At 59.6% G+C, this 55,240-nt stretch carries 56 protein-coding genes and 1 tRNA gene (2 of these 57 cut by a window edge); 35 read left to right on the top strand and 22 right to left on the bottom strand.

The window, feature by feature from the left end:
• From HPDFL43_RS19755 to HPDFL43_RS19745, 3 genes are all read left to right on the top strand, one after another.
• Positions 1–758, top strand: partial view of a homoserine O-succinyltransferase gene (locus HPDFL43_RS19755; protein ID WP_007199188.1) — the 3' portion only. Its footprint begins 181 nt before the window's first position; only the last 758 of its 939 coding nucleotides appear in the window; its start codon lies beyond the left edge, outside the window; its stop codon occupies positions 756–758.
• Between the two features lies 1 nt (position 759).
• Positions 760–1,227, top strand: a complete 468-nt coding sequence (locus tag HPDFL43_RS19750) for a GNAT family N-acetyltransferase (RefSeq protein WP_007199187.1) — start codon at positions 760–762, stop codon at positions 1,225–1,227.
• A gap of 140 nt (positions 1,228–1,367) precedes the next feature.
• Positions 1,368–2,552: a vWA domain-containing protein gene (locus HPDFL43_RS19745; protein ID WP_007199186.1), complete on the top strand. Its 1,185-nt coding sequence runs from the start codon at positions 1,368–1,370 to the stop codon at positions 2,550–2,552.
• Positions 2,553–2,642: 90 nt separating this feature from the next.
• On the opposite strand, the gene HPDFL43_RS19740 is transcribed toward HPDFL43_RS19745, so the two are convergent.
• A complete protein-coding gene (locus HPDFL43_RS19740; protein ID WP_007199185.1) occupies positions 2,643–3,137 on the bottom strand; it encodes a hoefavidin in 495 nt (164 codons plus the stop codon).
• A gap of 218 nt (positions 3,138–3,355) precedes the next feature.
• On the opposite strand from HPDFL43_RS19740, the gene HPDFL43_RS19735 reads away from it, so the two are divergent.
• The 4 genes from HPDFL43_RS19735 to HPDFL43_RS19720 all read left to right on the top strand — a co-directional run bounded on the left by HPDFL43_RS19735 (position 3,356) and on the right by HPDFL43_RS19720 (position 7,582).
• Positions 3,356–4,366, top strand: a complete 1,011-nt coding sequence (locus HPDFL43_RS19735) for an aldose epimerase family protein (protein WP_040450595.1) — start codon at positions 3,356–3,358, stop codon at positions 4,364–4,366.
• 118 nt (positions 4,367–4,484) lie between these two features.
• The gene (locus HPDFL43_RS19730; RefSeq protein WP_040449384.1) at positions 4,485–5,072 is read left to right on the top strand and encodes a TRAP transporter small permease; all 588 of its coding nucleotides are present in this window, start codon (positions 4,485–4,487) and stop codon (positions 5,070–5,072) included.
• 3 nt (positions 5,073–5,075) lie between these two features.
• Positions 5,076–6,365, top strand: coding sequence for a TRAP transporter large permease (locus tag HPDFL43_RS19725; RefSeq protein WP_007199182.1), 1,290 nt, complete (start codon positions 5,076–5,078; stop codon positions 6,363–6,365).
• Between the two features lie 140 nt (positions 6,366–6,505).
• Entirely contained in the window at positions 6,506–7,582 is a 1,077-nt protein-coding gene (locus HPDFL43_RS19720; RefSeq protein ID WP_040450594.1) for a TRAP transporter substrate-binding protein DctP, read from the top strand.
• Between the two features lie 70 nt (positions 7,583–7,652).
• Here HPDFL43_RS19720 and HPDFL43_RS19715 read toward each other — a convergent pair whose 3' ends face one another.
• On the bottom strand, positions 7,653–8,165 hold the full coding sequence (locus HPDFL43_RS19715) for a tetratricopeptide repeat protein (RefSeq protein WP_007199179.1): 513 nt from the start codon (positions 8,163–8,165) through the stop codon (positions 7,653–7,655).
• 120 nt (positions 8,166–8,285) lie between these two features.
• Between HPDFL43_RS19715 and HPDFL43_RS19710 the strand changes: the two genes are divergently transcribed.
• The 3 genes from HPDFL43_RS19710 to HPDFL43_RS19700 all read left to right on the top strand — a co-directional run bounded on the left by HPDFL43_RS19710 (position 8,286) and on the right by HPDFL43_RS19700 (position 11,728).
• Positions 8,286–9,647 carry a cytochrome-c peroxidase gene (locus tag HPDFL43_RS19710; RefSeq protein WP_007199178.1) on the top strand — a complete coding sequence of 454 codons (1,362 nt, stop codon included), beginning with the start codon at positions 8,286–8,288 and terminating at the stop codon, positions 9,645–9,647.
• A 150-nt stretch (positions 9,648–9,797) separates the two neighbouring features.
• Positions 9,798–10,703: a PfkB family carbohydrate kinase gene (locus HPDFL43_RS19705; protein ID WP_007199177.1), complete on the top strand. Its 906-nt coding sequence runs from the start codon at positions 9,798–9,800 to the stop codon at positions 10,701–10,703.
• The gene (locus tag HPDFL43_RS19700) at positions 10,694–11,728 is read left to right on the top strand and encodes a tagatose 1,6-diphosphate aldolase (RefSeq protein WP_007199176.1); all 1,035 of its coding nucleotides are present in this window, start codon (positions 10,694–10,696) and stop codon (positions 11,726–11,728) included. Before HPDFL43_RS19705 ends, HPDFL43_RS19700 begins: the two co-directional genes overlap by 10 nt.
• Positions 11,729–11,742: 14 nt before the next feature.
• Here the strand turns inward: HPDFL43_RS19700 and HPDFL43_RS19695 are convergent, their stop codons facing one another.
• Positions 11,743–12,333, bottom strand: a complete 591-nt coding sequence (locus tag HPDFL43_RS19695; RefSeq protein ID WP_007199175.1) for a histidine phosphatase family protein — start codon at positions 12,331–12,333, stop codon at positions 11,743–11,745.
• Positions 12,334–12,379: 46 nt separating this feature from the next.
• On the opposite strand from HPDFL43_RS19695, the gene HPDFL43_RS19690 reads away from it, so the two are divergent.
• Positions 12,380–13,768: an L-fucose/L-arabinose isomerase family protein gene (locus tag HPDFL43_RS19690; protein WP_007199174.1), complete on the top strand. Its 1,389-nt coding sequence runs from the start codon at positions 12,380–12,382 to the stop codon at positions 13,766–13,768.
• A 28-nt stretch (positions 13,769–13,796) separates the two neighbouring features.
• A complete protein-coding gene (locus HPDFL43_RS19685) occupies positions 13,797–14,882 on the top strand; it encodes a Gfo/Idh/MocA family protein (protein WP_007199173.1) in 1,086 nt (361 codons plus the stop codon).
• A 5-nt stretch (positions 14,883–14,887) separates the two neighbouring features.
• Here HPDFL43_RS19685 and HPDFL43_RS19680 read toward each other — a convergent pair whose 3' ends face one another.
• Positions 14,888–15,631 (bottom strand): GntR family transcriptional regulator, encoded by a 744-nt coding sequence (locus HPDFL43_RS19680; protein ID WP_210165610.1) that lies wholly within the window; start codon positions 15,629–15,631, stop codon positions 14,888–14,890.
• Positions 15,632–15,754: 123 nt separating this feature from the next.
• Between HPDFL43_RS19680 and HPDFL43_RS19675 the strand changes: the two genes are divergently transcribed.
• From HPDFL43_RS19675 to HPDFL43_RS19660, 4 genes are read left to right on the top strand one after another with little or no spacing between them, the layout of a single operon-like run.
• Positions 15,755–16,042, top strand: coding sequence for a UxaA family hydrolase (locus HPDFL43_RS19675; RefSeq protein ID WP_040449382.1), 288 nt, complete (start codon positions 15,755–15,757; stop codon positions 16,040–16,042).
• Positions 16,043–16,053: 11 nt separating this feature from the next.
• Complete coding sequence (locus tag HPDFL43_RS19670; RefSeq protein ID WP_007199170.1) at positions 16,054–17,235, top strand: UxaA family hydrolase; 1,182 nt, start codon at positions 16,054–16,056, stop codon at positions 17,233–17,235.
• Positions 17,236–17,265: 30 nt separating this feature from the next.
• Positions 17,266–18,198 (top strand): hydroxyacid dehydrogenase, encoded by a 933-nt coding sequence (locus tag HPDFL43_RS19665; RefSeq protein WP_007199169.1) that lies wholly within the window; start codon positions 17,266–17,268, stop codon positions 18,196–18,198.
• Positions 18,195–19,199, top strand: coding sequence for an Ldh family oxidoreductase (locus HPDFL43_RS19660; RefSeq protein ID WP_007199168.1), 1,005 nt, complete (start codon positions 18,195–18,197; stop codon positions 19,197–19,199). The genes HPDFL43_RS19665 and HPDFL43_RS19660 overlap by 4 nt, the downstream gene beginning before the upstream one ends.
• A 45-nt stretch (positions 19,200–19,244) precedes the next feature.
• Here HPDFL43_RS19660 and HPDFL43_RS19655 read toward each other — a convergent pair whose 3' ends face one another.
• The 3 genes from HPDFL43_RS19655 to HPDFL43_RS19645 all read right to left on the bottom strand — a co-directional run bounded on the left by HPDFL43_RS19655 (position 19,245) and on the right by HPDFL43_RS19645 (position 22,361).
• On the bottom strand, positions 19,245–20,567 hold the full coding sequence (locus HPDFL43_RS19655; RefSeq protein ID WP_007199167.1) for a TRAP transporter large permease: 1,323 nt from the start codon (positions 20,565–20,567) through the stop codon (positions 19,245–19,247).
• Entirely contained in the window at positions 20,564–21,094 is a 531-nt protein-coding gene (locus HPDFL43_RS19650) for a TRAP transporter small permease (protein WP_007199166.1), read from the bottom strand. The genes HPDFL43_RS19655 and HPDFL43_RS19650 overlap by 4 nt, the downstream gene beginning before the upstream one ends.
• Positions 21,095–21,311: 217 nt before the next feature.
• A complete protein-coding gene (locus HPDFL43_RS19645) occupies positions 21,312–22,361 on the bottom strand; it encodes a TRAP transporter substrate-binding protein (protein ID WP_007199165.1) in 1,050 nt (349 codons plus the stop codon).
• Between the two features lie 520 nt (positions 22,362–22,881).
• Here HPDFL43_RS19645 and HPDFL43_RS19640 point away from each other — a divergent pair.
• The 3 genes from HPDFL43_RS19640 to HPDFL43_RS19630 all read left to right on the top strand — a co-directional run bounded on the left by HPDFL43_RS19640 (position 22,882) and on the right by HPDFL43_RS19630 (position 26,734).
• Positions 22,882–23,373: a (2Fe-2S)-binding protein gene (locus HPDFL43_RS19640; protein ID WP_040449381.1), complete on the top strand. Its 492-nt coding sequence runs from the start codon at positions 22,882–22,884 to the stop codon at positions 23,371–23,373.
• Between the two features lie 193 nt (positions 23,374–23,566).
• Positions 23,567–25,915 (top strand): xanthine dehydrogenase family protein molybdopterin-binding subunit, encoded by a 2,349-nt coding sequence (locus HPDFL43_RS19635; RefSeq protein WP_007199163.1) that lies wholly within the window; start codon positions 23,567–23,569, stop codon positions 25,913–25,915.
• An 18-nt stretch (positions 25,916–25,933) separates the two neighbouring features.
• The gene (locus tag HPDFL43_RS19630) at positions 25,934–26,734 is read left to right on the top strand and encodes an FAD binding domain-containing protein (protein WP_007199162.1); all 801 of its coding nucleotides are present in this window, start codon (positions 25,934–25,936) and stop codon (positions 26,732–26,734) included.
• A gap of 94 nt (positions 26,735–26,828) precedes the next feature.
• On the opposite strand, the gene dxr is transcribed toward HPDFL43_RS19630, so the two are convergent.
• Positions 26,829–28,016, bottom strand: coding sequence for a 1-deoxy-D-xylulose-5-phosphate reductoisomerase (dxr, locus tag HPDFL43_RS19625; protein WP_007199161.1), 1,188 nt, complete (start codon positions 28,014–28,016; stop codon positions 26,829–26,831).
• A 182-nt stretch (positions 28,017–28,198) separates the two neighbouring features.
• Between dxr and HPDFL43_RS19620 the strand changes: the two genes are divergently transcribed.
• Positions 28,199–29,419, top strand: coding sequence for an MFS transporter (locus tag HPDFL43_RS19620; RefSeq protein ID WP_007199159.1), 1,221 nt, complete (start codon positions 28,199–28,201; stop codon positions 29,417–29,419).
• A gap of 40 nt (positions 29,420–29,459) precedes the next feature.
• On the opposite strand, the gene HPDFL43_RS19615 is transcribed toward HPDFL43_RS19620, so the two are convergent.
• Positions 29,460–29,535: transfer RNA gene (locus HPDFL43_RS19615), tRNA-Arg, on the bottom strand.
• 114 nt (positions 29,536–29,649) lie between these two features.
• On the bottom strand, positions 29,650–30,816 hold the full coding sequence (locus tag HPDFL43_RS19610) for a M20 aminoacylase family protein (RefSeq protein ID WP_007199158.1): 1,167 nt from the start codon (positions 30,814–30,816) through the stop codon (positions 29,650–29,652).
• Between the two features lie 212 nt (positions 30,817–31,028).
• Here HPDFL43_RS19610 and HPDFL43_RS19605 point away from each other — a divergent pair, with 212 nt between their 5' ends.
• Together HPDFL43_RS19605 and HPDFL43_RS19600 are read left to right on the top strand one after the other, a co-directional pair.
• Positions 31,029–32,222, top strand: coding sequence for a D-alanyl-D-alanine carboxypeptidase family protein (locus HPDFL43_RS19605; RefSeq protein ID WP_156970344.1), 1,194 nt, complete (start codon positions 31,029–31,031; stop codon positions 32,220–32,222).
• 22 nt (positions 32,223–32,244) lie between these two features.
• A complete protein-coding gene (locus HPDFL43_RS19600) occupies positions 32,245–33,408 on the top strand; it encodes a CobW family GTP-binding protein (protein ID WP_007199155.1) in 1,164 nt (387 codons plus the stop codon).
• Between the two features lie 18 nt (positions 33,409–33,426).
• Here HPDFL43_RS19600 and HPDFL43_RS19595 read toward each other — a convergent pair whose 3' ends face one another.
• From HPDFL43_RS19595 to HPDFL43_RS19575, 5 genes are all read right to left on the bottom strand, one after another.
• The gene (locus tag HPDFL43_RS19595; RefSeq protein ID WP_007199154.1) at positions 33,427–33,675 is read right to left on the bottom strand and encodes a sulfurtransferase TusA family protein; all 249 of its coding nucleotides are present in this window, start codon (positions 33,673–33,675) and stop codon (positions 33,427–33,429) included.
• Positions 33,672–34,892 (bottom strand): L,D-transpeptidase family protein, encoded by a 1,221-nt coding sequence (locus HPDFL43_RS19590; RefSeq protein WP_040449379.1) that lies wholly within the window; start codon positions 34,890–34,892, stop codon positions 33,672–33,674. The genes HPDFL43_RS19595 and HPDFL43_RS19590 overlap by 4 nt, the downstream gene beginning before the upstream one ends.
• 200 nt (positions 34,893–35,092) lie before the next feature.
• On the bottom strand, positions 35,093–36,049 hold the full coding sequence (locus HPDFL43_RS19585; RefSeq protein ID WP_007199152.1) for an acetyl-CoA carboxylase carboxyltransferase subunit alpha: 957 nt from the start codon (positions 36,047–36,049) through the stop codon (positions 35,093–35,095).
• A gap of 110 nt (positions 36,050–36,159) precedes the next feature.
• The gene (locus tag HPDFL43_RS19580) at positions 36,160–37,101 is read right to left on the bottom strand and encodes a site-specific tyrosine recombinase XerD (RefSeq protein WP_007199151.1); all 942 of its coding nucleotides are present in this window, start codon (positions 37,099–37,101) and stop codon (positions 36,160–36,162) included.
• 16 nt (positions 37,102–37,117) lie between these two features.
• Positions 37,118–37,261 (bottom strand): hypothetical protein, encoded by a 144-nt coding sequence (locus HPDFL43_RS19575; RefSeq protein ID WP_007199150.1) that lies wholly within the window; start codon positions 37,259–37,261, stop codon positions 37,118–37,120.
• A 149-nt stretch (positions 37,262–37,410) separates the two neighbouring features.
• Between HPDFL43_RS19575 and HPDFL43_RS19570 the strand changes: the two genes are divergently transcribed.
• From HPDFL43_RS19570 to HPDFL43_RS19560, 3 genes are read left to right on the top strand one after another with little or no spacing between them, the layout of a single operon-like run.
• Complete coding sequence (locus HPDFL43_RS19570) at positions 37,411–38,010, top strand: shikimate kinase (protein ID WP_007199149.1); 600 nt, start codon at positions 37,411–37,413, stop codon at positions 38,008–38,010.
• The gene (aroB, locus tag HPDFL43_RS19565; protein WP_040449377.1) at positions 38,007–39,131 is read left to right on the top strand and encodes a 3-dehydroquinate synthase; all 1,125 of its coding nucleotides are present in this window, start codon (positions 38,007–38,009) and stop codon (positions 39,129–39,131) included. The genes HPDFL43_RS19570 and aroB overlap by 4 nt, the downstream gene beginning before the upstream one ends.
• On the top strand, positions 39,128–40,423 hold the full coding sequence (locus tag HPDFL43_RS19560; RefSeq protein WP_007199147.1) for an HlyC/CorC family transporter: 1,296 nt from the start codon (positions 39,128–39,130) through the stop codon (positions 40,421–40,423). Before aroB ends, HPDFL43_RS19560 begins: the two co-directional genes overlap by 4 nt.
• A gap of 60 nt (positions 40,424–40,483) precedes the next feature.
• Here HPDFL43_RS19560 and HPDFL43_RS19555 read toward each other — a convergent pair whose 3' ends face one another.
• Entirely contained in the window at positions 40,484–40,786 is a 303-nt protein-coding gene (locus HPDFL43_RS19555; protein ID WP_040450579.1) for a BolA family protein, read from the bottom strand.
• Between the two features lie 136 nt (positions 40,787–40,922).
• Here HPDFL43_RS19555 and HPDFL43_RS19550 point away from each other — a divergent pair, with 136 nt between their 5' ends.
• The 4 genes from HPDFL43_RS19550 to HPDFL43_RS19535 all read left to right on the top strand — a co-directional run bounded on the left by HPDFL43_RS19550 (position 40,923) and on the right by HPDFL43_RS19535 (position 45,575).
• On the top strand, positions 40,923–41,549 hold the full coding sequence (locus tag HPDFL43_RS19550) for a J domain-containing protein (RefSeq protein WP_040449375.1): 627 nt from the start codon (positions 40,923–40,925) through the stop codon (positions 41,547–41,549).
• Between the two features lie 77 nt (positions 41,550–41,626).
• Positions 41,627–42,622, top strand: coding sequence for a cobaltochelatase subunit CobS (gene cobS, locus HPDFL43_RS19545; RefSeq protein ID WP_007199144.1), 996 nt, complete (start codon positions 41,627–41,629; stop codon positions 42,620–42,622).
• 11 nt (positions 42,623–42,633) lie between these two features.
• Complete coding sequence (gene cobT / locus HPDFL43_RS19540; RefSeq protein WP_007199143.1) at positions 42,634–44,535, top strand: cobaltochelatase subunit CobT; 1,902 nt, start codon at positions 42,634–42,636, stop codon at positions 44,533–44,535.
• Complete coding sequence (locus HPDFL43_RS19535) at positions 44,532–45,575, top strand: esterase-like activity of phytase family protein (RefSeq protein WP_007199142.1); 1,044 nt, start codon at positions 44,532–44,534, stop codon at positions 45,573–45,575. Before cobT ends, HPDFL43_RS19535 begins: the two co-directional genes overlap by 4 nt.
• 74 nt (positions 45,576–45,649) lie before the next feature.
• Here HPDFL43_RS19535 and HPDFL43_RS19530 read toward each other — a convergent pair whose 3' ends face one another.
• Both HPDFL43_RS19530 and rpmB read right to left on the bottom strand, forming a co-directional pair.
• Positions 45,650–46,276 (bottom strand): queuosine precursor transporter, encoded by a 627-nt coding sequence (locus HPDFL43_RS19530; protein WP_052093365.1) that lies wholly within the window; start codon positions 46,274–46,276, stop codon positions 45,650–45,652.
• Between the two features lie 89 nt (positions 46,277–46,365).
• The gene (gene rpmB / locus HPDFL43_RS19525; RefSeq protein WP_007199140.1) at positions 46,366–46,662 is read right to left on the bottom strand and encodes a 50S ribosomal protein L28; all 297 of its coding nucleotides are present in this window, start codon (positions 46,660–46,662) and stop codon (positions 46,366–46,368) included.
• A 273-nt stretch (positions 46,663–46,935) separates the two neighbouring features.
• On the opposite strand from rpmB, the gene HPDFL43_RS19520 reads away from it, so the two are divergent.
• Both HPDFL43_RS19520 and yddG read left to right on the top strand, forming a co-directional pair.
• Positions 46,936–47,736, top strand: coding sequence for a DUF3108 domain-containing protein (locus HPDFL43_RS19520; RefSeq protein ID WP_052093362.1), 801 nt, complete (start codon positions 46,936–46,938; stop codon positions 47,734–47,736).
• A gap of 91 nt (positions 47,737–47,827) precedes the next feature.
• Positions 47,828–48,703: an aromatic amino acid exporter YddG gene (gene yddG / locus HPDFL43_RS19515; RefSeq protein WP_007199138.1), complete on the top strand. Its 876-nt coding sequence runs from the start codon at positions 47,828–47,830 to the stop codon at positions 48,701–48,703.
• Between the two features lie 35 nt (positions 48,704–48,738).
• Here the strand turns inward: yddG and HPDFL43_RS19510 are convergent, their stop codons facing one another.
• Positions 48,739–49,209: a cupin domain-containing protein gene (locus HPDFL43_RS19510; protein WP_007199137.1), complete on the bottom strand. Its 471-nt coding sequence runs from the start codon at positions 49,207–49,209 to the stop codon at positions 48,739–48,741.
• A 2-nt stretch (positions 49,210–49,211) separates the two neighbouring features.
• Positions 49,212–49,982, bottom strand: a complete 771-nt coding sequence (gene gloB / locus HPDFL43_RS19505) for a hydroxyacylglutathione hydrolase (protein WP_040449373.1) — start codon at positions 49,980–49,982, stop codon at positions 49,212–49,214.
• 208 nt (positions 49,983–50,190) lie between these two features.
• On the opposite strand from gloB, the gene HPDFL43_RS19500 reads away from it, so the two are divergent.
• From HPDFL43_RS19500 to HPDFL43_RS19490, 3 genes are all read left to right on the top strand, one after another.
• Positions 50,191–50,937, top strand: coding sequence for a class I SAM-dependent methyltransferase (locus HPDFL43_RS19500; RefSeq protein ID WP_007199135.1), 747 nt, complete (start codon positions 50,191–50,193; stop codon positions 50,935–50,937).
• 118 nt (positions 50,938–51,055) lie between these two features.
• Positions 51,056–52,159, top strand: a complete 1,104-nt coding sequence (gene hisC / locus HPDFL43_RS19495) for a histidinol-phosphate transaminase (RefSeq protein ID WP_007199134.1) — start codon at positions 51,056–51,058, stop codon at positions 52,157–52,159.
• A gap of 2 nt (positions 52,160–52,161) precedes the next feature.
• On the top strand, positions 52,162–53,106 hold the full coding sequence (locus HPDFL43_RS19490) for a prephenate/arogenate dehydrogenase family protein (RefSeq protein WP_007199133.1): 945 nt from the start codon (positions 52,162–52,164) through the stop codon (positions 53,104–53,106).
• A gap of 88 nt (positions 53,107–53,194) precedes the next feature.
• On the opposite strand, the gene HPDFL43_RS19485 is transcribed toward HPDFL43_RS19490, so the two are convergent.
• Positions 53,195–54,193, bottom strand: a complete 999-nt coding sequence (locus tag HPDFL43_RS19485; RefSeq protein ID WP_007199132.1) for a DUF2125 domain-containing protein — start codon at positions 54,191–54,193, stop codon at positions 53,195–53,197.
• 158 nt (positions 54,194–54,351) lie between these two features.
• Between HPDFL43_RS19485 and HPDFL43_RS19480 the strand changes: the two genes are divergently transcribed.
• On the top strand, positions 54,352–54,906 hold the full coding sequence (locus HPDFL43_RS19480; RefSeq protein WP_040450570.1) for a gamma-glutamylcyclotransferase: 555 nt from the start codon (positions 54,352–54,354) through the stop codon (positions 54,904–54,906).
• On the opposite strand, the gene HPDFL43_RS19475 is transcribed toward HPDFL43_RS19480, so the two are convergent.
• Positions 54,886–55,240, bottom strand: the 3' end of a protein-coding gene (locus HPDFL43_RS19475; protein ID WP_007199130.1) for a lysophospholipid acyltransferase family protein. Its footprint extends 449 nt past the window's final position; the window shows 355 of its 804 coding nt (coding positions 450–804); the start codon falls outside the window, past its right edge; the stop codon is at positions 54,886–54,888. The two genes, HPDFL43_RS19480 and HPDFL43_RS19475, sit on opposite strands and share 21 nt — an antisense overlap.

Below are 55,240 nucleotides of genomic sequence, written 5' to 3'. Positions count from 1 at the left end.
CGCCGCTGCAGGTGGAGCTGACGCTGGTGCGCATCGGCTCGCATGCGGCCAAGAATACGTCTGAAGAGCATCTGATCAATTTCTACCACACCTGGGACGAGGTGAAGGACCGGAAGTTCGATGGTTTCATCATCACCGGCGCGCCGATCGAGACGCTGCCTTTCGAGGATGTGACCTACTGGGATGAGCTCGAGCAGATCCTCGACTGGACCACGACCCATGTGCATTCGAGCTTCTTTGTATGTTGGGGTGCGATGGCAGCGGCGTGGCATTTTCACCGCGTGCCCAAGCGGCAACTCGACGAAAAGGCGTTTGGTGTCTACCGACACCGCAATCTCAACCCGGCCTCCCCCTATCTGATGGGGTTTTCGGATGATTTTCAGGTCTCTGTGTCGCGCTGGACCGAGGTGCGCCGCGAGGATCTGACACCGGATTTCGACGTGCTGATGGAAAGCAGCCAAACCGGGTTGTGCCTGCTGCACGAAGCGTTTGGCAACCGGCTCTATATCTTCAATCACATCGAGTATGATTCTGGCACGCTGGCCGAGGAATACTTCCGTGACGTCCAGGCCGGAAAGCCGATCGCGCCGCCGAAGAACTATTTTCCGGACGACGATCCGGAGCGGGCGCCGCTCAACCGCTGGCGCAGCCATGCATTTCTCTTGTTCGGCAACTGGATCAATCAGGTCTACCAGACGACGCCGTTCAACATGGCAGATATCGGTCACGACCGAGCGATGGCCGAGGCTGGAGAGTAGGATGGGCGGGTCAAAAGTGGAGATCCGGCCGATTGCCGCGTCTGACAGGGATCATTGGCGCAAGCTTTGGACCGGCTATCTTGAGTTCTACGAATCGAGCGTTCCCGAAGAGGTGTATGAGACCACATTCGGGCGCATTCTCGGGGAGCATGTTGAGGGTGAGAACTCGTTTTATGAGCCACGCGGGCTGCTGGCGCTTGTGGATGGCGAACCGGTGGGGCTGGTGCATTACTTCTACCACCGCCATTGCTGGAGGCTGGAACATGTCTGCTATCTGCAGGATCTCTACGCCGCGCCTGAGGCGCGTGGAACAGGTGTTGGCCGGGCGTTGATCGAGGCTGTTTATGCCGCCGCGGACAGGGATGGCTGCCCGAACGTCTACTGGATGACGCAGGAATTCAATACAACCGCGCGCAAGCTCTATGACCGGATCGCGACATTGACGCCGTTTGTCAAATACAGCCGGTAAGCCCGCCTGGAGGACCTGACACGCGCAGTGCGGCATTGGCTTTGCTGTCAGCCGCCCCGGCGATCGGGGGCAATCGAAACAGCGATTTGAAATCATGATCGCTATGGAAAGCAGGCCGCGTTGCCGTTAAGATCGCATCCATGTTCCTGCCATTCTTTCTAGAGCTCAAAGCTGCCAAAGTGCCGGTCTCGCTGCGCGAGTACCTGACCTTGATGGAGGGGTTGGATGCGGGGCTGGCCCTCTATGATGTGGAGGGATTCTACTATCTTGCCCGTGCTGCGCTGGTGAAGGATGAACGCCATATCGATCGCTTCGACCGTGTGTTCTCGCATTACTTCCGCGGCGTTGAGGCTGTTGGAGGTGCCGTGGCCACCAATGTTCGCAATCTTCCGGAGGAATGGTTGCGGCGCATGGCGGAGAAACACCTCAACGAGGATGAGAAAAAGCTGATCGAGAGCCTGGGCGGTTTTGACAAGCTGATGGAGACGCTCAAGCAACGGCTTGAGGAGCAGCAAAAGCGGCATCAGGGCGGATCGAAATGGGTCGGCACGGCAGGCACCTCCCCCTTTGGCGCCCACGGTTACAATCCCGAGGGCGTTCGCATCGGACAGGAAGAGAGCCGTCACCGCCGTGCGGTCAAGGTCTGGGACAAGCGCGAGTTCAAGAACCTTGATGATACGGTGGAGCTTGGCACCCGCAACATCAAGGTGGCGCTGAGAAGGTTGAGGCGCTGGGTCCGAGAGGGCGCCGCCGAGGAGTTCGATCTGCATGGCACAATCCAGGCGACAGCCGAACACGGCTGGCTGGACGTCAAGACCCGGCCGGAACGGCGCAATGCCGTCAAGCTGTTGATGTTCTTTGATATCGGCGGGTCAATGGATGATCACATCCGGGTTGTCGAGGAGCTGTTCTCCGCGGCGCGCGCCGAGTTTCGTCACATGGAGTATTTCTACTTCCACAATTGCCTCTATGAGGGAGTCTGGCGCGATAATCAGCGGCGCCGGCAGGATGTGATGCCGACCGAAGAGCTGCTGCGAACCTACGGGTCTGACTATCGGGTGATTTTTGTCGGTGATGCTGCGATGAGCCCCTATGAAATCATTGCGCCGGGCGGATCTGTGGAACACTGGAATGAGGAGCCTGGCCAGGTTTGGCTCACGCGGATGCTCAACCATTTCCACAAGGTCGCCTGGCTCAACCCGGCGCCGGAAGCGCATTGGCCCTACACCCATTCGACGGAGCTGATCCGGCAATTGTTTGCGGACCGGATGTTTCCGATGACGCTGTCCGGTCTGGAAGCGGCGACGCGGCAGTTGACGCGGTAGACAAGCCGACAGGAACCCGCCGGATGGCGAGCTCCTGCCGCGGATCCGTTTTTCACTTCGGTTTGCCTGCACTACAGACCATATGGTGCTTTATTCGGTCAGCAAGCTCTCAGAGACGGTCGCTACTGATTGCATGAAGTCGTCTTGGCCCTGCTGGATTGCGGGAGTGCTGCCGCTGTAAAAGGCCAGGTTCCAATCGGTTTTCAGCACGGCTTGGGATCCTGAAAAGTCGAAATAACCAGTCCACCCGGTTGCCGACTGGCAGTTTGCTGATGCGTTTGACCAGACCACCGAGAACGAGATTATCTGGTTGCCCGAGTAGTAGGCTCCCGACAGGGGGTAGGGTGTGCCCTTGCAGCCTGTCCCCTGGGCGTTGTTGATGTAGTTTCCGGAAACCTCGTAGGTTTGAGGTTGTGTGGGCGAGGGCGTGAACACAAACTGAGCAACAGAGCCGGACTGGTTGACCCAGTTGGATGCTCCGGCGAGGAGCTTCATATCCGGAGACATCGCGTGATCGTCAGCGAATGCCGTTTGGGCGAAGCCCGCGACAGTAATTGTGAGAACAATGGCGAGAACTTTATTCATGTCAACTCTCCCTTTGATTGCATTATGGAGTGTATTTGCAATCAAGAGGGGTTTGCAATCAAAAAGTGTTTTCTCCGCGTCCGGTGCTTTAAGCTGTTTTGATCCATAGCGGCGTTGGGCGTGCTCTTGCCCGTATCTCGCTTCAGGCCTTGCGCCTGGAGAAAAATCAGGCCATCCCAATGCCTGGAACGGATCAAACAAGACTTGGAAATGCCGGTATGATCGAGATTTTCGGACACACTGCAAACGGAGAGGCGGTCCGCCGCATCACACTTCAGGGTGGTGGGCTGACGGCGAAAGTCATGACCTGGGGTGCGGCGCTGCAGGATCTGAGGCTTGAAAACCATTTGCCGCCTCTGACGCTGGGATTTCCTGATTTTGAGAGCTATCCGGCGCATTCGCCCTATTTCGGGCAGACCCCCGGCCGCCACGCCAACCGGATCGCCAAAGGGCGTTTTTCTCTCGATGGCATCGATTACCAGCTTGAATTGAACGAACGTGGGGTGACGCATCTGCATGGCGGCAGTGCGGGCACGGGCAAGCGGGTATGGACGATTGATCAGCACGGAGAAAATTTTGCCGTCTTCTCGATCGTCGATCCAGATGGCCAGTCCGGCTATCCCGGAACCATGAAGATCGAGGCCCGCTACGAACTGAGGCCCGGTGGTTGCCTGGCGATTACCTACACAAGCGTCACCGACCGCCCGACGCTCGCCAATATTGCGCATCACAGCTATTTCAATCTTGATGGCAGCGACGATATTCTTGATCACGAGTTGATGATGGCAGCCTACCATTACCTGCCGGTTGACGAAGACCAGATCCCGACCGGCGAGATCGCCACCGTCGCGGGAACGGACTTTGATTTCCGGGAGATGCGGCCTGTGAGGCGTGTGGATGCTGAAGGGCAACAGGTTGCCTATGACCACAATTTTTGCTTGTCGCGCGAGCGAGGTCCGGTGCGAACCGTGGCGCTGGCGCGGTCATTGCGCTCCGGTGTGGCGATGGAGCTGCGGACTGGTGAGGCGGGCGTGCAGTTTTACACAGGTTTCAAGATTTCGCCTTCAGTTCCAGGTCTTTCCGGCAAGACCTATGGCGCGCATGCCGGCTTTTGCCTTGAGACCCAAAGCTGGCCCGACAGTCCCAACCATGAAGGCTTTGCCGGTGCGGTCCTGCGGCCCGGCGAGAAACTGGTGCAACATACCGAGCATGTCTTTATCCGCGATTGAGCCTGCCAGGTGTGAAGCTGGGGCTCTTGACAGACGTTACGAAATAGAAGCCCATAGGCAGGTCTTATATAAGACTCTTGAATGCACTGTGGTTGCCGGCTCGGGGAGGACCTAAACCATGGCAGTGATTTTGGGGATATTGGGGCCGCTTGTGCGGCTCAATACTATGCTCTTGCGGATTGGCCGGACCATTGCCTGGGTTGCGATGGCGCTGATGGTGCTGATCATCATGCTGCAGGTGTTTTTCCGTTACGTTCTGGGCAGCGCACTGGCATGGCCTGATGAGGGGGCGCGGTTCCTGATGCTGTGGATGGTGGCGGTGATCGCGCCGACCGCCTATCGCTGGGGCGGATTCGTGTCCATCGACATGGTGAAGGATCTGCTGCCATTGCGGCTGGGAGCGATTCTTGGCCTGTTGCTGCTGCTGGTGTCTCTCGTTGTGCTGGTCTTCGGCTTCCGGCTTGGCCTCAACCATGTCAATTCCGGCTGGCTGTTCAATTCCAGCTCGCTCAAGCTGCCGCTGGAGTTCCTGGGCCTTGGGTTGGTGCGGATAAAGCTTGCCTGGATGTACATGTCATTGCCGCTTGGATTGTTTCTGATGATCCTGGTCAACCTCGAACTGTGTTTTAAGTCGATTGCGCATCTGATCGATCCCAAGGCGGACCTGCCCGAGGATCATGATCGTGTGATTGTGGCGGTGGAGTAGGTCATGCTGTTTTTCTTCCTTCCGCTGTTCCTGGTTTTCCTGATGATCGGCCTGCCGGTGTTCTTCGGCATGTTGGCAGCCCCAGGGTTTCTGCTCTGGCTCAATGGTCAGGAGCGCGATATCGCGCTGCTCTACCGCAACGTCTATACGGGCATGGATTCCTTTCCGCTGATGGCGATCCCGTTTTTCATGCTGGCTGGCGAGTTGATGAACCGCGGTGGCATCACCATGCGGATCGTGGAATTCAGCCAGGCGATGATCGGCCACCTCAAGGGCGGGCTTGCGCATGTGAACATTCTTTCTTCGATGCTGTTTGCCGGGCTTTCGGGATCGGCGGTGGCGGATGTGTCGGCGCTTGGGTCGATGCTGATCCCGGCCATGGAAAAGAACGGTTACACGCGGAAATTCGCGGCTGCGGTAACAGCGGCTTCATCGGTGATCGGACCGATCATTCCGCCTTCGGGGATCATGATCATCTATGCCTATGTCATGGGTGAATCGGTCGCGGCACTGTTTTTAGCCGGTATCGTGCCTGGAGTGATGATCGGGCTTTCGCTGATGATGGTGGTGGGCTTCCTGGCCAAGCGCAATGATTTTCCCGCAGCCTCGCGGCGCGCCACCTGGCCGGAAAAGGGGCAGGCGAGCCTGAAGGCGTTCTTCCCGCTGCTGACTCCCGTGATCATTCTGGGCGGAATCCTCGGCGGAATCTTCACCCCGACCGAGGCCTCTGCCGTGGCTGCAGTGTATGCCTTTATCGTGGCGCTGTTCATCCTCAAGACCATGGGCTGGTCGGATCTGCCGAAGGTGCTGACCAAGGCTGCAATGACCACATCGGTGGTGTTGCTGTTGGTGGGGGCCGCGATGGCCTTCAAGACGGTTGTCAGCCTGTCGCATACGCCTGAGATCCTGGCCAATTTCATTCTGGGCCTTTCGGACAATCCCTACATCCTGCTCTTCCTGATCAATGTGCTTTTGTTCATTGTGGGCATGTTTCTCGATGCGGGACCGGCGATCATTATTCTTGGGCCGATCCTGGGGCCGATCTTTACCGATCTTGGCGTTCATCCGGTGCATTTCGCAATCATCATGAGCGTCAATCTGACCGTGGGGCTGGCGACGCCGCCGATGGGACTGGTGCTGTTTGTCACCTCGAGTGTCTCGGGGGAACGGGTGGAAACCATCGCCAAGGCGATTCTGCCGTTTCTGGCGGTGCAGGTGGTGGCGATTTTCCTGATCACCTTCGTGCCGCAAATTTCATTGTTCATGCCGCAGTTGTTTGGCTTTGCAAAGTGAGGACAGTTTGCATCCTGTCATGGGATGGACATGAAACCACTGCAGCTTGGGCTCATGCTTGACAAGCAAACGAGGCTCGTCAATCTTATGTCTTATATAAGACTTGAGGGAAACAAGGACTAATGGGAGGAACATTTATGATCTTGAAGAACACACTCAAAACACTGAGCGCGGCGGCACTCGGCCTGTCGGTGCTGGCCGGTGGCATGATCACTGCTGCGCAGGCCGCGGACATCACGCTGCGCGCCACCGCCAACTCCAATGAAAACGACGAGGACTATGACGGCCTTGTGGTCTTCAAGGACTATGTCGAGAAGGCCTCGAACGGCGCGATTGCGGTCGAATTGTTCATCGGTACCCAGCTTTGCTCGAATGGCGCGGAATGCCTCCAAGGCATCGCCGATGGTTCGATCGACATCTACATTTCGACCTCGGGCGGCGCATCGGGGATTTTCCCCTACGTGCAGGTGCTCGATCTTCCCTATCTTCTGCGGGATGACCGGATCGCTGAAGCCGTGCTGACCGAAGGCACGTTCACCCGCGCGCTGCGTGAGCAGATGCTGGCTGACTCGGGCGGCATGATTCGCCTGATGACCATCGGCAACACCGGTGGTTGGCGCAACTTCGCCAACACCGAGCGGGAAATCCGTTCGCCGGCCGATATGGACGGGCTGAAGATCCGCACCGTGGTTGCCGATCTGCCGCAGGAGCTGGTGCGTTCGATGGGAGCTTCGCCGACCCCGATTCCGTGGCCTGAATTGTTCACCTCGTTCCAGACCGGCGTGGTCGAAGGCACCCAAAACGGCATCACGGACATCATGGGGATGAAGTTCCCGGATGCAGGCCTGAAATATCTCACGCTGGACGGCCATTCCTACATGGGTGCGCTCTGGTACATGAACAATGATCGCTTCATGGGGCTGGATGAAAACCTGCGCCGCGTTGTGGTTGATGGCTTCGCCGCCTTGCAGCAGGCCACGTTCGCCTCTCCAAAGCGCAAGTCGATCGCTGCCTACAGCGAGTTCGCGGAGATCGGCGGGACCGTCTATGTGCCGACGATGGAAGAGAAGGCGCAGTTCAAGGAAGCCGCAACACCGGTGTTTGAATGGTTCAAGACCAATGTTCAGGGCGGTGCAACCTTCTATGACCTGCTGGTCGCGGAAGCCGCGAAGGCGTCGGAAACCATCGATGGTGGCGCCATGATGGACATCAAGTAAGCGTCCATTGATGAGCGCCGGAACCACAGACCGCCTGGAGCAATCCGGGCGGTTTTTTGTTGATGAGCAATCAGCGGAACGGATACATCCAGGGCCGGTAGTCGTTGATCAGGACCTGGGCGCGACGGATCTGGTCCGGCGTCATTTTCTTCGCCACTTCCTCGATGGAAATCGCCGCATCCGGATCGCCTCCGATGGTCGAAAGTCCATACCAAAGGTAGGCGCGGACAAGATCGACGGCAGTGCCGCGCCCCACTTCGAAATACCATCCGATGCCTGATTGCGCACCTGGATGGCCTTTCATCGAGGCGCGCAGATACCACTCAAAGGCCCGCTCATCGTCACGTTCGACGCCGAGGCCCATGGCATACATCACACCGATCAGCTCTTCAGCATCGGCATTGCCCGATCGCGCCGCAGGAAGGAACTCGGCCATTGCCTCTTCGAAGCGGCTCTCTTCCATCAGGATGCGGCCCCTCTCGATTTCCGCGCGGGCCGGAAGTGCCGTCGTCATCACCAGGCTCAAGGTGATCAGGCCCAAGGCGCGGAGGCCCATTTTCGTGTTTGCAAGCGCTGAAGTCATTTGCCATTCTTTCTCGCGAGGTGGAGCGGAGCGACAATAATGGCTCGCCGGGGACGGTGGCAAGGAGGAGGCTGACGGGTGTCTTTGAGGCATCGCGTTTGCGCAGGTTGAGGAGGTGGAATGAACAGCTGGTCACGACGGTTCGGCCAAGGGGCTCTGGCCATTTGCGGCGTTGTGTTGTTGGCAATCACAGCCGTGCCGACAGCCCTTGCCGATATGGATGGTCGCGCGCTGCCGCCACCGCTCACCAATGCCGATTTTCATGATTTCGATCCCGCACTGGCGGAGATCGGGCGCCTTCTGTTTTACGATCCGATCCTGTCGGGCAACCGCAACATTTCGTGCGGAACCTGCCATCACCATGATCTCGCCACCGGCGACGGGTTGGCCTTGGGCGTGGGTGAAGGCGGTGAAGGGCTGGGCATCAAGCGCACCACAGGCCGCGGCGATGCCCGGATCGAGAAGCGGGTGCCGCGCAACGCGTCGCCGATGTTCAATCTTGGTCTGCGCGAAATCCGGGTGCTGTTTCATGACGGGCGTCTGAGCGTTGATGATATCTTCGGCAACGGGTTCAACTCGCCTGCGGAGGAGTATCTGCCCTCCGGCCTCAAGGGCATCCTCGCGGCGCAGGCTCTGTTTCCGTTGACATCGGAAACCGAGATGGCCGGGAACCCCGAGGAAAACAAGGTGGCCGGTGCCGCCTATGACCGGATCGACCATGTTTGGCCGCTGCTGATGGAGCGGGTGTGGGCGATCCCGGCCTATGTCGACCTTTTTCGACAGGCTGATCCATCGATTGAACGTGCGGGTGATCTGACCATTGCTCATGTCGCCAATGCGCTGGGGGATTTCATCAACAGCGAATGGCGGGTGACGGACAGCGCGTTTGACCGTTATCTGGCTGGTGATCCCACGGCACTTCCTCCCCAGGCGATGTCGGGAATGGAGCTGTTTTATGGCAAGGCAGGGTGCAGCAGTTGTCACGCGGGCCAGATGATGTCGGATCAGGGTTTTCATGCGCTGGCTTTGCCGCATTTCGGCCCGGGCCGCACCAGGGTCTTCGACCCCTATGTGCGTGACGTTGGGCGAATGGCTGAATCCAACCGGCTGGAAGACGCCTACCGGTTTCGCACGCCGATGCTGCGCAATGTGGCGCTGACCGGGCCCTGGGGACACAATGGCGCCTATGCCACGCTTGAGGGCATTGTCCGGCATCATCTTGATCCTGTTGCCGGGTTCGAGAACTGGCAGCCGGACATGGTGCAATTGCCAGCGGATGAGCGCCTGGGTCCGGTGGATTTCATCGCGTTCGAGGATTCCCGCGAGCGGGCGCGGCTCAAGACCAGGATTGATATTGTGCCAGTCGCTCTTGATGATTCGGAGGTGGCTGAGCTGATTGCCTTTCTGCATGCGCTGAGCGGTAACGCCAAAGGGCGGCTTGGCCGGCCCGAAACTGTGCCCAGCGGCTTGCCGGTCGATTGATGGCCCGGAAAGCGTTTGGCCGTTGCCGGATTCGAACTCTGCCGGAAAATTGAGTCTTGTGTCTTATATAAGACTTGATATTCTCACCTTGAACGGCGGGTTCCGCCAGACTGAAACACACTCTCCATCCAGGCTTGGGACTGATGCTGCATGACCAGGATCGTAACTGCCGGCCTCGCTGTGGTTGATTTCGTCTTCTATGTCGACGAGATGCCGCGCCGGGCAGAGAAATACCGGGCGCGTGAGGCCCAAATCACCGGCGGTGGCTGCGCGGCGAATGCCGCTGCGGCGGTTTCCCGGCTTGGCGGCGAAGCGCTCCTGGCCACCCGGCTCGGAGACGACCAGGTGGGCGACATGATCGTGGCCGGGCTTGACGCCGATGGTGTGGATTGTGCGCTGGCGTACCGGTTCGAGGGGTGCCGCTCCTCCTTTTCCTCGGTGCTTGTTGACCAGGGCGGAGAGCGTCAGATTGTCAATTTTCGCGACCATACCCTGCCGATGGATGCGGACTGGCTGATCGCAGCTCTTCCAAATCATTTCGATGCGGCATTGGCTGATACGCGCTGGCCCGAAGGTGCGGCGGCGCTGATGCGCACAGCACGGGAGCGCGGGGTGCCGGGTGTGCTTGACGCAGAAGCGCCGGTCATGGACGCGGAAGAAGCACTGAGGCTGGCGAGCCATCTGGCGTTTTCCGCGCAAGGGCTTCGAGACTGGGCCGGGCATGGCGATCTCGACGCTGCGCTGGACGCGGTGGCGTGTGAGACTCGCGCCTTTGTCTGTGTGACCGACGGTGCAAGGGGCGTGTTCTGGATCCATGGACAAGCATCGGGTTTCGAGCCTGCCTATCAGATAGAGGCCGTGGATACGCTTGGCGCTGGCGATGTCTGGCACGGCGCCTTTGCGCTTGCACTGGGCGAGAAGATGCAGCCGGCTCCGGCGATCCGTTTTGCCAATTCGGCGGCGGCCCTCAAATGCACCAGATCCAATGGCCGTGCCGGATATCCGCGGCGAAGCGAAGCCGAAAATTTCATGAAAGAGGCGATGACATGCAGCTAAGTGCTGGCAAATTGTGGGGCATGCGGCGGATGGCCGATGCGGGTGGCTTGTTCAAGATGACGGCTGTTGACCAACGGCCGCCGATCAAGGGGCCGATCGCCAAGCATCATGGGACTGCCGAGGCACCCTGGGAAGATGTGGCCGGGTTCAAGGCCTTGCTGGTCGAGACTTTGCAGGACCAGTCTTCGGCAATGCTGCTCGATCCGCATTTTGCAATCCCGAAGGGCATTGGCAAGCTGTCACCGACCAAAGGCCTGATCGTCACGCTCGAGGATTCGATCTTTGAGGAAACGGAAGATGGCCGGCTGTCGAGCGAGATCGACGACTGGTCTGTGGCCAAGATCAAGCGGATGGGCGGTGATGCGGTCAAGGTTCTGACCTGGTACCGGCCTGATGCGCCGAAACACATCAATGACAAGCAGAAGGACTTCACCAAGCGCATCGGCGAAGCCTGTGCGCGTTACGACATTCCGTTCCTGTTCGAGTTGCTGGTCTATCCGCTCAAGGATGATGCGCATCAGACCACAGACTATGTCGAGATGACCGGCAAGCGCACAGACCACGTGCTGCAATCGGTGGCGGATTTTGCCCATCCGGATTTCGGCATTGATGTGTTCAAGCTCGAAAGCCCGGTTGCCGCCAAAGACGTTCCCGAGGGTGGGGATGCCAAGGTTCAGGCGGCCTTTGACGAGATGGGCCGGCTGGCAGGGCGGCCCTGGGTGATGTTGTCGGCGGGTGCCGGCAAGGCTGATTTCCGCAACATTCTCGCCCATGCCTACCGTGCCGGGGCCTCGGGCTATCTTGCGGGCCGTGCGATCTGGCTCGAAGCGTTCGGGCACTATCCGGATTGGGACGCCATGCGCAGCGGACTCGAAACCGGGTCCGTTGACTATATGCGTGATCTCAATGCGCTCACGGACCAGGCGGCCACGCGCTGGGACAAGCACCCGGTGTTCGGTCCTGAAGGCGCGCTTTTCGCGCCCGCGGATCAGAGTTTCCGCCACAGCTACAGCGATTTTGGCTGATGCAACGGCGTGCGCTAATCGAGAAGCAGACGGTTGATGACGCGCGGCTTGTCGCCGGGGTTTTCGCCCGGCGCGATGATGATGGCCTCACCTTCACGCGGGGTGGTGCCGGAAATGGCCTTGATGAGCACCGGATGGGTGACCATCAACAGGTTGCCGGCACCGTTGAACTCTTCAACCGCTGTGATCAGCTCAGCCGGGATAAGGCCGGGATCCGCGCCGCCGACAATCGAGTTGAGGTAGGGCTTGGTCTCGACATCCCGGCGTCCGAAAGCGAGTTCGGCGGTTTGCAATGCGCGGCAGAACTCTCCGGCATAGACCGAGTTGATCGAAACAGCGCGCGCGGCAAAGCGCATGCCTATGCGGCGGGATTCCTGAATGCCCCGGTCGCTCAGGCTGTTGCGGTTTTCGCAATCGCCAAGATCCGGCCTCAGCGGTTCGCCACCACCAGGGGTGCGCGAAAATCCAAGCAGGATGGTGTAGCCGCCCTGCGCCAGGCGGGCCCAGGCGGCCTCGGTGGCAGAGCTTTGCGCGGACGGGACAATGACCATAACGGCCACTGCAAGAACAAGGGCCAAGGCCCTGCGTTTGAAGATTGCTGTCATGACCGCAATCTAGTGTTTTTAGCCGGTGATGTAAGGGGGCAGGCCGATGTCATCTGAAACTCTGACAATTGGCGTGCTGCCGCTTGGGCGGCCGACCTTCGATGTCCCCTTTGCCGAAGAGATGCTGTCGGGGATGTGGCGTGACCTCGAGGCCTCTGGCCACACCCTTGTTGGGGCGCCAACTCTTCTGATGGACGCGGCAGCCGCGGAAGCGGCAATGGCCGACATCAAGGTTCAAATGCCTGATCGAATCCTGATTTTGCAGGTCACTTTCACCGACGCGGTGATGACTTGCAGGATTGCGGATAGCTTCGAACAGCCACTGGCGATCTGGGCGGTTCCCGAGCCTCGGCTTGGCGGGCGTCTCCGGCTCAATGCCTTTTGCGGCCTCAATCTTGCCTCGCATGCATTGTCTCTGCGCGGGCGGCTGTTTTCGTGGCGTTATGCCGCACCGGGCGAGGGCCCTCTGGACACGCTGTTCGGCGCAACGCCGATGGTCCATCCAATGCAACCCGCGGAGTCGGATGCTGATCCCGCAGCCGGTACGGCGCTGCTTGACCAACTGAAAAGCAAAAGCATTGCCCGGATTGGCGAGCATCCAGACGGGTTTGACACCTGCGCCTATAAGCCGGACCGGCTTCAGGCATTGACTGGTCTCACTGTGAGGGGGTTCGATCTTTCCGATCTGTTCGACCGGGCCCATGCTGCCCCTTCCAAGGCGGCGGATGAGCTGCGCCAGGCTGCAGATCAAATGGTTTCGGGCCTCGACCAGGTCGATCAGCCGGAACTTGATCGTTCGCTTCGCCTGAAGCTGGCGCTTGACGGCATCAAGGCCGAGGGCGGGTTTGATGCCTTTGCAATCCGTTGCTGGCCCGAAACTTTCACCGAATATGGCGGCGCGGTTTGCGGGCCGGTTGCGATGATGGGCGAGGCGCGCACGCCCTGTGCCTGCGAGGCGGACGTCTATGGTGCTGCGACGCAGTTGCTGCTGCAGGCTGCGAGCGGCGCGCCGGTGTTTCTGGCCGATCTGGTCGATATCGACGTGAGTGACAATTCCGCCGTGGTCTGGCATTGCGGCCAGGCACCCTTGTCCATGGCTGATCCGGATGCTGTCAAAGAGGCGACCATTCACACCAATCGCAAGATGCCGCTGTTGTTTGAGTTTCCCCTGAAGCCCGGCCCGGTGACCTTTGTGCGATTGAGCCAGGCGCAGGGCGTGCAGAGCCTGATCCTGGCGCGGGGCGAGATGCTCAAGCGCGACAAGGCATTCACCGGCACATCAGGCGTTGTACGGTTCGAGCGCCCGGCGCACGAGGTTCTGGCCGGGGTCATCAACAGCGGGCTCGAGCATCACATGGCGCTCGCCTATGGCGATCATGTCGCAGCGCTAGAAAGCTTCGCCGTGGCCGCCGGTCTTCCGGTCATTCATCTATGATCACAGCGTTGAAACTGCGGGCCACCCCATGACAGAGATCAGATACGCCATCATCGGCTCAGGCATGATGGGGCAGGAACATATTCGCAATATCGGACTGATCAACGGTGCGCGGGTGACCGCAGTTTGCGATCCGGATGATGGAATGCGCAATCAGGCGGCGGTACTCGCGGGTCATGGTTGCAAGGCATTCACGACCTATGGGGAGTTGATGGCTGCGGGGCTGTGTGACGCTCTGGTGATCGCAGCTCCCAATCATCTGCATCACCAGGTGCTCCTTGATGTTCTGCCGGCCGATCTTCCGATCCTGGTGGAAAAGCCGTTGTGCACCACGCTGCCTGATTGCGAGGAGATCCTGGCAATGGCGGCGCAGCGGGCAGCGCCGGTCTGGGTGGCGATGGAATATCGCTACATGCCGCCGGTGGAGCGGCTGCTGCAAGCCACGAGTTTGGGCGAGACCGGTCCTGTGCGGATGATTTCTATCCGCGAGCACCGGTTTCCGTTCCTTAAAAAGGTTGGTGACTGGAACCGGTTCAACGAGAAGACCGGAGGGACAATGGTGGAGAAATGCTGCCATTTCTTCGATCTGATGCGGTTGATTGCAAAGGCAGAACCGATCCGGGTCTATGCCTCGGGTGCTGCTGACGTCAATTTTCGCGACGAGCATCATGACGGTCGCACACCCGATATTCTCGACAATGGGTTTGTTATCGTCGACTTCGACAATGGAGTGCGCGGCATGCTCGAATTGTGCATGTTTGCGGAAGGCTCGCAGTGGCAGGAGGCGATTTCGGTGATCGGTGACAGTGCCAAGGCCGAGGCGCTGGTGCCGGGGCCTGCACGGTTTTCGCCCGATGGCGCCGAACGGGCGTCCGAGTTTGTGCTTTCGCCCCGGACCAGCAAAGTCGAACAGCGGGAGACCATCGAGGTCGATCATACAATTCTGGCGGCTGGCGATCATCACGGTTCGACCTTCTTCCAGCACCAGAAGTTCTTTGCCATGGTCCGCGATGGCGGAGTGCCTGAGGTTACACTGGAAGACGGTTTGAAGTCCGTCCGGATCGGCCTTGCTGCCGAGCACTCAGCCAGGACCGGTGAGGTCGTGGTTTTGTAGGGGTATCAGCGCAGATTGACTGCGTAATGGATGTCACGGGAAATGCAGCGTGACCAGCGCAATTCAACCGGCCGCTCCTCGAGATCCTTGGCCACGCGGCTGATCAGAAGCAGAGCTTCGCCTTCGTTGCAGCCAAGCCTCTTGGCATCGCGGGAGCTGGCGGCGATGGCCTTGAGTCGCTCCTCGGCACTGCCGATGGTGATGCCCCAGCGCTCGGAATAGAGCCGGTAGAGATTGTTTGGAATGATGGTCAGATGATCGAAATCGGGAAAGCGGCTCGCGGGCAACGTGATGGTCTCGATCAGGATCGGCTGATCGGAAAGCATGCGAATGCGCTCGATCCGGAACACCTGCTCGCCCTCTGCAAGCCGGAGATTTTCGATTTCCGTGTGTGTTGGCTTGGCGTGTCCTGTGCTTACAACCCGGGAATCTGGAAAACTTGCTGCACCATTGTCCGGCGTCAGGCGGAAGAACTGGAACAGAATCCGGCTCTCTTCCGGTTCTGCGACATAGGTGCCGCGGCCCTGGCGGCGGATAACCAGATTGTCCGCGGTCATGGAATCGAGCGCTTTGCGCACCGTGCCCTGGCTGACACTGAGCTGACGAGCCAGTTCGATCTCGCTCGGGAGCAGCATTCCCGGCATCCATTCGCCACTGACAAGGCGGCGCATCAGCCGTTCGCGAACCTGTGCATAGAGCGGCTTGAAGCCAATCTCTTCGTTCACTTCCGTATCGGCCGGATCAGCCATCTTGGTCCCTTTTTCCATACCCGGTGCCGGTTGACTTTTCCGGATCCCCGTATCTTATATCTTATATAAGACCTGTCCATCGGGCAGAGTGAATTTGCCATTTTTCCACATTGGAGGACCGCTGTGACCACCCCCCATTTATTGGTACATGAAGACAAGGACAATGTCGGCGTTGTTGTCGTTGAGGGTCTGACGGCCGGGACGAAGATGCTTTGCGTTGTCACGCACGACAATTCGAGCTTCGAGCTTGTCTCGAAGGCTGATGTTCCGATCGGCCACAAGATCGCGCTGTCTGACATCAAGTCGGGCGACACGGCGATCAAATATGGCGAGGACATCGGCAAGTTTGTCGCCGACGTCGAGAAGGGCGGTCACGTCCACACCCACAATCTCAAGACCAAGCGCTGGTAGGAGCTCTCATCATGGCATCGAAATATTCCAACATGACATTCATGGGCTACCGGCGCGAGAACGGGCGTGTGGGCGTGCGCAACCACGTGATCATCCTGCCGGTCGACGACATCTCGAATGCGGCCTGCGAGGCGGTTGCCAACAACGTCAAGGGCACGATGGCGATCCCGCACGCCTATGGGCGGCTGCAGTTCGGCGAGGATCTCGAGGTTCACTTCCGCACCATCATCGGCACGGGTGCCAACCCCAATGTTGCGGCCGTGGTGGTGATCGGCATCGAGCCGGGCTGGACCAAGCGGATCGCCGACGGCATTCGTGCGACGGGCAAGCCGGTCGCCGAATTCTCGATCGAGCAGAAGGGCGATTTCGAGACCATCCGCGCGGCGGGCTGGAAGGCCAAGGAATTCGTGCACCATGCCACCGAGATGCAGCGCGAGGAATGCTCGATCTCGGAGCTATGGGTCTCGACCAAGTGCGGCGAGAGCGACACGACGACGGGTCTGAGCTCCTGCCCGACGGTGGGCAACATGTATGACAAGCTGTTGCCCGAGGGCATCACCGGGTTCTTCGGCGAGACTTCGGAGATCACCGGCGCCGAGCACATCTGCCAGAAGCGGGCGATCAACGAGGAGGTCGGCGCGCGCTGGTACAAGATGTGGAAGGCCTATCAGGACGACGTCATCTTCGCGCATCAGACCGATGATTTGTCCGACAGCCAGCCGACCAAGGGCAATATCGAGGGCGGCCTGACGACGATCGAGGAGAAGGCGCTGGGCAATCTCGAGAAGATCGGCCGGACGTCGCAATTCATCGATATCCTCGATCCGGCCGAAGAGCCCAAATCGGGCAACGGGCTCTACTTCATGGATTCGTCCTCGGCGGCTGCCGAGTGCGTGACGCTGATGGCGGCGGGCGGTGCGGTGATCCACACGTTCCCGACCGGTCAGGGCAACGTGGTGGGCAATCCGATCGTGCCGGTGGTCAAGATCTCGGGCAACCCGCGCACGCTCAGGACCATGAGCGAGCATATCGATGTTGACGTGACTGGCGTGCTGACCCGCGAAATGACCATCGACGAGGCCGGCGACGCCCTCATCGAGATGATCGTGCGCACCTCCAACGGCCGCGCAACCGCAGCCGAAGCACTCGGTCACAGAGAGTTCTCAATGACAAAGCTCTATCGCTCGGCGTAAGCACGAGCCGGGAGAAGAGAGAACCAAGTCATGGCAGATATCGTCATCACCGAATTCATGGACGAGGCGGCAGTGAGCCGCCTCTCTCAATCCTATGACACGCTTTATGATTCAAAGCTGGTGGATGATCCGGCTGCCCTGCATGGCCACCTGGCTTCGGCGAAGGCCCTGATCGTCCGCAACCGCACCCAGGTGCGTGAGGCGCTGATCGGCATGGGCCCCAAGCTCAAGGTGGTTGGCCGGCTTGGTGTCGGGCTCGACAATATCGACGTGGAGGCCTGCCGGACGCGCTCGATCCGGGTCATTCCTGCCACCGGTGCCAATGATCTGTCGGTAGCGGAGTATGTTATCACGGCCGCGTTGATGCTGTTTCGCGGCGCCTGGCTACGTTCCTCCGAGGTTGCCGGCGGGGCCTGGCCACGCCAATCAATGATGGGGCGGGAGCTTGCCGGCAAGACCATCGGACTTGTCGGCTACGGGTCAATCGCCCGGGAAGTGGCATGGCGTGCGCACATGATGGGCATGACCATCGTTGCCTATGATCCCTATCTCGCGGCCGACCATCCAGGCTGGCAGATCACGCGCAATGTGTCGCTCGATGCGGTGCTCGAGCTTGGAGATGTGATCTCCTTGCACACGCCGCTGACCGAAGCCACGCGCAACATGGTCAATGCGGATGCGCTCGGCAAAATGAAACCGGATGCGGTCCTGGTCAATGCGGCGCGCGGTGGCATCGTAGACGAGGCGGCTCTGGCGGAAGCCCTGACGGACGGACGGATTGGCGGCGCGGCGCTTGATGTGTTCGAAAGCGAACCGCTGAGTGCTGATCAGGGTGCGAAATTTGTCGGGTTGTCCAATCTGATCCTGACCCCGCATATTGCGGGTGTGACTGAAGAATCCAATGAGCGTGTCAGCCATCTGATTGCTGACAAGGTGCTCGAAGTGCTTGGAGCACCTGTATGAGCGAAGCCAGAACGATGTCGCCGGGTGCGCTCACGGACCTGATCCGTGGTGCCCTGATGCGCAGCCGTACATCGGAAATCAATGCCGCTTCGGTGGCCGGAGCATTGCTGGCGGCGGAACTTGCCGGGCAGAACGGACACGGGCTGCGCCGGGTCGAGGCCTATTCGGCGCAGGCACGGGCCGGCAAGGTGGATGGTTTTGCAACGCCGGCATCGCAGGTTCTGCGCCCCGGTGCGATGGCGATCGATGCTGCCAACGGGTTTGCCTATCCGGCGATGGATCTGGCGCTTGACTGGCTGCCCGGTGCGGCCAAGTCGCAGGGCATCGCGATTGCCGGTATTCGCCGGTCGCACCATTGCGGCGTTGCAGGTGTGATTGTCGAGGCGTTGGCCGAGCGGGGCGTCGCAGCGCTGATGGTGGCCAATGCGCCGGCGGCGATGGCGCCGTGGGGCGGCCGGCAGCCGTTGTTCGGCACCGACCCGATCGCCTTTGCTGCTCCTCTTGGCGCCGAGGATCCGGTGGTGGTCGATATCTCGCTGTCGAAAGTGGCGCGCGGCAAGATCATGGCCGCGGCACAGAAGGGCGATCCGATTCCCGAAGGCTGGGCGCTTGATCCCGACGGGCAGCCGACCACCGATGCCAAGGCGGCGATGGCGGGGACCATGATTCCGCTTGGCGACGCTAAGGGCACGGCGCTGGCGCTGATGGTGGAGCTTCTTTGTGCCGGCCTAACCGGCGCGAACTACGCCTGGCAGGCGACGTCGTTCTTTGACGACAAGGGCGATCCGCCCGGGACAGGTCAGGCGATCATCGCAATCGATCCGGATGCCTTTGGTCCCGGTGGGGCCGATCGGATGGCGCTGATGGCGCAAATGGTTACGGCCACGGAAGGTGCGCGGTTGCCCGGCCGCAGGCGGCAACAGATCCGGGCGGATTATCTCGCCAACGGTGTTCCGGTGGATGCCGGCCTGGTCCAGGCTATCGAGGCCATTGGGGCCTGATCTGCCTGCTCCCGCTCTCTTGTTCTGCCCTGTCCGGCCCTCGGCTCAATAGAGCAGTCGGACAGCCACCAGCGTGATTGCGGGGAACATGGTCAGGATCGCAACGCGGACGATGTCGGTCAGGACGAAGGGCAGCACACCGCGATAGGTCGCCGCCAATGGCGTGTCCTTGGCCATCGAGTTGATGACAAACAGGTTCATCCCCACCGGTGGTGTGATCAACCCCACCTCGACGACGATCAGCACGATGATGCCAAACCAGAGCGCGAATTCTTCCGGTGACAGGCCAAAATCAAGCGCCGACATGATCGGGAAGAAAATCGGTACGGTGAGCAGAACCATCGACAGGGAATCCATCACGCAGCCGAATACCAGATAGAGAATCAGCACGGCGATCATCACGAGCCAGGGATTGAAATCCTGGCTTCCGACAAAGGCTGCGGCTGTTTGCGGCAACTGGCTCAAGGCGAGAAAGGAGTTGTATACCCCGGCTCCGAAAACGATGAGAAAGATCATGCCGGTGGCGCTGGCGGTGGTTAGAATCGAGGAGATCAGGGTCGACCGGTTGAGACCGCCGTTGAACAGCGCAATAACCCCGGTCCCGAAAGCTCCAATGGCGGCTGCTTCGGTGGGGGTGAAGATTCCGCCATAGATCCCGCCGACCACGGTGATGAAGACGATAAGCACCGGCCAGACAGCGAGCAGGCTTCGGAACCGCTCGGAGTAGGGAGCGCGTTCGCGGCTGCCTGCCGATCCGGGTTTGAGCCGGACATAGATGGCGATCGCCATCATGTAGCCAAGGGCCGCAAGAATGCCGGGAATGAAGGCCGCGACGAACAGCTTTGCGATGTTCTGTTCTGTGAGGATGGCGTAGATCACCAGGATCACGGAAGGCGGAATGAGGATCCCGAGCGTGCCGCCGGCTGCCAATGCCCCGGTCGAGAGTTCGCCGGAATAGCCGTAGCGCTTGAGCTCGGGCAGGGCCACCTGGCCCATCGTGGCAGCGGTTGCGAGCGAGGAGCCGCAGATCGCGCCAAAGCCGGCGCAGGCTCCGACGGCGGCCATTGCGACGCCGCCCTTCTTGTGGCCGATCCATGTCTCTGCCGCCCTGAACAAGGCCTGGGACATTCCGCCAAGAGTGGCAAACTGCCCCATCAGCAGAAACAGCGGTATGATCGAGAGCGAATAGCTCGAAAATGTGCCCCAAGTCAGGTTCTTGAGCTGCGCGAAAATCATCAGGAACGAGCCATTGATGAAATAGCTGCCGCCGATGCCGGTGATCAGCATGGCGAGCCCGATGGGAATGCGAAGGAAGATCAGCGCTAGCAGGACCGGAAAAGACAGCAGCGCAATGTCAATGTTGCTCAATGCATGACCCCCTCGTGGGCCTGATCCTGTCCATTTGAAAGTGCCCGCAAACTCAGGAACACGCACCAGATGCTGATCAGCACGAAGCCGGAGGCACCAACCAGGCCCGAAGCATAAGCCCACCAAACCGGATACTGAATGATAAAGGTGGTCTCGCCATAGGCGAGTTTGTCGAGTGTGCCCTGCCAGTGTTTCCAGGCGAGCAGAATTGCGACCATTGCCATCAGACCGTCCGCCACAAGATCAATGATCCGATTGGCGCGGGGTCCAAGATGCATCGTCAGGATTTCAACGGAAGCATGCTGGCGGTTGATCTGGACCCAGGGCAGAAAGGCGAACACGGCAAATCCGATTCCCAGTTCCACCAGTTCGAAATCACCGCGAATCGGACCCAGCCCGATTGGAATGAGCGCGCGCCCCGATACTGACGCCACGGTGGTCAGCATCACGGCAATCAGCGCCAGCCCTCCAAGAATGGCAAGCAGGGCTGCCAAGCGCCGCATGAAGATATTGATGGATTCAAACACTGTACACGGTCCGGATGGTTACAAAATCAAACATGTTCTGCCCTCTCTGCCTCATCTTGTGAAGGCGCACCGCTACCGGACGGGCCTGGCCGTTCCCGATCGCATCTTTGGGGCATGACAATGCCAGTTGATTGGTCTCTTGGTGCCAATCCCAAAAGAGTACCGGCGGAAGCTGCCTTATTGGACATGTCCCGCCGGGATTTTTCAAGCCGCCAGATTACTTGGTGTAATTGTCGATCAGCTCTTTTGCCTTTGCATGCAGCGCCTTGCCGTCAATGCCCTTGGCTTCCATTTCACCGTACCAATTGTCGACCACCTTCTGCGAAGCATCCTTCCAGCGCTGCAATTCCTCGCCTTCGATCTGGACGATCTCGTTGTCGGTGGCTTCGGCAATCTTGCGGCTGGGTGCGTCAAATGCTTCCATTGTCTTGCCAGCATATGCGGAGAACTCCGCGCCGGTTGCCTCGTCGAGGATCCCCTTGAGATCGTCAGGCATGCTGTCATATTTTGCCTTGTTCATGGCCAGGACAAAGGCGGCAGTGTAAAGCGCCGTATCGCCGCCGAACTCGGTGTGGGTGTCGACCAGTTCAGCGATTTTCAATGCCGGGGTCACTTCCCAGGGAATGACGGTTCCGTCGATGACTCCCTTGGAGAGCGCCTCTGGAATGGCAGGCACCGGCATGCCGACGGGCTCGGCTCCGAGTTCTGCGAGCATGCCGTTGATCACGCGGGTCGGGCCCCGCAGCTTCTTGCCCTGCATGTCTTCCAGTTTGCGGATGCCTTCACCCTTTGCGTGGATAACACCGGGGCCATGAACCCAGGCAGCAAGGATTTTCAGACCCTGGAACTGGCTTTCCTCCATGTCCGACTTGAACAGGTCCCAGTAGGCCCGGGATGTTGCTTCGGCATTGGTCATGGTGAAGGGCAGTTCGAAGACTTCGACACTTGGGAACCGGCCGGGAGTGTATCCAGGCAAAGTCCAGACAATGTCAACGACGCCGTCTCGCGCCTGATCAATCAGCTGCGGTGGTGTCCCGCCGAGCGACATCGCCGAGAAAACCTCTACCTTTATCCGACCGCCCGATGCTTCTCCAACCTGCTCGGCCCAAGGGATCAGGATTTCGGCAGGAACATTGGCCTGCGGTGGCAGGAACTGGTGCATGCGCAGGGTGACTTCCTGTGCGATTGCGCCAGCGGATGACAAGCCGAGCGCGGAAACAGCAATTGCTGCTGCTGCTGCTGATTTCAGGAAATTGCGTTTTTTCATTCTATCCTCCCGGAAAATTGATACGGCTTTGATGCCGCAGTTCCCAGTCCCGAAACTAGGGCCAAATTATGTAACTGCCTAGACAGCATTAACGAAGCTGTCTCGCAAGTGGCCGGAAGCGTCCCTAAAGCAGACATCTGATGAGATACAGACAGCACACAAAGACCTCCTCGTCCCTGAACTCCGCTATCGTTATGGTCCCCCAACATCGCGTGTTGGCGATTGTTCTGCTCTGCTGGGAGTCATTCTTTATTAACCGACCGTACGGTCGAAAATTAACGATAAAACAGTTTGCCGGCAAGAATTTTCTTCTTTGTCGCTGAGGGCAGCTTCCAGGTCGTGAGTCGGTGCCAGCGGGGTGTTGCTTTTGTGTGAAGACTGTCGACGATTTCGGGCGATACTTATGATCCGGCAGAAAGCGCTTTTGGAAATATCCAAGTTTGATGGTTGATCCTTTTAGAAAAAAGGAAAATGATGCGGTCAGGGTGAGTGAGGATCCTGCACCCCAGGGAGGAATTTAATGGCCAATGTATCGATGACCGTAAACGGACGATCCGTTTCGGGCCAATGCGAGGACCGGATGCTTCTGGTCCAGTTCATCCGCGAAAATCTCGGACTGACCGGAACCCATGTCGGATGTGACACATCCCAATGCGGTGCCTGTGTGGTTCATGTTGACGGCAAGGCTGTCAAATCCTGCACCATGCTGGCCGCACAGGCAGACGGGTCGGATGTGACGACAATCGAGGGGCTTGCCTCGGGCGGCGAGTTGCACCCCGTTCAGGCGGCGTTTCGTGAGCATCATGGCCTGCAATGCGGTTTCTGCACGCCGGGCATGATCATGTCCGCTGTTGACATGATCAGCCGCCATGGCGGCCAGCTTGATGAGAAAACAGTGCGCGCCGAGCTTGAAGGCAACATTTGCCGCTGCACTGGCTATCACAACATCGTCAAGGCGGTTCTCGACGCCGCGTCCAAGATGGGCGACGGCGCAAAGGTGGCCGCCGAATAGTATTGCCGAAACCGGCGATGTTTTGAGGTGGTGCATTTTCAAACGGAGAGAATTTCGGGCAGCGACAGTGGTGAAGTGTCTTTAATGCGAAAGCCTCGCATCCATGGACACACAAGGCCGCGGAACCCCGGACTCTCATCCGAATATGATGCATCGTCTCGTTCGCCAGCACTCAACCGGAGGAGTTTGAGAGATGGGAATGGAAGGCATTGGCGCCCGCGTGGCGCGCAAGGAAGACAAGCGCTTTATCACCGGCAAGGGCCGGTACACTGATGACATGGTGGTGCCTGGCATGAAGCACGCGCATTTTGTGCGCTCGCCGCATGCTCATGCCAAAATCAAGAGCATCGATACATCGGCTGCTGAGAAAATGCCCGGCGTGATCAGCATTCTCAACGGTGCGCAGCTCACCGAGGACGGCATCGGCAACATCATTTGCGGTTGGATGATCCATTCCAAGGATGGCTCGCCGATGAATATGGGCGCCTGGCGTCCGCTGGCCCAGGACACGGTTCGCTATGTTGGTGACGCTGTCGCCATCGTGGTGGCTGACAGCAAGGCGCAGGCCCGCGATGCCGCCGAGGCAGTTGTCGTGGATTATGAAACCCTGCCGGTTGTCACAAGCGCCGTTGATGCGCTCAAGGACGGCGCACCGCAGCTTCATCCCGAAGCCAAGAACAACCAGATCTTCGATTGGGAAATCGGTGATGCTGCCGCCACCGATGCAGCCATTGCCTCGGCCGCGCATGTGACCGAGATGAAGATCGTCAACAACCGACTGGTGCCCAACCCGATGGAGCCGCGCGCGGCGCTCGGCGTTTATGACGATTCCGACGAACACTACACGCTGTGGACCACGTCGCAGAACCCACATGTGGCACGGCTGGTGCTCAGCGCATTCTACAATGTGGCGCCTGAAAACAAGCTTCGGGTGATCGCACCGGATGTGGGCGGCGGTTTCGGCTCCAAAATCTACATCTACCCCGAGGAAATAGTCTGTCTGTGGGCTTCCAAGCGCACCGGTGTTCCGGTGAAATGGAATTGTGACCGGACCGAGGCCTTCCTGACCGATGCCCATGGCCGCGACCATGAATCAACCATCAAGATGGCGTTTGATGCAGACAACAACATCACCGGCTTCAAAGTCGACACCATTGCCAATCTCGGCGCCTACATGTCGCTGTTTTCGAGCTCGGTGCCGACCTATCTCTACGCCACCCTGTTGTCGGGCCAGTACGCGATCCCGGCGATCCACGCCAATGTGCGCACGGTATACACCAACACGGTTCCGGTGGACGCCTATCGCGGCGCCGGGCGGCCGGAAGCCTGCTATCTGCTCGAGCGTGTGCTTGAGACGGCGGCGCGTGAACTTGGCGTCACTCCCGCTGCTCTGAGACGGCAGAACTTCATCCGTGAATTCCCGTACCAGACCCCGGTGATCATGTGCTACGATGCCGGCGATTTCGATGCCTCGCTGGATGCGGCGATGACGGCGATCGATTATGACGGCTTCCCGGCACGCCGGGCAGAAGCCGAGTCCCGCGGCAAGAAACGCGGCATCGGCATCAGCTGCTACATCGAGGCATGCGGCATTGCGCCGTCGGCAGCGGTCGGATCTCTTGGTGCCGGTGTGGGGCTTTGGGAATCGGCTGAGGTGCGGGTGAACGCGGTCGGCACCATCGAAGTCCTGACCGGTTCGCACAGCCATGGCCAGGGCCATGAAACCACGTTCTCGCAGCTTGTTGCAGAGCGGTTTGGCGTAGGTATGGACAGTGTCTCGATCGTTCATGGCGACACAGACAAGGTGCAGATGGGCATGGGCACCTATGGCTCGCGCTCCGGTGCGGTTGGCATGTCGGCAATCGTCAAGGCGCTCGACAAGGTCGAGACCAAGGCCAAGAAGATTGCCGCGCATCTGATGGAAGCCGATGAAAGCGACATCGTCATCGAGAATGGCGAACTCAAGGTCGCAGGCACCGACAAGAGCGTGCCGTGGTTCCAGATGGCGCTCGCCGCCTACACCGCGCACAATCTGCCCGAGGGCATGGAACCGGGTCTGAAGGAAGGCGCATTTTATGATCCGTCCAACTTCACCTTCCCGGCAGGCACCTATATCTGCGAGGTGGAGGTCGATCCCGACACCGGCAAGACCACCGTCGTTGACTTCGTCGCAGCGGATGATTTCGGCAAGATCATCAATCCGATGATCGTTGAAGGCCAGGTGCATGGCGGTGTGGCGCAGGGCATCGGCCAGGCGTTGCTGGAAGGCACGCACTACGATGCCGAGACCGGGCAGCTGCTGACGGCGAGCTACATGGATTACACCATGCCGCGTGCTGACGACTTGCCTTCGTTCAAGGTGTCGACAACGGAAACGGTGTGCCCATCAAACCCGCTGGGCATCAAGGGCTGTGGCGAGGCTGGTGCCATTGGTTCGCCACCGGCACTGATCAACGCCATCACCGACGCCATCGGCAACAACGACCTGACGATGCCTGCGACCCCTGAAAGGGTCTGGGCGGCACTCCGGTCGGCACAGTAAGAAAGGGAGGCAGACATCATGTATGCAACCAATTATCATCGCGCCTCCTCTGTGGAGGACGCTGTCAAGCTGGCCTCAGCGAATGACGAAGCCAAATATCTCTCGGGTGGACAGACGCTGCTTCCGACCATGAAGCAGCGGCTAGCAGCTCCTTCGGATCTGGTGGATCTGAGGCACATCGCCGAGTTGAAGGGCATTTCGGTGAGTGGCGGCTCGATCCGAATCGGAGCCGCAACCACCCATGCCGAAGTTGCAAGCTCGTCAGAGCTTGCAGCGGCTTGCCCGGGGCTGGCGCATCTGGCTGCCCATATCGGCGATCCTCACGTGCGGCACATGGGCACGATCGGCGGCTCGATTTCCAACAACGACCCGGCGGCGGACTATCCCGCCGGGTTGATGGCGCTGAATGCCACCATCGTCACCAACACGCGCTCGATCAGCGCCGACGAGTTCTTCACCGGTATGTTCGAGACCGCGCTTGAGGATGGCGAACTGGTGGTGGCGGTGGAAATCACGGCGCCGTCGAAATGCGCCTATTCCAAGTTCCCCAACCCGGCCTCGCGCTACGCCATGACCGGCGTCTTCGTGGCCAAGCATGGCGACGGGGCCGTGCGGGTGGCAGTGACCGGCGCTGGATCTGATGGCGTGTTCCGCCACGAGGGTATGGAGCAAGCCCTTGCATCGGAATTCTCCGCAGGCGTGCTTGATGGCGTCACGGTCGATGATTCCGATCTGATGTCGGATATCCATGCCTCTTCGGCCTACCGCGCCAACCTGATCAGGGTGATGGCCAAGCGGGCAGTCGCTGCGGCGGGGTGATCAGACATCATACTGCAAATTCTGCCGGCGCGGGTTTTCGAACTCGCCCCGGCAGAATTTCCAGCCGGTTTTATCTCCGGATTGAACTGCGCAGTCAGGCTGGCTGGCGCATCAGGGAGGCAGCAATGTCACGCGCCTCGCGATCGGCGGCATAGACATCCTCGATGCTGTTTGGCTGGCGGCCGTCATCCATTTTGTCCATGGTTTGAGCAACGACGTCGGCCATGTCCAGAAATCCGATCTGGCCAGCGATAAAGGCTTCGAGAGCTGCTTCCTTGGCTCCGTTGAGGATGGCGCCCTGCAGGCCGCCGCGTTGCATGGCGGTGCGGGCAAGCGCCAGGGCCGGGAAGCGTGTCTCATCGGGGGCGTGGAAATCAAGCCGCGACAGCTTGGCAAAATCAAGCCGTTCGACCGGAAGACTGGCCCGGCGGGGATGGGAAATTGCGTAGCCGATGGCGTGGCGCATGTCAGGTGTGCCGAGCTGGGCGAGGACAGAGCCATCGGTGTATCCAACCATCGAATGGATGATGGATTGGGGATGGACGATGACCTCGATCTGCTCCGGTCGCATACCGAACAGATGGCGCGCCTCGATCATCTCCAGCGCCTTGTTGAACATCGATGCACTGTCGATCGAGATCTTGAGGCCCATGGACCAGTTGGGATGCGCCGCCGCGACATCGGCTGTCATCACCGACATCTGTTCGCGTGTATGTTCGCGGAATGGCCCGCCGGAGGCGGTCAGGATGATGCGTTCGACAGCGTGGCGCTGGTGTTCCTCCAGAACCTGAAAGATCGCGTTATGCTCGCTGTCGACGGGTAGCAGCTTGCCGCCGCCCTTGGCCATGGCAGCGGCAAAAAGCTCGCCCGCCGATACAAGGCATTCCTTGTTGGCCAGCGCGATATCGGCGCCCCTGGAAACCGCTGCTAGCGTTGGCGCCAGTCCAGCGATTCCGACAATACCGGCCATAAGAAGATCGGTGTCGCGTTCGCCGGCCTCGATCAGCCCCGCTGGGCCTGCGCCAGCCTCGATGCCGGTGCCGGAGAGAGCGGCCTTGAGATCCTGATAACGCGCCGGATCAGCGGTGACGGCAAAGCCCGCGCCCGCTTGGCGGGCCTGTTTGGCGAGCAGATCAATGTTGCCCATGCCGGTGATTGCGGGGACCTCAAAGGCATCACGGCCGCCCAGATGCGTCATCACGTCCAGCGTGTTGCAGCCGATCGAGCCGGTGGCGCCGAGAATGGTAATGCGGCGCGGGGCCTGATGCTGAATTTCACTCATGACACACAATCCACAGCTTGGGTTTGCTGGTCAAGCGCATCGGATTCGGTCGGCATGGCGATTTTCCACAGGCAAAGACCAAGGATAGCTGGCGCCGGGCAAAGCAGGTCCTGCATCCATAACTATGCAGGTTCAAAAAAATGCGTTTCCCAATTGTCTCGATGGTGCTCTATCGTCGTGGAATGAAAGACACCTCCATTGTCGACAGCCGTTATTCCTGGACCCGTTTGGGGGTCACGCTCGCCATCGCGGTGGTGGGCAATGTGGGAATGTGGGCGATCATCGTGATCATGCCCGCGGTACAGCGGGAGTTCGGGATCGACCGGGCGGATGCATCGCTTCCCTACACCCTGACCATGGTCGGCTTTGCGCTTGGCAATCTGGTGATTGGCCGGGCCGTCGACCGGTTCGGGATCACGGTGGCGCTGGGCATTGCCGCAATGACGCTGGCGGCGGGTTTCGCCGGAGCCGCCGTCAGCGGCTCGATCCTGATGCTGTGCTTGATGCAGTTTGTTGTGGGCTTCGGCACGGCGGCGAGCTTTGGTCCGTTGATCGCGGATATCTCGCACTGGTTCTATCGCCGCCGCGGCATTGCTGTGGCGATCGCGGCCAGCGGCAATTACCTCTCCGGTGCGATCTGGCCGCTGGTGCTCAGCGGCATTCTCAGCGACTTCGGCTGGCGCACGGCCTATATGGTGCTGGCCGCGCTGACGATCATGCTCGTCGTTCCGCTGTCGCTTTTGCTCAGACGGAAGCTTCCCGACGAGGCGAGCGAGCATGCGCAGCGAATGTCGGCGGCGAATGCGCGGTCGGTCAGTTTCTCACCAAGATCGCTGCAATGGATGCTTGGCCTGGCCGGCATCGGCTGTTGCATTGCCATGTCGATGCCGCAGGTTCACATCGTCTCCTATTGCGTGGATTTGGGCTACGGGCCGGCAGTGGGGGCGGAAATGCTCTCGCTGATGCTGATGGGTGGCGTGGTGTCGCGCCTTCTCTCGGGTCTGCTTGCAGACAGGCTGGGCGGGGTGATCACCCTGTTGATCGGCTCAACACTGCAATGCATCGCGCTGTTCTTATATCTGCCCTTTGACGCCATGGTTCCGCTCTATGTGGTCAGCCTGATCTTCGGGCTGTCCCAGGGTGGTATTGTTCCGAGCTATGCGGTGATCGTGCGCGAGTATCTGCCACCCAAAGAGGCGGGTGCGCGGGTCGGCTTCGTGATCATGGCAACGATTGTCGGAATGGCACTGGGGGGCTGGATGTCGGGCTGGATCTATGACCTGACCGGATCCTACCAGATGGCGTTCCTCAACGGCATTGCCTGGAATTTCCTCAACATCGCGATCATTGCGTTGATTCTTTTCCGCTCACGCATGCGCCGGGGCGCAGCTGTGGCAGCATGATTGATTGCGAGATGGGTCTTGCAGCGGACCCAGTATCCGGTGGTGATCCCGGCAGGAGTCGAACCTGCGACACCAGGATTAGGAATCCTGTGCTCTATCCCCTGAGCTACGGGACCACGCGGAAATCTGCATACAGAAAGCGAGCGGCTTGTTCAACACGCCGTCGCGCGCATACAGGTTGGGATGCGACAGCGCACCGCCACATCCGCAATGTCGTCTCGCCCGGTCGATCAGGCTGCGAGCGCGCGCTCAGCCAGTTTCACCCAATAGGAGACGCCGACCGGGATCGCGTCGTCGTTGAAGTCATAGGCCGGGTGATGCAGGCTTGCCGTATCGCCATTGCCCATGAAGATGAAAGCGCCGGGCCTTGCTTCGAGCATGAAGGAGAAATCCTCTCCCCCCATGGTCGGCGGTTGATTGCGTTCGACGCCTTGCGCACCGGCCAGGCTTTCGGCCACGTCGCCAGCAAAGACTGTCTCGTCAGCGTGGTTGAAGGTGACCGGGTAGTTGCGCAGATAATTGACCTTGGCCTTAACGCCATGGGCAGCAGCAATCCCCACGGCGATCTCGTTGATCCGGGTTTCCGCCAGATCGCGCATTTCAGGCGAAAGCGTGCGCACGGTACCGGCCAGTTCCACGGTTTCCGGGATGATGTTGTAGGCCGAACCGGCAATGAATTTGGTGACCGAAACCACCACCGATTCAAGCGGATTGGCATTCCGCGACGCGATCGACTGCAGCGAGGTGACGATCTGCGAACTTGCCACAACCGGATCGATTGTCTGGTGCGGCATCGCGGCGTGACCGCCACGGCCGGTGATGGTGATGTCGAAAATGTCGGTCGCGGCCATGATCGGGCCGGGCCGGATGGCGAACTCACCAACCGGGAGGCCCGGCAGGTTGTGCATGCCGAACACTTTGGTGATGCCGAAGCGCTCCATCATGCCGTCATTGACCATTTCGCGGCCACCTCCACCGCCTTCTTCGGCGGGCTGGAAGATCACGGCAACTGAACCTGTGAAGTTACGGGTTGCGGCCAGGTGTTTGGCGGCGCCGAGAAGCATCGCGGTGTGACCATCATGTCCGCAGGCGTGCATCTTGCCGGGGGTCTTCGAGGCCCAGGGTGCGCCAGTGGCTTCCTCGATGGGCAGCGCGTCCATATCGGCGCGCAGGCCGATGGCCGGGCCGTTGCCGCCGGGCCGGCCATGGATAATGCCGACGACGCCGGTGCGTCCGATGCCGGTAACGACCTCGTCGCAGCCGAATGCTGTGAGCTTGTCTGCGACAAAGGCCGCAGTGTTGTGAACGTCGAACAACAATTCAGGATCGGCGTGAAGGCTACGGCGCCATTCCGTGATTTCATCCTTCATGGCGACAACGTCATCAACGAGTTGCATAATTTGTCCTTTATGGCGGTTGTTGGTTCGGATCCGGCAGGGGCGTGCACTTTGAGCCGAAGCTCCACATCGTCTTTTGCCTTCTGACTGCCATATAGGCTAAGTAGGAAGAGTTGACGAGGAAAAAGCTGTTGTTGTTCCACTGGCGTGATGCCTTCAGGTTGGGCAACAAAGCCAAACCCGTTCAATGTTATGGGAACAGGAAGGCTGGGATGACATTGGTTTCGCGGATGCGCCGAATTGGGTTTTGCCTGATTGCAGTCTCCTCCATGGCATCGGTGCCTGCGGCATTGGCGACGCCGAGCATCGCTGTCGATGTGGGGTCGGGGCGCGTGATTGCCCATGAAGACGCATTCCAGCGCTGGTATCCCGCTTCTTTGACCAAGATCATGACGGCCTATGTTGCATTTTCAGCGGTCAAATCCGGTCAGATGAGCATGGACACGCCGGTCACCATGTCAATCCATGCGGCCAAGGAGCCGCCGAGCAAGATGTATTTCAAGCCCGGTGAGCGCTTCCCTCTCGATTCGGCGCTCAAATATCTGATGGTGAAATCAGCCAATGACGTTGCCGTGGCGATTGCGGAAGCGGTGTCGGGCAGTGAGGAAGCATTCGTGCGTGAAATGAACGCAACGGCCAAGGCGCTCGGCATGCAGGCCACGCGCTTTGTCAATCCGAATGGGCTGCCGGGCAGCGGCCAATATACAACAGCGCGCGACATGGCTGTTCTTGCCGCTGCTGCTCGCCGCAATTTTCCGGAATACGCACAGTATTTTGGCTATGAGGGATTTTCTGTCGGCAAGCAGGTTCACACCAACTACAATTTGCTGATCGGCCGGTTTCAAGGCGCGGATGGAATGAAAACCGGATTTATCTGTGCCTCGGGCTTCAATCAGGTGTCATCGGCCACACGTAACGGCAGGACAGTGGTTAGCGTGGTTTTGGGCGCACCGTCACAGACTGCGCGTGCGGAGCGATCTGCAGCGCTGCTTCAGGCGGCACTGACCTCCTCTGGTTCCGTTTCGCCAAGCTTGGCGTCCCTTGCGCCCTACGGTGAAGGGCGTGATGCTGTTGCTGACATTTCAGCACAGATCTGTTCCTCCGAAGCCCGGGCAGCCCGCGACAAAAACCGTGATGAAAACGGAAATCTGGTTCTGAGTTCGCCGTTTCTTGTCGAGCCGGCCCGCGAACCCCGTCTTGTACAGGCTCCGGCGGCTGTGGCGCCTGTGGCGACCGAGGTGGCGTTGTCACGTATTCCGGTTCCGCAGCCTCGTCCGACAGGCGTGCTCTCCGGCAGTGCCGTGCCTGTCACGGCGTTTGCTGCTCCCGTCTCCAAAGCGGATGCAATAATGCCCTTGCGCCCCGGGATCACCATTCCGGTGCCGGTACCGCGACCCGAACTTTGAAAAGCATGAGGATCTTGTCCTGATGAGCGATTCTGCGCTTGCAAGCGGCTGGAGCGCGCCGCGCGGTGTTCCGGTCTCGATCCTGACCGGGTTTCTCGGAGCGGGGAAAACCACGCTTCTCAATCGTCTGATCGGTGACCCATGGCTCAGCGATGCGGCATTGATCATCAATGAATTCGGCGATGTCGGGATTGATCACCTGCTGGTGGAAAGCTCCGGTGACGGTGTCATCGAACTCTCTGACGGGTGCCTTTGCTGTACGGTCCGCGGCGAGCTGGTCGATACGCTTGCGGATCTGATGGACCGCATGCAAACCGGAAAAATCCGTCCGTTCTCGCGGGTGGTGATTGAGACGACAGGCCTCGCCGATCCGGTTCCGGTGATGCAATCGGTGATCGGACATCCTGCTTTGGGGCAATCCTATCGCCTTGAGGGCGTGGTTACTGTCGTCGATGCGGTCAACGGTTTGGCCACGCTTGATGCGCATGAGGAGGCGCGCCGCCAGGCGGCGGTTGCCGACACGCTGGTGATCTCGAAAACTGGGCTCGCTATGGCTGATGGCGGCATGCAGAGCCGGCTCGTATCGCTCAATCCGAATGCACGGATCATGGATGCCGAGGCTGCGGATCTGTCGGCGCAGGGTCTGTTTGACAGCGGCGCCTATGATCCGGCTGCGCACAGTATCGATGTGGGCCGCTGGCTCAGCGAGACTTCGAGCCGCGATGCGACGCATGGCCACCCCCATGATCATGGAACCGAACACGGGCACGAGCCTGGGCATCATCATGATGTGAACCGGCACGACGCACATATCCGCGCCGACACGCTGGTGAGCGCGCAGGCGATCGAGTCGCAAAACCTTGCCATGTTTCTCGATCTCCTCCGCTCAGCGCATGGCCCGAACCTGTTGCGGATGAAAGGAATAGTCCGTTTGGCCGACGATCCGTCGCGGCCATTGGTGCTGCATGCGGTGCAAAGTCTGATGTCGGAACCGGTACGGCTTCCAGCCCCGCCCGCCGGATGGGACGGCAAGACAAGACTGGTGATGATCACCAGGGATCTGCCGAAGGGCTTCATTGCTGAGCTGTTCGCCGGATTTTCGGGCGAGCCAGGTATAGGTCGGCCAGACAAAGCTGCGCTGGTCGATAATCCGCTCGCCATTCCCGGGATGCGGACCACGCGCTGAAAATCGTAGCCCTACGGATCATGTCTTTTCGACAACGGCCTTTTCGATGATGAACGCGTGGCCGCCTTCCATGGCGTCGGTTGCCACCAGTTGATGCCCATCCTCGCGGCAAAAATGTGGAATATCGATCACCGCCAGTGGATCGGTTGTTTCAATGCGAATGCGTGCGCCACCGGCCAGTCCGCGCAAATGCTTGCGTGTGCGCAGCACCGGCAAGGGGCATTTCAAACCGCGAAGGTCCAGCGTTTCCGTTTCGCTGCCGCTCAATTGCGGCTCCAGATTTTCCAGAAAGGCTTGTCCGATCCGGCATCCGCCTGCTGGTTTTCAACGACAGGGTTCGGCGTGGGAACCGGGATGCCGGCCGTTGCTTCAACTGGCGCAGATGCGGTCGCCGGCGGGCTCTGCTGCTCCACAGTTGCCTGTTGGACAGCACGGGCCGCATCACTGTCATTCGGCACGCCCTGGCCGGGTACCAGCGCCTTGAGTGGATTCGCAGCGGTAAACAGGCTCACCACCGGATTTTCCGGTGGGACACCGCCATTGGCTGCGATTTCGGCTTCGCGTGCGGCCTCGCGTTCAGCGCGCGCAGTTTCGGCCTCGGCTTTGGCCTGTGCGGCTGCGAGTCCCTTGGCTTCTTCACGATCGAACTTGGCCGCGGCCCTTGTGAAGGCTTGGTTCCAGTCCTGCTGATAGGCGTAATGGGCCGACGCGAGTGTCTGGGGAACGCTTGCGGGCGGGCAAGCCTGGGCCGCGCGGAAAGTCGCATCTTCGTCTTCAGGCACCTGGTTGAAGACATAGCTACGTTCGCATACCTCGACCTTCGGCGGCCGTTTTGTCAGTTCGAAATGGTCGTAGCCGGTCTTGAGCATCTTCCAGAATTCGAAATGTTCGCTGTCGCGGTGGCGCGCCATGTTTTCCGGTGTCATGCGAAAAGGCAGGGCCTCCACCAGGAAGTATTCCTGCCCGCCCTTGAAGGCATCGCGGGCGAAGCCGTAAATCTCAAGCACTTGTTCGTCGGTCATCGAGTAGCAGCCCGCCGAGGAGCAGGCCCCGTGAACCATCAGATTGGAACCGGTTCTGTTGTGAGAACGGTCATAGCTGTTGGGAAAACCCATGTTGAACGAGAGGTAGTAGCTCGAGTTCGGGTTCATCTGTGCTGGATAAATCCGGTAGTAGCCTTCAGGCGCCTGGCGATCGCCTTCCTTGAACTTTGGTCCCAGCACGCCTGACCATTTGCAGATCTCATAGGCCGCAATGATGTCGTAACGGCCATTGCCTTTCTGCTTCCAGACTTCAAGAACGCCTTCTTCCTTGAAGATCCGCATCATGATCGGCGAACGCGTGCTCATGTCGTTCGCTTTCATCTTGTTGACGAGCTTGGACGGGAGCGGATGTTCAACCTTGTTGGAAACGGAATCGAGTGCATCCTGGCAGCCGACCAGACCCACCACAAGCAGCAAGGGCAAAAAACGCAATGATCTCATTGGTGCCATGGGTCTCTTGAAAGTTGCGGTTGTCAGTCTGGCCGACAAGACGCATTCATCATGCTTCATGGTCGGATGTTTCAGGCACTCTTACCACCGGCAGGGTTCACGAAGGCTTAACCATGCCGAAATCCATGCTGCCGTTCAACGCTACAGCGGAGCCAATTGCCCTTGCAAATGTGGCTCGAATGCGGCGGACGTCAACCGATTTGGCGTCCGATCTTGAGAAACTTCTTGCGCCGGTTGCTCCGCAACTCATCGCCGGACTGTTCGGAGAGCTCTGACAAGGCACCGGAAATGACGTCGCTGGTGTGTGACATCACGCTGTCGGGATCACGGTGTGCCCCGCCCACGGGTTCGTCAATGATGCCGTCGATAATGCCGAATTCCTGCAGGTCCTGGGCCGTGATCTTCATCGATGTGGCGGCGTCTTTCGCACGCGTCGCGTCGCGCCAAAGAATGGAGGCGGCGCCCTCGGGCGAAATCACGGAGTAGATCGCGTGTTCGAGCATATAGACCCGGTTGCCGGTGGCGATGGCGATGGCGCCGCCTGAGCCGCCCTCACCGATGACAACCGAGATCAACGGAACCTTGATGTTGAGGCAGGTCTCGGTGGAGCGCGCAATGGCTTCGGCCTGTCCGCGTTCTTCCGCGCCGACGCCGGGATAGGCACCCGCGGTGTCTATCAATGTGACCACCGGGATCCCAAACCGGTCGGCCAATTCCATCAGACGGATCGCCTTGCGGTAGCCTTCGGGCCGGGCGGAGCCAAAATTGTGATGAATGCGGGTCTTGGTGTCGTGACCCTTTTCCTGACCAATCAGCGCCACTGGCTGCCCCTGGAACCTGGCAAAGCCAGCCTGGATGGCAGCGTCCTCGGCAAATTTCCGGTCACCGGCGAGCGGGGTGAATTCGTCGAACAGGGCCTTGGCGTAATCCTGGAAATGCGGACGGGCCGGGTGGCGCGCCACTTGTGTTTTCTGCCACGGGTTGAGGCGGGAATAAATCTCCGCCATCGCATCACGCGCCCGGGTTTCGAGCCGCGCGATCTCTTCGCCGGTGTCGACGCTCTCGTCCTCGCCTGCAAGCTTTCTCAACTCAAGAATCTTGCCTTCCAGATCGGAGATCGGTTTTTCGAAATCTAGGTAATTGTGCATTGATTGTTTCCGCGCGGACGCCCGCTTTTTGTTATGTGCCTGTATCAAAGCGCCGCTGTTTGCTGCTCTCACGCCATGATCGACCGTTGACCGGCCCCTAGCAAGCCCGCTTAATCGCGATTTTTCGGCTGCTTTGCAAGGGGGTGATGTTCGCTGACGAGTTGCTTGAGCCGTTCGTCGAGCACATGGGTGTAGATTTGGGTGGTGGAGATATCGGTATGTCCGAGCAATTTCTGGACTGCCCGCAGATCCGCCCCTCCGGCCAGAAGGTGGCTTGCGAAAGCGTGACGAAGGACATGCGGCGAGACCTTTGCCGAGGGCAAACCGGCACGCGCGGCGACGTCCTTGAGTTCGCGGGCGAAGACCTGCCGCGACAAATGGCCATCGCTGGAATTGGCCGGGAAGAGGAAGCCCGTCTCTTCCGCAACCTCGCCGATTTCAGCCATCCAGGCTTCAAGCGCAAGGCGGGCCGGGCGCGACATGGGCACCATGCGTTCCTTAGCGCCCTTGCCACGAATGATGAGAAACCGCCCGTCTTCTGCGAGCACCCGGTAGGGCAGGCCCACCAGTTCGCTTACCCGCATGCCGGTTGCATAAAGCAGTTCCAGCAAGGCGCGAAAGCGGATCCGCTGTGTGGTTTCTGATTCATCGCGGGCCTTTGAGATATCGGCTTCAGCCTGGGCCAGAAGCCGGCTCACATCATCAACGCTCAGGATCTTGGGCAGGGAGCGGCGTTTGCGCGGGGATTCAACCACTCCCGTCGGATCGTCGTCGCGCAGGCCCTCGGCATGGAGAAACTTGTAGAATTGGCGCAATGCCGAAAGCCGCCGCGCCTGGGATGCCGGGGAAAAGCCCCGTGCTGCAAGATCCGAGATGACGGTGCGGATGGTGTCGGCATTGGCCCGGTCCAGGGTGGAGCCGAGCGCTTTGACAACCGATGATGCGTCATCGAGGTCGCGGCGGTAGGCCTCAAGCGTGTTCAGCGCCGCGCCGCGTTCGGCACTCATCATTTCCAGAAAGGCTTCGACATGGGCGGCGCTGAGATCGCGCATGACCGGATGCAATCCCCTAGCGATTGAGCTTGTCGGTAGGGACACGAATGGTGATATCCCGCTCCACCGGCTCGACGTAAATTATCAGCGCGAACATTGCGCCATAGGCAAGGCCGGCGATGATGGCGCACAAGGCAAGAAATCGAAACAGGCTTGGCATTGGTACTCCGGAGGTCTGATCCCGACCGAGTTATGCGGCAGCATGCGGGTTGTTTCAAGATGATACAGCAATGGCCCCAATGCTTGACGCATCGCCGCGCATGGCCAATAGAGAGCCATAAGCATGAACGGAAAGGCCGGGGACGCAACGTGGCGGGAGTGCAGGCAAGCACGCTGGAGCAGGATATCGCAGGTGCCCGCCGGGTTCTTGGCCACCGCAATCTGGTGTTTGTGGGCCTGATGGGCGCGGGCAAATCCGCCATTGGCCGGCTGGTTGCGCAGATGCTCGAGATTCCATTCGTCGATTCCGATCACGAGATCGAACGGGTTTCGCGGATGACCATTGCGGAATTGTTCGAAGCCTATGGCGAGGCAGAATTCAGGGCACTGGAGACCCGAGTGATCACGCGTCTCATGAAAACCGGGCCGCGCGTGCTGTCGACAGGCGGGGGCGTATTCATGAATGAGGCAACGCGATCAAGGGTTCTCAAGTCAGGCTTGTCTGTTTGGCTGAAAGCGGATCTTGATATTTTGTGGGCACGGGTTTCCAAGCGCGATACCAGGCCGCTTCTCAAGACTGCAAACCCGAAGCAGACTCTCTCCGATCTGCTCGATCAACGCTATCCCGTCTATGCGCTGGCCGATGTTACGGTCCAGTCCCGCGATGACGTCAAGGAAACAATCGCCGCTGAAGCCATCGCTGCAATCGCACGGCTGGCCGGCGGCCAAGACGAGATACAGATATCATGAGCGTGACGCCCCCTCACCGATCCGTGCGCGTCGATCTTGGCGACCGCAGCTATGATATCCTGATCGGACCTGGCCTGATTGCCCGCGCTGGTGCTGAAATTGCCGCGCGGCGGCCGCAGGTGAGATGCGCTGTGATTACCGACACGAATGTCGCCTCCGCCCATCTCGGTGCATTGACCGCGAGCCTCGAGAAGGCCGGTATTGACGCTGAGCCGCTGGTGCTTGAGCCGGGCGAGAAGACCAAGTGTTTCGATGAACTGATCCGTGTTTGCGACCACACTCTGGGTGCGCGGCTCGAACGCGGTGACGTTGTGCTGGCGCTTGGTGGTGGGGTGATCGGTGATCTGGCGGGGTTCGCGGCTGGGATTGTCAGGCGCGGAATGCGGTTCATCCAGGTTCCCACCAGCCTGCTTGCGCAGGTGGATTCGTCCGTGGGCGGGAAGACCGGAATCAACGTGTCGCACGGCAAGAACCTGATTGGGGTGTTTCACCAACCGGATCTGGTGCTGGCTGATACCGATGTTCTGGACAGTCTTCCGCTACGGGAGTTTCGCGCCGGCTATGCAGAAATGGCCAAGTACGGGCTGATCGACCGGCCAGACTTCTTCGCGTGGCTTGAAGCCAATTGGCGCGAGGTGTTTTCCGGTGGCGAAGCCCGCATTCACGCCATTGCCAAAAGTTGTCAGGCCAAGGCCGATGTGGTGGCCGCTGATGAGCGTGAGAGCGGGGCGCGGGCATTGCTCAATCTCGGCCACACATTCGGCCATGCGCTTGAGGCCGCCACAGGATATGATGGCAAGCGGCTGGTGCACGGCGAAGGCGTTGCGATCGGGATGGTGCTTGCGCACCAGTTTTCGGCGCGAATGAACCTTGCCAGCCCTGACGACGCGGACCGCGTGGAACGTCATCTTAAGGAGGTTGGGCTGCCAACGCGAATGTCGGATATTGAAGGCGGGCTGCCGGGTACCGATATATTGATGACGCACATTGCGCAGGACAAGAAGGTCCAGCGCGGTGCGCTGACATTCATTCTCACACATGGGGTCGGTCGATCGTTCATCGCCGATGATGTGCCGCAGGATGAAGTGTTTCGATTCCTTGAGGACAAGCGTGCATCATGATTGTTGAACAAATTGGTGAAGTCCTGGCCGAGCATTGGTTGACCATACTGGCGATTCTGGGCCTTATCGGCGTTTCGGGATTTTTCTCCGGATCGGAAACCGCCCTGACGGCTGCGTCACGGGCGCGGATGCATTCGCTTGAAACCAGCGGTGAGACCCGGGCAGGGACTGTCAGCTCCCTGATCGAACGCAAGGACCGGCTGATCGGCGCGCTGCTGATCGGCAACAACCTGGTCAACATCCTGGCTTCGGCATTGGCAACCAGTCTGCTGCTGTCGGTTTTTGGTGATTCGGGAGTGGCACTGGCGACGCTGATCATGACGTTGCTGCTGGTGGTGTTCGCGGAAGTCCTGCCCAAGAGCTGGGCGATTTCCACACCTGACCGGTTTGCAATGGTCGTCTCTCCGGTGGTCAAGGTGTTCGTTCTGGTTGTCGGCCCGCTGTCGAGTTTCATCAACTGGATCGTGCGCAAGATCATGGCGTTGTTTGGTGTCACGTTTGCGTCCGAGACCTCGATGCTGACAGCACATGAGGAAATCCGTGGCGCAGTCGATCTGCTTCACCGCGAAGGTTCGGTGGCGAAGACCGACAGGGACCGGCTGGGTGGCGTGCTCGATCTTGGAGAGCTCGAAGTGTCGGACGTCATGATCCACCGCACATCGATGCGGATGCTCAATGCCGAGGATACGTCTGAAGCCAATGTTCGCGCCGTACTCGACAGCCCGTACACGCGGATGCCGATCTGGCGTGGTTCGACGGACAACATTATCGGCATTGTTCATGCCAAGGATGTGTTGCGAGCGCTGGCCGATGCGGCGAACGAGCCGCAGCGCATTGATGTGACCAAGATTGCTCAGAAACCCTGGTTTGTGCCCGATACCACAAGTGTGCCTGATCAGCTCAACGCCTTTTTGCGGCGCAAGGCTCATATTGCCATCGTGGTGGATGAGTATGGTGAAGTGGAGGGCCTTGTGACACTTGAGGATATTCTCGAGGAGATCGTCGGTGAAATTGCCGATGAGCACGACACCGAGGTCCAAGGTGTCCGCCAGGAAGCCGACGGCTCGGTGGTGGTGGATGGCTGGGTGCCGATTCGCGACCTCAACCGGGCTCTCGATTGGTCACTGCCTGACGATGAAGCCACAACGGTGGCTGGTCTGGTGATTCACGAATCGCAGACGATTCCTGAGGAGAAGCAGGCCTTCACCTTCCATGGCAAGCGATTCATCGTGATGAAACGGGACCGCAACCGGATCACCCGGCTTCGGATCCGGCCGGCTGACAAGCTGTAGCCATTTGTCTTTGTATGCCGGCGGCAAGCACGGGGACTGCGTGGCGTCTTGGTTGCCGGCCTACCAGCGAGTGGGCTCGCCGGGGGCTGCGGCCTCGACGGCCATGGCATGGAGGCCGCTGTCGAGTTCGTTCTTGAGCAATTCGTTGACCGCATGGTGGCGATTGATCCTGGACATGCCGGCAAAGGCTTCGGCGACGATGCGGATGCGGAAATGGGTTTCTCCGGTTCCATCGAATGCGTCATGATGATCGCTGCCGGAATGATGGTGACCTGCGTGCAAATGGCTTTCGTTGATCACCACGAGGCGCTCAGGGGCGAAGCGTTCGTTAAGCGCTGTTTCAATGCGGCTTTGCCGTGACATGATGAAGCTCCTGATTGCCGATCCGGATATAATTTTCATATGCCTGCAAATGTGCGGTGGCATTCGCAGGCAAGACGGGGTACGCAGCTTGAATCATCCTTGTCAATCCTTGTTCCCTCACGTGTAGAGCACCATAATCGACGTCATGAAACTGGATTCGAAATATTTTGACCGCATCAGGGTCCGCCGCAAAGGCGAACGTGCAGCCGAACCGAGCACGCCTGAATGCCAGTGGGACGGCTGTGACAAACCGGGCGTGCACCGGGCGCCTGTGGGACGTGATGCGGAAGGGCAGTATTTTCTGTTCTGTGTCGATCACGCGCGGGAATACAACAAGGGCTACAACTATTTCTCCGGCCTCTCGGACGGTGAGATCGCGCGCTATCAGAAAGAGGCGCTGACCGGTCACCGCCCGACTTGGGGCATGGGTGTGAACCGGGCGGCGAAGAACGGTCCGACCCAGTCCAAGGCCCGCTCCGGATCTGCCAGTGCCCATGCACGGATGCGCGATCCGCACGGGTTCTTCAATGAGACCCGGCCCAACAAGCCGGTCAGGGCGCGCAAGGTCAAGTCGCTTGAGACCAAGGCCTTTGATACGCTTGGTCTCGCCGCAAATGCGACATCTGCGGAGATCAAGGCGCGCTACAAGGACCTTGTCAAAAAACACCACCCGGACGCCAATGGCGGTGATCGTGGTTCGGAGGATCGTTTCCGGGCCGTTATCCAAGCCTATCAATTGTTAAAGCAGTCTGGTTTCTGCTAAGCGAACAGTCTAAAGCAGGATCAAACCGGATGTGAGAAGATGGCCCGCAGGCGTGAACGCCAGGCCCTGGAGAGATGATGAGCAAGATCGACCTCGATATTACCAATCTGCCCGATACCACAGCGAGTGTCCGTGAGGTTTTTGGCATCGATTCAGACCTCGTTGTCCCGGCCTACAAGGAACGGGACTCCTATGTGCCGGATCTTGATCCCGATTATCTTTTTGACCGTGAAACCACGCTGGCGATCCTGGCGGGCTTTGCCCACAACCGGCGGGTGATGGTTTCGGGGTATCACGGCACCGGCAAATCGACGCATATCGAACAGGTTGCGGCCCGGCTCAACTGGCCTTGTGTGCGCGTCAATCTGGACAGCCATGTCAGCCGTATCGATCTTGTCGGCAAGGACGCGATCGTCGTGCGCGACGGGCTTCAGATCACCGAGTTCAAGGACGGCATTCTGCCATGGGCCTACCAGCACAATGTGGCGCTGGTGTTTGACGAATATGATGCCGGCCGTCCCGACGTGATGTTTGTTATTCAGCGGGTGCTGGAATCTTCGGGCCGGCTGACGCTTCTCGACCAGAGCAGGGTGATCCGGCCGCATCCGGCGTTCCGCCTGTTTGCGACGGCCAACACGGTCGGCCTCGGAGACACCACCGGGCTTTATCATGGCACCCAGCAGATCAACCAGGCCCAGATGGACCGCTGGTCGATCGTAACCACGCTGAACTACCTGCCGCATGATCAGGAGGTCGATATTGTCGCTTCCAAGGTCAAGGAATTCGCCAAGGGCGATGGCCGCGACACGATCTCGCGCATGGTGCGGGTTGCAGACATGACCCGCTCGTCCTTCATCAATGGTGACCTGTCGACAGTGATGAGCCCGCGTACGGTCATCACCTGGGCGGAGAACGCCGAGATCTTTGGTGATGTGGCGCTGTCCTTCCGGCTGACCTTCCTGAACAAGTGTGATGAGCTGGAGCGTGCTCTGGTGGCTGAACATTACCAGCGCGCCTTTGGCGTCGAGTTGAAGGAAAGCGCCGCCAACATCGTTCTCAGCGCAACCGCCTGACGGGACACGCCATGGCCGGACCCGGCGATAATTCAAAATCAAAGCCTTCGGGCGTGGTGGATGCCGAACCGTTCCGGCGGGCCCTGACCGGCTGCGTGCGTGCCATTGCCGGCGATCATGAGCTCGAAGTGGCCTTTGGAAATGACCGTCCCGGGCTTTCGGGTGAGCGCGCGCGGCTGCCCGATCTACCCAAGCGTCCAACCCGGCACGATTTTTCGGTTACCCGCGGACTTGGCGATTCGATGGCATTGCGCAAGGCGTGCCATGATGACGCGACTCACATGCGGATGGCACCTGAGGGGGCTGATGCCCGCGCGGTCTATGATGCGGTGGAGCAGGCCCGGGTCGAGGCCATCGGCGCGCGGCGGATGACTGGTGTCGGTGACAACATCACCTCGATGCTTGATGACAAATATCAGCGTGCAAATTACCAGGGCATCACCAGCCGCGAGGATGCGCCGCTTGAAGAGGCCATGGCGCTGATGGTGCGCGAGAAGCTGACCGGACGTCAGCCGCCGGAATCGGCCGGCCAGGTTGTCGATCTTTGGCGGGACTTTGTCGAGGACAAGGCTGGAGACATCCTCGGCACTCTGGAAAGATCGGTCGATGACCAGCAGACCTTTGCGAAGGTCGTGCGCGAAATGCTGTCAGCCATGGAGATGGCCGAGGATTACGGCGAGGACGACAGCGAGCAGGACGAACAGGACGAGGTGTCCGACGAGGACCAGCCGCGCAGCGAAGAGCAAAATGAGCAGTCCTCTCAGGAGGAGGCGGGTTCCGATGCCGCACCTGCGGACGAGAGCGAAACCTCTGAGGAGCAGATGGACTCTGGCGAGATGGACGGCGCCGAGGTTGGCGACGACGACACCATCGACGACAGCGACGAAGATGCCGAGACGCCGGGCGAGACACGCAAGTCCAACGAGCCGTTTGCCGATCTCAACGAGAAGATCGACTACAAGGTGTTCACCACCGAATTCGACGAGGAGATCTCCGCCGAAGAGTTGTGCGACGAAGCCGAACTCGAGCGGCTGCGGGTGTTTCTCGACAAGCAGCTTGCGCATCTGCAAGGTGTGGTCGGACGTCTTGCCAACCGCCTTCAGCGTCGCCTCATGGCGCAGCAGAACCGGGCATGGGATTTCGATCTGGAAGAGGGCTACATCGATTCCGCACGGCTTCCGCGGATGATCATTGATCCGATGCAGCCGCTGTCGTTCAAGATGGAGCGGGACACAAATTTCCGCGATACGGTGGTGACGCTGCTGATCGACAATTCCGGCTCGATGCGCGGGCGCCCGATCACGGTGGCTGCCACCTGCGCCGACATTCTGGCGCGCACGCTGGAGCGTTGCGGTGTCAAGGTCGAACTGTTGGGCTTTACTACCAAGGCCTGGAAGGGTGGTCAGGCCCGCGAGAAGTGGCTCACCGGTGGCAAGCCTCCAGCTCCTGGCCGGCTCAACGATCTGCGCCACATCGTCTACAAGTCCGCCGATGCTCCGTGGCGGCGCGCGCGCCGCAATCTCGGGCTGATGATGCGCGAAGGCCTGCTCAAGGAAAACATCGACGGCGAGGCGCTGATCTGGGCCCATTCGCGGCTGCAGCGGCGGCCTGAACAACGCAAGATTCTGATGATGATTTCGGATGGTGCGCCGGTCGATGATTCAACGCTTTCGGTCAACCCGGGGAACTACCTGGAGCGACATTTGCGTGCCGTGATCGAGGAGATCGAGACCAAGTCCTCGGTCGAGTTGCTGGCCATCGGCATCGGCCATGATGTGACCCGCTACTACCGCCGCGCGGTGACCATTGTGGACGCAGAGGAGCTGGCGGGCGCGATGACCGAGCAGCTGGCCGCACTTTTCGCCGATGAGGCTGGTGCACCGCAATCCCGGCGCGGGCGCAGACGCGCGTGAGCGCCGCTACCGGGACGCGGACGCAGACAGGCGTCACCCTCTGGCGGCTGATGGCTGCCTCCGCCCTTGCCCTCCTTGGTGCCGTGGCGGCATCACCGCTCAATGCCGATGATGGTTCGATCTCCATCAGTTCGCGGCTGATCGAGAATTTCAAGGTTGGGTCTTCACAGAAAAGGTTTGGCGATTTCGAGTTCCATGGCGGACTGGAATTGAGTTCATCTAGTTCTTTCCTCGGTGCCATGTCGGCAATCCGGCTTGCAGAGGACAGAAGCCGGTTTCTCGGCGTCATGGATACGGGTTTCTGGTATGCGGGACGGCTTGAACGCGATGCAAACGGCCGGATGTTTGGCGTTGAGGATTTCACCGTCTCGCCGATTCTCGATTCCCTGGGCAACGGGTCGGACGAAAAATGGATGTTTGATGCGGAAGGCATGGCGCTGCGCCGGGATGAGGTTCTCGTCAGCTTCGAACGCCGTCACAGGGTCGATGTCTATCCTGCAGATGGTCCCGGTGCTTCAACCCCGCTGGGATCCTTGCCGGTTCTCATTCCAACCGCTGAATTCCGGAGCAACCGGGGTCTGGAAATGATCGCCGTTGCGCCCGCAGCGTCTCAGCTGTCCGGCGCGGTGGTGGCTGTTTCCGAAAGGAGCCTCAATGAGAGCGGCGACGTCTACGCCGCCATTCTGACCGGGCCGTCCAAGGGTGTGTTTTTCGTCAAACGGGATCCGCCATTCGACATTACTGATGGTGACTTTCTGCCCAATGGTGACCTGTTGCTGCTGGAACGCCGATACTCGATCGCTCAGGGCGTTGGGATGCGTATCCGGCGCATTGACGGCAGCCGGCTGGGGCCGGGAAATCTGGTGGACGGGGAAACCATTCTTGAGGCCGACTACGGCTATCAGATCGACAATATGGAAGGTCTCGACGTGACCACAGATGAAGATGGGCAAATCTTCATCACGCTGGTTTCAGATGACAACCATTCGATCCTGCAGCGCAATCTGATCCTGGAATTCCGCTATCTTGGTGACCAGTAAAAACACCCCCGCCATTAAGGATGGTGAGGGTGTTTCAGGTTCGTGTCCGGTGAGGTCGTGCAGGCTTGCCGGCCTCAGGCTCGGGCTCGGGCGCCCAGGACCGGCATCAGAGCGCCATAGGGCACCAGCATGGCGAGCCCCACGAGCAATTTGACCATCAGGTCGCCGAGAGCCCAGGACACCCAGCGCGGCGCTTCAGTGGCAAAAAGGCCAAGCAGCGGGGCGGCTTCGGAGGCAAATGCGTCGCCGGGGCCGATGACGCCGGCCGCTTGCGAGAAGGCCAGACCGAAAAAGACAAATGTGTCGAGAACTGAGCCGATCACGGTTGAGACCAATGGTGGCAGCCACCAGACCCGGTCACGCAGCCGGTCGAAGATCGATACGTCGAGCAATTGGGCCATCAGAAAGGCGGAGCCGGACGCAATCGCGATCCGTGGCGAGGCCAGCCAGATTGACAGCGCAACGGCGATAACAAAGCCGATGAAGACGACAAGCCGGGCAGCCTTTGGGCCGAAGCGACGGTTGGCAAGATCGGTGACCAGAAACGCCACTGGATAGGTGAAGGCGCCCCATGTCAGAAGGTCGGCCAGATTGAGCGCACCGATGGTGTAATTGACCGGGAACTGCACAAGGTAGTTCGAGGCAACGACAACGGCTGCCATAACGGCCATGAATGGCAATACGGGAAAGATCATTCGCATTTTTTTATCCTGGGTTGATGCCACCAGCTGAAACAAGAAGGCGGGCTGTTCGCCCGCCACCGCGATGTTCTAGGAACAGGGCGCCTGTATCAGGCGGCTTTGTTTTCTTCGAGCTTCTTGGCGATCTGCCGCTTGAGCAGGCGCGCGCGCATCGAAAGTTCGCCATCCTTGGCCTTGGCCAGGAATGCATCGAGACCACCGCGGTGCTCGACGGTGCGAAGCGCGTTGGCCGAGATTCGCAGACGGTAGCGCTGGCCCATTGCGTCGGAAATCAGCGTCACGTTGCAAAGGTTGGGCAGGAACCGGCGACGGGTCCTGTTATTGGCGTGGCTGACGTTGTTTCCGGACTGGACAGCCTTGCCGGTCAATTCACAGCTGCGGGACATATTGCACCTATTATCTCTTCGCCAGCGGACGGGCCGAGCCACATTTCGGGCTCACCCAAGGACCGCAGGCCTTTATCGGAAAGTCGCGTGTCTATAGTCAGCCACGCAAGCCGCGTCAAGCCGGGAGAGATCACAAAGGCGCTTATAGCTGCCTGAAGATGGCTATGGGAAGCTTTATCTGGCGATCAGCATTGAAATGCCGCATTCTGAGCCATGCTCATTGCGGAGAATGGCTTTGCGGTTGGTGCAAAAATGAGCCGCTCAGGAGGTCATATGGGACGGATGGATTATGCAGGTTGTCGCTGCATGCTGGTGTCGGCTCTGGTTCTGGCTGTTCTGGTTTTCGCGAAACCACCTGTGGCGGCGGCCGAACCGGTGCAGGTTCATGCGGATTACTCGGTCTCGCTGGTGGGCTTGCCGGTCGCCTATCTCAATTTCGTAACCGAGGTCGAAGGCACCAGTTATCGTGTTTCCGGCACATTGCGCACATCCACCCTCTCGGACATCGTTTCAAAAACCCGCGGCACTGCCAGTGTTTCCGGGAAGCTGACAGCAGACCGTTTCCTGGCGTCACAATTTAGCGTCGCCTATTCGAGCGGTCGCAAGGCCCAACGCACCGACATCGAGTTCCGCGACGGCGATGTCAAATCGACAACGCATGATCCGGCGCGCAAGGCGCGTGGCTCGAACTGGGTTCCGATATCGGACAAGGATCTCAGTTCGGTGCTTGATCCGCTCTCTGGTCTGATGTTCCCGGCCGGCTCCCAGGTCTGTCCACGCAGCGTACCGATATTCGACGGTCAGTCGCGGGTGACGCTGCATCTCTCGCCCAAGGGACAACGGCCTTTTCGCGCCAAGGGTTTCGAGGGTGATGCGATTGTCTGCGGAATTCGTTTCGAACCAAAAGCCGGTTACCGCAAAAACTCCTCGTCCATTGCCTATCTGCGCAATCTGACCAGTATGGAGGTCTGGTATGCCAAGCACGAGGAGGGCGGCTTCTATGCGCCTGTCTATGCCAAGGTTCCCACGAAGGTGGGGCAGGTGATCGTTGCTGCGACACGGTTTGGCGGGTAGCGACGCAACGATTGCCATGATTGCGGCTTTCCCTGCCGCATGGATTTGAGCTAAGGGCTGCTGTTAGTTCTAAAGTGTTTCCGGGGCCATCTTGCGCAATCTCCCCACATTGATTGGTTTTTCGGCGGTTCTGATGTGGTCGGCGCTGGCTCTGTTCACTGCGGCGTCGGGGGCGGTGCCACCATTTCAGCTTTCGGCGATCTGTTTCCTGATTGCATCGCTTATCGGGCTTTCGGTGATGTTGCGGCAACCCACCCGGTTTCGGGCACTGCGGCAGCCGGTCAAGGTCTGGGCGCTCGGCCTGTTCGGGCTGTTTGGCTATCATTTCCTGTATTTTACGGCGCTGAGAAACGCCCCTGCTGTCGAGGCCGGCCTGATTGCCTATCTCTGGCCGCTGCTGATTGTGGTTGGTTCGGCCCTGCTGCCAGGTGAACGCCTGACATGGAAGCATATTGTCGGTGCGCTGATGGGGCTGGCCGGTACGGCATTGATCCTGTTGCGCGGTGCAGAGGGTGGGCTTGGCGGCGGCAGTTTCATTGGCTACGGCGCGGCGATCCTCTGTGCGCTCACCTGGTCGGGCTATTCGCTGTTGTCGCGACAGTTCGGTGAGACACCAACCGATGTGATCACTGGGTTCTGCCTGCTGACGGCGGTCTTGTCGCTGCTTTGCCATCTGGCGCTCGAAACCACAGTCTGGCCCGGAAGCGCCAATCAGTGGCTTGCGGTTCTGGGACTGGGTCTGGGGCCCGTCGGGCTGTCATTTTATGCTTGGGACTATGGCGTGAAACACGGCGATATCCAGGTTCTCGGCGTTTCGAGTTACACCGCTCCGCTGTTGTCTACGCTGATTCTCATTCTGTTCGGCTACGGCGAAGCAAGCATCGCCATAGCCGTTGCGTGTTTGCTGATTACCGGGGGTGCGCTGATTGCCGCCTATGACATGCTGCGTGGGAAGAAAAGTGTGTGAATGGTTTGATTGTTCTGCCGACTTGGAGGTGTTGATCACCCTTGGCCTTCTGGCTTGAGTGGCGCACCGTCATAGGGCGAGGGCCGCCAGTCGGGTGGCGCCATTTCGAAGCTTGAGAATTCAAAGCCTGGTGCGACGGTGCAGCCGACCAGCGTCCAGGTGCCCAGTGAAGCCGCTGTCTGCCAGCAATTCGCCGGAACAACCAGTTGCGGGCGTTCGCCTGCGGCCAGGTTCATCCCAAGTCTGTGGGACTGGGCATTGCACCCATCGTCAGACAGGGTCAGGGCCAAAGGCCCGCCTCCATACCAATGCCAGATCTCGGCGGCATCCGTGACGCGATGCCAATGCGAACAATCACCGCCTTCAAGCAGATAGTAGATCGCGGTTGAATGCCCGCGTGCGCCACCTTCGGGGTCGCGAAAAGTCTCGCAATACCAGCCACCCTCCGGGTGTGTCTGCATCTTGAGCAGGGCGATGATCTCCTGGGCGGATAGTTCATTTGTCATGGTCAGAATCGATCCTTGCGTGCGCGCAGTTCAGTGAAAACCTCGAGCTCACTGGCATTCTCCATGCCGAGTGTTCTTCGGATGGCGGGGTCGCCGGCGCGCATGAATGGATTGGTCCGCTTTTCGAACCCGATTGTGGTTGGCAGGGTCGCGAGGCCTTTTTCGACCAGACCTTCGATTTCTGCTCTCCGCTTGGCCAACTCCGAATTGTCTGGGTCGACCGTGACTGCGAAAGCCGCATTGGACCTTGTGTATTCGTGGCCGCAATAGACCCGCGTCTCGTCGGGAAGTGCGGCAAGACGGGTGAGAGAGGCAAACATGTCTCCCGGTGACCCCTCGAACAACCGACCACAGCCAAGTGCGAAAAGGGTGTCGCCTGCAAACAGCAATTGCTCGTCGGGAATGTGGAAGCAGATGTGGCCTGCGGTATGGCCCGGTGTTGAAATCACTTCCACTTTGCGGCCTGCAAACTCGAATGTATCGCCGTCACGGAGAGTGTCGGTCAGGCCCCTGATTTTCGCAGCCTCCGCGGCAGGTCCGATCACTCTTGGCGAATAGGTTTCCGAAAGCGCAGGAATTCCTTCGACGTGATCTGGATGATGATGGGTGATCAGCAGATGCGTCAGCTTCCAGGATCCGGGCCTCAAATGCGATGCGATAACGCTCCCATCCGGCGCATCAATCGTTGCCGTTTCGCCGGTGAGGGAATCGTGCAGGATGACGCCAAAATTGTCCTGCCGGCACATAAACTGTTCAATAATCAAACTTGTCACGCGTGTTCGCCTCCCGGCTGCGGAATCAATGCAAAGAGCATAACGCGGGTATCGGACGACGTCACCTTGGAGGCTGGAGATCGGTGCCTGGCTGTTTTCGCAGACGCGCTTATCGCGATCAGATGGAATTGTTTTTGCTGGCAATTTCGGCAGGATTTGGGTGTAGTGTCTTTGGCAAAATGATCTGCCCTGTTTGGAGACATGTTTCATGCATGCCGATATCGTCGATCTCAGACAATTCTATCACACACGGCTGGGCCTGCTGGCAGAACAGTCGGTTGCGATGGCGTTGTCCTCGATATGGGCAAACCTTCCCGGTGAACGCTTGATGGGGCTTGGCTATGCCGCGCCCTATCTCGACCGGTTCCGGCCTGATGCAGAACGGACATTTGCTTTCATGCCTGCAGGCCAGGGTGCGGTGAACTGGCCTGCTGGAGGCCCGTCGGCAACCGCCCTGGTTTTTGACGAGGAATTGCCGCTGGCCGATGCGTCGCTTGACCGTGTCCTTATGGTGCACTCGCTCGAGTTTGCGGAGAATCCGCGCGAGACTCTCAAGGAGCTGTGGCGGGTGCTTGCGCCGGGCGGGCGGCTGGTGATTGTTGCGCCCAACCGGCGTGGTGTCTGGGCGCGGTTCGAGCATACGCCCTTTGGTGCGGGCCGGCCCTATTCGCGCGGACAGTTGGTCCGGCTGTTGCGCGAGAGCAATTTCACGCCGGGCGCCTTTGCCGAAGCGCTGTTTTTTCCGCCGTCTCAGCGGGTGGTTGTTATGCGCCTGCGCAGCATCTTTGAACGACTGGGAAGGCGCATGTGGCCGGTGTTTTCCGGTGTGATCGTGGTTGAGGCGCAAAAACGGCTGTATCAAGGCCTGCCGGTTGCGCAGCGTGCCTCGCGCCGGGTGTTCGTTCCGGTGCTGTCGCCACAGACCTCCCGTGCCTCGCATCGAAAGACGGTTTGAGCCGACCGCAGATCTGCCAGTGAGTGCACTGCGGCACTCTCTCGACAAGACCGCCGCAAGAGGTTATCTCCGCTTCATGTCCTGACAATGGACAGTCCGCAAGCAAGGAATCGTTTCGATGAGCAGCACCGATATGCCACGTCCAAAACCCAGCGTTCTGGAGATCGCCGCCTATGTTCCGGGGCGCGAAAAAGTGGATGGCGCCGCGAAGGTCTACAAACTTTCATCCAATGAAACGCCGCTTGGACCGAGCCCCAAGGTGGCCGAAGCGATCGCCGAGAATAGCGCCGATCTGGCGATTTATCCTGATGGGTCGGCACATGTTCTGCGCGACGCGATTGCACGGGCACATGGCCTCAATTCCGGCAACATCCTGTGTGGCAATGGATCGGATGAGTTGCTCTCGCTGTTGTGCCAAACCTATCTGGGTCCGGGTGATGAGGGGGTGTTCACCGAACATGGATTCCTGGTCTACAAGATCCAGATCCTGGCCGCCGGAGCAACGCCGGTCTCGGTGCCTGACACGGACGGACTGGTCGCAGATGTGGACCAGATCCTTGCTGCCGTGACGGAAAAGACGAAGATCGTCTTCCTGGCCAATCCCAACAACCCGACCGGCACCTATATCCCGGTCAGCGAAGTCCGGCGGCTGCATGCCGGCTTGCCGTCCGATGTGGTTCTGGTGCTGGATGCGGCCTATGCGGAATATGTCCGCCGCAACGATTACGAGGCGGGTATCGAGCTGGTCTCGAGCCACCCGAATGTCGTGATGACGCGAACTTTTTCAAAGATCCACGGGCTTGCGGGCCTCAGGATCGGTTGGATGTATGCGCATGAGGCTATCATCGACGCGTGCAACCGGGTGCGCGGGCCTTTCAATGTGAATGCGCTTGCCATTATTGCAGGCGCTGCTGCGATCGGTGATCGCGCACATATCGATCGCGCTGTTGCGCACAATGATTTGTGGCTGGGGAAGGTCTGTGACGCGCTCGAAGGGCTTGGCCTTAAGGTGACCCCGTCGGTGGGCAATTTCGTTCTGGTGCATTTTCCCCAGACGCCGGGCAAGACAGCAGCGGAAGCAGACGAGTATCTGGGATCGCGCGGATTTGTTCTGCGGCGGGTCGCAGGCTACGGTCTTCCAGACGCGCTGAGAATGACGATCGGCAGCGAAGAGGCCAATCTTGGTGTTATCGACGCGCTCACGACATTTATGGCCCGGTAGCCATGACCAAGCCCATGTTTGATACCATTGCCCTGATCGGCATCGGCCTAATCGGCTCGTCCCTGGCGCGCGTCATAGCGGCCAAGGGGCTGGCCAGTCATGTCGCAATCGCAACGCGGAGTGCGGCGACGCTCGACACTGCCCGTGAGCTTGGTCTGGGAGACAGCTACCATACATCGAATGCCGAAGCGGTTCGTGATGCTGATCTGGTGATCGTGTCTGTTCCTGTTGGTGCGTCCGAGGCCGTTGCGAGGGAAATCGGCTCGCATCTCAAGCCGGGTGCGATCGTGACCGATGTTGGCTCCACCAAGGCTTCTGTGGTCAGCCAAATGGCGCCGCACATCCCGGCGCATGCGCATTTCATCGCCGGGCACCCGATTGCCGGTACCGAACAAAGCGGCCCTGAGGCCGGATTTGCCGAGCTGTTTGAGAACCGCTGGTGCATCCTGACGCCGCTGCCGGATGCGGACGTGGATGCGATCGCCCGGCTTCGCTCTTTCTGGGAAGCCTGTGGATCGACGGTTGAGGAGATGGATCCCGACCACCATGACCGGGTGCTGGCGATCGTGTCGCATTTGCCGCATATCATCGCCTACAACATTGTGGGAACGGCCGACGATCTGGAAACAGTGACCAAATCCGAAGTGATCAAGTATTCGGCTTCGGGTTTTCGCGATTTCACCCGTCTGGCGGCGTCCGATCCGGTGATGTGGCGGGATGTGTGCCTGCACAACAAGGATGCGCTTCTGGAAATGCTGGCGCGTTTCTCGGAGGATCTGTCATCGCTGCAACGGGCAATTCGCTGGGGTGATGGTGACAAGCTGTTCGAGATGTTTACCCGAACGCGTGGCATCCGGCGCTCGATTGTCGAGGCAGGTCAGGATACCGCTGCGCCCAATTTCGGCCGCAACGGACCCAAAAGCAACACGGGCGAGGCCGCCGAGTAGTCCTGTCAGGACCCTGGAGGTGGCTTTCAAGCTCAGGCGTTCCGGTTTTTTAACCCGGAAGACGGGAAACTGTGCCGCCTTGTCCGCCTTACATCGGAGGCAAACGACCGAGCGGGATGAAGCCCATCGAGACTGCACCGTTGCGGATGGTCAGCGGTACGGTGATGGCATCGTCTCCGGGCACGGTGTCGAGGGCTCCAAGCATCGGAGCGACATTGCCGATCAGATTGCCCGAGTCCGGGTCGATGCGCGCTGCAAGTTCAGCGAAACGGTGCTGGTTGCGTATCGTGAGATTGAGGTCGCCTGATATAAGGCCGTCTTCGCCAATCTGAGCGGTGCCGGCGATTTCCAGCGAGGCACCCTCTTCAAGTTCGATCATCATCCGGTGCAACTGCATCTGGTAAGCGCCCTGCGGCGCACGGAACGGCGCATCGAGCAGGGCTGCCTGATTTGGCAGGGTCGCCTCGAGGGTGAGCTTCTCCGCGCCTATCTGGCTTAGCAGGTCGCTTTGGACCTGCTCGGCATAGGTCGCTATATCGAAGTCCGGTCCATTCTTGCGCACATGTGCCGTCAACCGCTGGGCGCGCAGGCCCAGTTTGCCCGATAACTCCGCACTGTCGATGTCGATGCTGATGTTGCGGGTATCAAGGGATCCGCGGTCAAGTCCTCCCGAAGTCGCGAAGACGCTTGTCTGCAGGGTCTGCCAGTCGATACGACCATCGCCAGCGAGGCCCGAGAATACAACGGGGCCGTCAACTTCGGAGACAATGTGATTGGGACGGTAGAATTGAGCCGCTGAGCGCAGGGCTCCGCTGCCGGCACTCAGTCCGAGCTGGGAATTGCGGTAGCCTAACCCGTCACAGAACAGTCCGAAGCGGAACGGATAGCCTTTGACTTCTGCATTGGAACACTCTGCCTGGGCCTGCTGTCCTGCCATTTGCTGCAGCTGTGCAGGCAGATGCGCCTCGATCCGGCCGGCAATCAGATGCCAGCCTATGGTCCAGAAAACTCCGAAGAGAACAATTCCTGCGGCCAGCCAGACAAAGCGCCCGGCGGTGGAGCGCGAAGATGGGGCATTGGACGGCATTGCGTTCTCCCTGGTGGTCCTGCCATAAGGACAGGATCTGCCGGCATTATAAGCCGATGAATGTTCCGAGGCGGCGGCGCGCCGCGACAAGACGATTGTAATTGGCATTGCAGATGGTTTCGTATCGGAGAAACCAGCAGTGCAACATGGGCGTGGATATGGACGATTTTTGGGTGTTTGGCTACGGATCGCTGATGTGGCGGCCGGGGTTTGACCACGAGGAAACGAGGCCGGCTCGGTTGTTCGGCTATCACCGTGCGCTGTGCGTGCGTTCATTCGTTCACCGGGGCACGCCTGAGCGTCCGGGGCTGGTGCTCGGGCTTGATCGCGGAGGCTCCTGCCAGGGCGTGGCATTTCGGGTCCGGGCGGATGCGCGCGATGCGGTTGTTGATTATCTGAGGGCTCGTGAACTTGTTACCCATGTCTATCTCGAGACGACGCGCCGGGTTCGCCTTGATTCAGGCGATCATGTCGCGGCTTTGACCTATGTTGTCGATCGCGGGCATCAACAATATGCAGGAGGGCTTTCTGCCGATGACGCCCATCTGGCGGTGCGTGGCGCCCGGGGTCAGTCGGGTCCGAATGAGGATTATGTTCTCAACACCGTCGAGCACCTTAGGACACTCGGGATTCGCGACCATCATCTTGAGACCATTGTCCGCCACCTTGAAACTGATGCCGGCAATCCATTGTCATCCCGCCTTCGCGCCTGAGGGCAGGGCCCCCAGCTCCTCGAGCCTGCGGCGCGCATCCTCGCGCAGCGGCAGGTGTGGATTTGCGCCGACCGTCTCAATCAGGAGCGCATCGCTCTCTGTTTCCATGACATCGATCAGCTTTTGCATGAAGGCATCGGAATCCATTCCGGGCGGGATGGGCTTGAGCACCCGAACCTTGAAATGGCCGGGAAAGCGCAAAAATTTGCGCCGTGGCCAGAACAGGCCGGGATGCATGACAACGGGGACCACCGGGACGTCAAGATCGCGGTAGAGCCGGGCAATGCCATACTTGTAGGACGGCGGTGCTCCAGGCGGCCTGCGCGTTCCTTCG

Source organism: Hoeflea phototrophica DFL-43 (assembly GCF_000154705.2).
Classification (GTDB): domain Bacteria; phylum Pseudomonadota; class Alphaproteobacteria; order Rhizobiales; family Rhizobiaceae; genus Hoeflea; species Hoeflea phototrophica.
This window is presented reverse-complemented; position numbering and strand designations above follow the sequence as displayed.

Excerpts from the sequence above, each read along its gene's own strand:
- cobT (WP_007199143.1), top strand. The coding sequence starts at position 42,634 with ATGGCCGGACCCGGCGATAATTCAAAATCAAAGCCTTCGGGCGTGGTG.
- HPDFL43_RS19500 (WP_007199135.1), top strand. The coding sequence starts at position 50,191 with ATGCATGCCGATATCGTCGATCTCAGACAATTCTATCACACACGGCTG.
- HPDFL43_RS19725 (WP_007199182.1), top strand. The coding sequence starts at position 5,076 with ATGCTGTTTTTCTTCCTTCCGCTGTTCCTGGTTTTCCTGATGATCGGC.
- HPDFL43_RS19685 (WP_007199173.1), top strand. The coding sequence starts at position 13,797 with ATGACAGAGATCAGATACGCCATCATCGGCTCAGGCATGATGGGGCAG.
- aroB (WP_040449377.1), top strand. The coding sequence starts at position 38,007 with ATGAGCGTGACGCCCCCTCACCGATCCGTGCGCGTCGATCTTGGCGAC.
- HPDFL43_RS19510 (WP_007199137.1), bottom strand. The coding sequence starts at position 49,209 with ATGACAAATGAACTATCCGCCCAGGAGATCATCGCCCTGCTCAAGATG.
- hisC (WP_007199134.1), top strand. The coding sequence starts at position 51,056 with ATGAGCAGCACCGATATGCCACGTCCAAAACCCAGCGTTCTGGAGATC.
- HPDFL43_RS19480 (WP_040450570.1), top strand. The coding sequence starts at position 54,352 with ATGGACGATTTTTGGGTGTTTGGCTACGGATCGCTGATGTGGCGGCCG.
- HPDFL43_RS19730 (WP_040449384.1), top strand. The coding sequence starts at position 4,485 with ATGGCAGTGATTTTGGGGATATTGGGGCCGCTTGTGCGGCTCAATACT.
- HPDFL43_RS19745 (WP_007199186.1), top strand. The coding sequence starts at position 1,368 with ATGTTCCTGCCATTCTTTCTAGAGCTCAAAGCTGCCAAAGTGCCGGTC.
- HPDFL43_RS19665 (WP_007199169.1), top strand. The coding sequence starts at position 17,266 with ATGGCAGATATCGTCATCACCGAATTCATGGACGAGGCGGCAGTGAGC.
- HPDFL43_RS19555 (WP_040450579.1), bottom strand. The coding sequence starts at position 40,786 with ATGTCACGGCAAAGCCGCATTGAAACAGCGCTTAACGAACGCTTCGCC.
- rpmB (WP_007199140.1), bottom strand. The coding sequence starts at position 46,662 with ATGTCCCGCAGCTGTGAATTGACCGGCAAGGCTGTCCAGTCCGGAAAC.
- HPDFL43_RS19750 (WP_007199187.1), top strand. The coding sequence starts at position 760 with ATGGGCGGGTCAAAAGTGGAGATCCGGCCGATTGCCGCGTCTGACAGG.
- cobS (WP_007199144.1), top strand. The coding sequence starts at position 41,627 with ATGAGCAAGATCGACCTCGATATTACCAATCTGCCCGATACCACAGCG.
- HPDFL43_RS19630 (WP_007199162.1), top strand. The coding sequence starts at position 25,934 with ATGTATGCAACCAATTATCATCGCGCCTCCTCTGTGGAGGACGCTGTC.
- HPDFL43_RS19640 (WP_040449381.1), top strand. The coding sequence starts at position 22,882 with ATGGCCAATGTATCGATGACCGTAAACGGACGATCCGTTTCGGGCCAA.
- HPDFL43_RS19700 (WP_007199176.1), top strand. The coding sequence starts at position 10,694 with ATGCAGCTAAGTGCTGGCAAATTGTGGGGCATGCGGCGGATGGCCGAT.
- HPDFL43_RS19695 (WP_007199175.1), bottom strand. The coding sequence starts at position 12,333 with ATGACAGCAATCTTCAAACGCAGGGCCTTGGCCCTTGTTCTTGCAGTG.
- HPDFL43_RS19620 (WP_007199159.1), top strand. The coding sequence starts at position 28,199 with ATGAAAGACACCTCCATTGTCGACAGCCGTTATTCCTGGACCCGTTTG.
- HPDFL43_RS19610 (WP_007199158.1), bottom strand. The coding sequence starts at position 30,816 with ATGCAACTCGTTGATGACGTTGTCGCCATGAAGGATGAAATCACGGAA.
- HPDFL43_RS19670 (WP_007199170.1), top strand. The coding sequence starts at position 16,054 with ATGGCATCGAAATATTCCAACATGACATTCATGGGCTACCGGCGCGAG.
- HPDFL43_RS19645 (WP_007199165.1), bottom strand. The coding sequence starts at position 22,361 with ATGAAAAAACGCAATTTCCTGAAATCAGCAGCAGCAGCAGCAATTGCT.
- HPDFL43_RS19490 (WP_007199133.1), top strand. The coding sequence starts at position 52,162 with ATGACCAAGCCCATGTTTGATACCATTGCCCTGATCGGCATCGGCCTA.
- HPDFL43_RS19520 (WP_052093362.1), top strand. The coding sequence starts at position 46,936 with ATGGGACGGATGGATTATGCAGGTTGTCGCTGCATGCTGGTGTCGGCT.
- HPDFL43_RS19560 (WP_007199147.1), top strand. The coding sequence starts at position 39,128 with ATGATTGTTGAACAAATTGGTGAAGTCCTGGCCGAGCATTGGTTGACC.
- HPDFL43_RS19580 (WP_007199151.1), bottom strand. The coding sequence starts at position 37,101 with ATGCGCGATCTCAGCGCCGCCCATGTCGAAGCCTTTCTGGAAATGATG.
- HPDFL43_RS19600 (WP_007199155.1), top strand. The coding sequence starts at position 32,245 with ATGAGCGATTCTGCGCTTGCAAGCGGCTGGAGCGCGCCGCGCGGTGTT.
- HPDFL43_RS19485 (WP_007199132.1), bottom strand. The coding sequence starts at position 54,193 with ATGCCGTCCAATGCCCCATCTTCGCGCTCCACCGCCGGGCGCTTTGTC.
- HPDFL43_RS19585 (WP_007199152.1), bottom strand. The coding sequence starts at position 36,049 with ATGCACAATTACCTAGATTTCGAAAAACCGATCTCCGATCTGGAAGGC.
- HPDFL43_RS19590 (WP_040449379.1), bottom strand. The coding sequence starts at position 34,892 with ATGAGATCATTGCGTTTTTTGCCCTTGCTGCTTGTGGTGGGTCTGGTC.
- HPDFL43_RS19660 (WP_007199168.1), top strand. The coding sequence starts at position 18,195 with ATGAGCGAAGCCAGAACGATGTCGCCGGGTGCGCTCACGGACCTGATC.
- HPDFL43_RS19705 (WP_007199177.1), top strand. The coding sequence starts at position 9,798 with ATGACCAGGATCGTAACTGCCGGCCTCGCTGTGGTTGATTTCGTCTTC.
- HPDFL43_RS19680 (WP_210165610.1), bottom strand. The coding sequence starts at position 15,631 with ATGGCTGATCCGGCCGATACGGAAGTGAACGAAGAGATTGGCTTCAAG.
- HPDFL43_RS19605 (WP_156970344.1), top strand. The coding sequence starts at position 31,029 with ATGACATTGGTTTCGCGGATGCGCCGAATTGGGTTTTGCCTGATTGCA.
- HPDFL43_RS19710 (WP_007199178.1), top strand. The coding sequence starts at position 8,286 with ATGAACAGCTGGTCACGACGGTTCGGCCAAGGGGCTCTGGCCATTTGC.
- HPDFL43_RS19530 (WP_052093365.1), bottom strand. The coding sequence starts at position 46,276 with ATGCGAATGATCTTTCCCGTATTGCCATTCATGGCCGTTATGGCAGCC.
- HPDFL43_RS19575 (WP_007199150.1), bottom strand. The coding sequence starts at position 37,261 with ATGCCAAGCCTGTTTCGATTTCTTGCCTTGTGCGCCATCATCGCCGGC.
- HPDFL43_RS19715 (WP_007199179.1), bottom strand. The coding sequence starts at position 8,165 with ATGACTTCAGCGCTTGCAAACACGAAAATGGGCCTCCGCGCCTTGGGC.
- HPDFL43_RS19740 (WP_007199185.1), bottom strand. The coding sequence starts at position 3,137 with ATGAATAAAGTTCTCGCCATTGTTCTCACAATTACTGTCGCGGGCTTC.
- HPDFL43_RS19690 (WP_007199174.1), top strand. The coding sequence starts at position 12,380 with ATGTCATCTGAAACTCTGACAATTGGCGTGCTGCCGCTTGGGCGGCCG.
- dxr (WP_007199161.1), bottom strand. The coding sequence starts at position 28,016 with ATGAGTGAAATTCAGCATCAGGCCCCGCGCCGCATTACCATTCTCGGC.
- HPDFL43_RS19635 (WP_007199163.1), top strand. The coding sequence starts at position 23,567 with ATGGGAATGGAAGGCATTGGCGCCCGCGTGGCGCGCAAGGAAGACAAG.
- HPDFL43_RS19735 (WP_040450595.1), top strand. The coding sequence starts at position 3,356 with ATGATCGAGATTTTCGGACACACTGCAAACGGAGAGGCGGTCCGCCGC.